Source organism: Chryseobacterium sp. KACC 21268, from assembly GCA_028736075.1.
Classification (GTDB): Bacteria; Bacteroidota; Bacteroidia; order Flavobacteriales; family Weeksellaceae; genus Epilithonimonas.
Map to the genome: position 1 here is coordinate 2,191,521 of CP117875.1, position 57,671 is coordinate 2,249,191.

The window sequence follows — 57,671 nt, forward strand, 5'->3', positions numbered from 1 at the left end:
CTGTAAGATCTTCGAGTTTGGTAATCAAATCGTCTTTTGTCGCCTTTTCGGCTTCTAGTTCGGTTTTGATTGCTTCCAGAGCTTCAGCCGATGCTTTCGTATCGATTTCATCACCCATTTCACTAAGAAATTCAGAGTGCAGTTCTGCCTGTTTTGATGCTTCCATTGCTTTGAAAGCATCTTCAGTTACGTTTTTTGATTTTAAAAAAACTTTAAATTTTTTCATTTTTTTGATTTGTTAAAAAATTAAACTTGAGTAATAGCTTTTTTGAGTGGAAGTATCCGGCTCGGTTTTATTTTCATCAAGTGACTTATCGTCGGCTTGAGTATCTTCGTTTTCGTCGTCATCTTCGTCATCATCATTGTCAGACAATTCAATAACTGGAGTTGTGAAGCAACTGCCTTTTACTACAGCGCTTCCTTCATCTCTAATCTTAGCCTCAGTAACAGCCCAGAAGTAATTGACAGTATCAAGATCTTCTATGTTTACGCACATTGGAGCGAACTTATTCCAATTTTCAACATACTGAGTATAACTTGCATCTCCACTAGCATACTCATCACGCACACAGAAATATTCTTTTACATATCCCATTTTGACTGAATGATTTCTAACAAAACCTTTCAGATATTGATTGTACATATACTCGTTTCGATCTTTGTGAATGGTAGCATCGAAAACTAAACATTCACAATCACCATCATAATTTGGAAATCCTAATTCAGTAAAAGTGAAGGTTTGGGTGTAAGCTTTAACTTCATCTGAAATAATACCCTTGAAAGAAAGATCGTGTTCTTGACATAGATAAATCAGCTTTTTTTCTGAAAGGGATTTTTTCCATATGCCAGGAACGTGAAGATCACAATGAGAATCTAATATATTAGTGGCATTGATGATACATTTGACTTTAAGAACTCCCTTTTCTATTATTTCTTTGTCGGATTCTAAATCTTCAGCTTTTAATCTTTCGCCTTTAGAATTGAGAGCAAATGAGGTAAAACCAAAAGACATCCCGTCAGTTTTTTTACTCTCATTTCTTCTTTGTGCCTTGATCAATGCTTGATTATCCATCAGCCATTTAACTTGGTCCTTTGGGTTGTTAAATTTTTTTATTTCCATCTTTACAGACATTTGAATTTTCTTTTCTTTTTTTCACTTCCTTAAGAAGTTTATCATCATTGTTTTTCTTTGCCAACTTCTTAATTTGGTCGAGATCTTTATCTCTATCAGATGATTCCATATTCGTTGATTTTTGCAGTTAATTCTTCGTGAGTAATTAGTTTCTTATCGAATAATTGAATAAGTAAATCAAGTTTTAATTTGGTCGTTTCAATCTTCGTTTTTTCATTTTCTGCAAAGACCGGAAGATGTGAGTAATCGATATAGATTGTATTTTCCCATTTAAAGAATGTTTGAATTTTCTCGCAGAAGTTTTGTGCTAAAGGCTGAATGATATTTTGAATCACTTCGATCATTGCCATCTGGCGATTCGCGAACTTTGCAGATTCTAGTGTAAGGTTTTGGAATTCTTTAGGTAGATTGTATTTATTTACAATCACACGAGCATCTTCCACGGCCAACTTATCATAATCCAGCTTTTCAAGTCCATCAGATAATGAGAATGCTTTGAGTGGGAGAGTAGAGAACGCCACTCCTAAAGAGTTGTTTCCGATTCCCGTATCCCTTAATTCTTGTTCAAGCTTCTTTTTGTGAGTAGTGGTAATTGGATTCCCATCTTTATCATTTTCGCCGGTACCAACTTCACCATCCAGACCAAAATCATCGAATGTCTTAACATCTAAAGAAACAATTTGAGAACCTGATCGTTTGATCATATTCTCTTTAGCCTGACCGGCTAAAGAGTAGTTCTGTATGTTTTGTTTCAACGCGAGAAGCCGGGAAATACCTATGTATGGTTTCTCCGGGTTTTGGCGAACGTCGAAATATGGAATTACGTTTGAGTACTTGATTCTACTAAAACCAAGTGGACGATAACTAAAGTGCAGCTCGTCATTTTTAGAAAAGAAATTGAAAACGAATGAATAGAGACTATTCCAGTCAATAAAGTCTGGATCGCAATTAAATAATTGAGTTCCTGAATTGAGTTTTGATTCAAAGCCTACAGACTTATTTTGAGGTACAATATAGTTCCAGCCGTGGGAGTAATGATAGTACAACCATTCTTCGATGAACTGTCCGAAATTCTGATTTGAATTTGGATTTCTTAGAAGCTTGATGAGGTCATCAGATTCAGTGACATCATCACCTTTATTGTTTTTGGATTTTAGGATCCCAGATGAAAGTACTTCACCATAAAAAGTGATAGTGCTATCGATTGGATCAATTGCCTGTGAGAGTCGTGTGTAGAAATTTTGCTGAATGTTTTCCCAGGATGACGATGTGATCGCTTGGAAAAGTGGAGAGCTGCTATTATGTAGAAAAGAAAGTCCATTTTCCTGTTTAGAAAATGTTGGAGTATTTCTTTCAAATAAATTTTTAAAGAAACTTATTTCATAATTGCCGTGATCGAGTATTTATTTTTACAAATGTAATAAATTTTTGATATGCAATGATTTATTTTAATAAAAATAGTTCTTGAGACAAGAAGACTGTATAAACAATTATAAACAGAGGTTTTATTTTTAAGTGAAATTTTTTTTAAGAATAATAATGATATTATTCTGGATGTTAGAATTTTATTTTTAATTTTATTGAAAAATAATTAAAATAATAACACCATGACTAAAATTGAAAATGACTTATTAGAGGGATTAGAAAAAGGAAATGATTTACCTATTGTAGTATCTCCTTTTGGTTTCAAGGAACAAAGTTTTGAAGGCAAAAAATATTTAGTTCCTATGACTCAGAATGAATATATCAATTGTATAAAAGAATCAACTGAAATTTCGGATGAGGATAAAGATATAATTTTAGATTATGTAAACAAAAACTCATACCCTAGTTGTTATATGCAAACTGATATGTATTGTTATAGCGTTGGAGGTTGTAGGTGGTGCAGGTATGTTAACTCAAGTGGAGTTCGATTTTGTTATTGCCTTCCACAATAAATATAAAGCGGTGCATTATGCATCGCTTTTTTTTGATTATTTTTACCGAAACTAATATTCTATGGAAAAACTAATTGATCAAGCATCTAAGATTCTTGCTGATACTTCAGATATCATTCTAGATCGTTTTAAAAATCCTTACATAACTGCATTCTCAATCTCGTGGATCATCTTTAACTGGAAAGCTATAATGTTTTTTGTTTTTTCGAAAGGGAACGTGGAATATAAGATTAAACAAATTTCGATTCATCATTCAGACTTATTTCATACTTTCTTATATCCATTTGGAGTGACTATAGTTTATTTATTCGGAGTTCCATATCTAAACCAAGCTAATGAATGGTTCTTGAAAAAATCTGTTAAGAATAGAGCAAATTTTAAGAAGGTTGAATTTGTAGATAAAATAGAACGTGAGAGAGATATTGCAATTGCAATTGACGAACAACAAACTGCAATAAAAAACGCTAGAGAAAGTACTGAACACAATAAATACATTGATGAATTAAAAAATACAATAGATGAGAAAGATAAGATTATTTCGGAACAACGTTCAAGAGATTCTGAGAATAATATGCGTGCTCTAGATGAACAATCCGCTTTACTGAAAAATATTTCGGATCTTCAAACAAAACACAATAAAGAAATTGATAAATTAAGAAATGAACTAAATGAAAAGCAAATAGATAATAATCAAATAATTAGAGAAAATCAAGATCTTAAAATATCAATTGAAAATAAAAATTCTCAATTAAACGATGTGAATTTTAGAGCTGATAAATTCCAAGAAATTCTAAGAGATTCCCAGAACGTAATCGATGTTCAAAAAGAAATTAGATTTAATCAAAGTACTAGCACTAATGCTTTAATGATAAGTTTTGATAATGGAGATAGAATTTTAGAAATAAATACAGATTCTCCATATCCAAAATATATTAATTATAATTTGATGAGAACTCTTTCAATAAAAGACGTTAATGAAAAATTAAAAAGTAATAGTTATTCATTGTCAGCAGCAGCATTAAATGAAGATGATAAAAATAATATTTTAAGTGTTGTTTATAAAAATGATATGGATTTTAATAATAGGACATCTAACGAAATAAATAATGATAATATTTCTAGTTGACCCAAAAGATATTGTTCCGCCACTACGATCTATAGAATGGGATTTTGAAGTTTGTCTCGTAATATTTCTTTTAGTCTGTCATCTTCTGGATAGAAAAAATTAATTCAAAGTGCTTTTATCCTATCAATCTTTTATAAGGTTCAATAGTAGCATAAGTATCACCTAATGCGGAATGCACCTTCTGGTTTACAATTCCGTAATGAGTGCAAAGATTTGGAAGCGAGTAGGATGGAAGTCTCAAAAACCCTTTTGCGATCTTCATTGTATCATCCAAAGGGATCGAATCGAAGAATGTTTTTTCAGTATGAAATCTTGAGCATAGATACTTTATTCGTGGAATATCGAAAGTTGATGAGTTGTGACCGATGATGATTTCAGTATTATGATTTTTGAGAAGGTCAATAACGTTTCCGATCACGTCACAAATGTCAAGACCTTTAGATTCCAGGTCCGATATTGAAATACCATTTACGCCCATCGCATCATCTTTGTATGAAACCAGCTCAATACCACATTCTCTGTAATACGGTTTGATGAGTGATTGATATTCTGCGACCGGGACCAAACTATTATCGGTGATCACAACGGCGATTTCACAAACTCCGTTTTTGCTTAAGGAGAATCCTCCAGTTTCAATGTCTAAAAATGCTTTCATAATTAATTCTTTTTTTCAAATAAATAAATCGCTACAATGCAATATATTCCAGTTATGATTGGTAAAATTGACCACGCAAATATTTCCAGATAATCAATATTTCTCATCTTGATCTGTTTGAGTAGTTATACAAATGTTCTTGAGCTTTCTTCTTTTGATTGATAGTAATCTTTCCGGACCTATCAATCGTATTCCAATTGTGACAACAATGGCATTTAATATCAGATTCTCCAGTACTTAAATTCGTCTCAATCTGTGAGAGTGCCTTCATACTTTTGAATATTATTTTATTATCCTCATATGTTCCTAGAGGATTTCCACACGGCTTGCAAAGGAGTTTTATTTCTGCCATCAGTCTTTGTAGATATTTATAAGTTGATTTTTAATTGCTATGTCCATTAGTGAGGTGCAGATATCTGCGAAATCTTTTATCTCATTGTTTTCTGCTTTCTTTTCGTAGGATCCTAGATTATTGACTGCATTTTCATATTCTTGATTTGGTGATATATTCAGGAACCGGAAATGCTTAGAGACGAGATAAGCTTTATCGAAGATCCTGGCATCCTTATTTCCTTTGGCGTTGAAGGTCCTAACTAGTGTATATTTTTGCTTTACCTGTTTAGCATAGATTGATCCTAGACCATCCTTTTCAAACCAAAATGCATAAGGTTTATGAAGTTTTGCTTTCCTAATATTCTCAGGGATTGTATTCTCGCTGCCATCTTGATTATACACTACGTCGTGGACCCAAATAGTATTGTCGTAGATGTATGCGAAAATTGAAGCGATGTAACACTGTCCATCATCAGCTGGATCACACGCCGCAATTGATAATCCACGCTTTTCGAATTTATCTACTTTAGTGAGTTCATACATTAAACCTTCGGCTTCTTGCGGTTCTTGCTGATATTGGCTATTGAAGATATTCTCATTTTCTTTCTTCAGCTGCAGTAATTCAGCGCGCGTGTGGATCTTACTACATAGAGGTTTTCCGGCTTCATCCAGAGCTTTCAATTTTAAAAGATTCCAACCTCCAGACTTTATGAGGTGTGAACTAAGATCGTTCTTAGATATTCGCTGCTGGATGTTTATGATCGGAGTATATCTTGAGTTAACACGGTTTTTAATGGTACCGTCAAACCTTTCATTTACTCTACTCAACATTAATTTACTCCAAGCATCTTCTGGTTTGTTTGCATCATCGATGACGATGGCGCCGCCGAAAATGTAATTGAATACTGAATTTTGATCTTCTGGATTGACTGGAATAAATTCCTCTATACCATCATCAATGTCTTCCAATTCTTCATCACTCTCATCATCATCATATTCTTCAACGGAACTTCCAGCTCCGAAACCTGTAATCTGACCACCAGATGAGGTTGCATAAACACCGCCGCCTTCAGTTGTGTACCATTTCTCTTTTGCTTTGGAATCCTTTTTTATCTGGACTTCAGGAAAAAGATATTGATAAGCTTCACTGGTTACAATGTCTTTAATTGCTTCTGAATTATCAAGCGCCAACTTGGTAGAGTAGGACACGTGAATGAACTTTGCTTTCGGATTCTTTGCTAGGGCGTAAGCGATAAACATTTTGACAGCTATTTCAGTTTTTCTATACCTTGGTGGGAGGTTGATGATTTCTCGCGTTATTTCGCCCTTTAAAACCTTTTCAAGATCTTCAACTATTCTGATTTGATATGGATAAAGATTTGGTTTATAATTGAAGTGTTCCTTTTGAATGTAGTATATGAAGTTTTCAAATGATGATAGAACAATTTCCCGGAGGATATCCCTGGGAGATTTTCGGACCGACTTTGATTTTACTTCTGACATTCAAGTTTACAGGTAGAAGATTTTATAAAACATTATTCCAGTGATTGCACCTGCAGCCACTAGAATAAATGCCAATGAAAATGTAATAAGACAGCCGAATACTGTCTGTCTTTTATCTGCTTGAAGTTCTTGTTTTGTCATTTTGGATGCTTTTAAAAAACCCGACCGACGAAAGTCAGCCGGGTAAAAAACTAATAACCATGAAAACTCAAATTATTCAAATGAGAGAATCCTAACGCAGCACAATTTCCCGTAGTTTAACCTGCATTGCACGCATTCTAGGATTCGAACCTAGATCAACGGTTTTGGAGACCGTTATCCTACCTTTGGACGAAATACGCATCAGCGGATTATTTCAGTTTCTATCTTCAGCTGCAGACCAGATGATCAATCCGTTTTCTACTGAAATAATCCTTTTCAAAAAATGTTTGTGGAGAAGAACGGATTTGAACCGCTGACCTCATCTGTTTTAGTTGTCATTGGCGCGACCTTACTACCAGATTTGCTCTTACTACTGAGCTACTCCCCCGATTATATTTTAAAAGCACGTTTAACTTCTTCTCTGACAGATTGAAAAAATTTGTTGATTGAATGTTTCGAATTTACTGACCTGTCGAAACGTGCTTTGATTTAAGTTTTAAAATTATATTTTTTTGATACGAACTCTTTGAAATCTGCTTCATCTTGTTCGGTCCTGAAAGAAGTTGTATTTACGACAACTGGATTATCCTTATCGCCGGAATGCTGGATCTTTTTCACTGGGTGCAAACCTTCTAATCTGGAAATCTCTTTTTTGATGGCGAGAATAGTCCTGATTCCTTTGGAGGTTTTCTTCTCCTTGGCGTTGAGGTTCTGAATATCATTTTTGAGGCTATCAATTCTGTTATTTAATTTCGTAACAAAGTCTTTATCTACCTTCTCTTTCCAATGTACTGAAGCTTCCAAAACATATCTATCACCTTGTCTTTTCGATAATCCATACTTCTTTTCAATCCGCTCTGAAATGATGTAACTAGGAAGCTCATCAATAAGCCACTTTCGGATTTCTGCTAATCTTTTTTCTTTCTCAAGTCTTGTAGTTCTAGGTGTTCTGCTCATAAAAGAGACATATAATGCCACAAATGTAATAAAAAATACGTACAATGTACGTTTTGATTCACAAATTTTTTATTTTTTTTAAATCTCCTTCGATGTTGAGATAATTATCGGCGGTGTAACGGAGTAGTTTCCAGCCGTTCAAGGTTGCCAGGTTGTATTTGATCACATCTTTCGAGTATCCGGATAGGGTGGTATGGCCTGACTTCTCAGAGAAAATACCTTCGTACTCGATAGCTAATTTGAGAGATGGGATTGCCCAATCAAAACGAAATTCCCGGACCTCATCGAATTTCACTTCAGATTCGAAATTTAATCCTGATCTTTTCAGGATATCGATGATGTGAAGTTTGTATTGCCCGATTTCTTTCGGAATCTGGATTCTGTTTTTCGGACGCGGCGGAATGGTAGCGCTTTTTATTTTGCCTTCCTTTTCCAGCTTTTTGAGAAGTTCTTTATTCCAGTTCATCACGTTCTAGAAAATATAAATTTCGTTGTAGGTTAGGATCAGAAGGATGATCAGTGCGATTAAATCAATCCAGATGAAAACTCCGAGGATGATTGTTTGTTTGTCTGTGCTTTTGAGAAGCACGCATTCTGTGATGAAATTTTTCATTGTTCAAATTTTAATATTATTGTTGAGTTTTTATTACGGTTTTCCGTAAAATTTCTACTTTCTTAAACTTTCACCTTTCAGTTCGATTACGTTGTACATTTCGAAAGATCTGTCAAAAACACGATCACCGTAACGGTTACTGAAAGCGGTTAAGGTCTTTGCAAGATTCTTTTCTTTGCCTTCGTTCTCATCGTGATAATTCATACTCAGCATTGTTCTCGCTTGATTGGAGTATCTCTTTTCGAAGATTGTCCGGAATATATCTTTTTTGCCGTAGTTGCTGGCAATTTCTTCGGTCATAATGTCGTCGAAATACTTGAAACCATTGTTGTATTTCCGGTTGAAAACTTCTCTTTCTTCAGCGGTTCCACAACTTTCGTAATGATCAACAACATCGTTGCAGGTATGAAATCCGAATGCAATTTTGTAGCGTGATAGAATTTGATGAGTACCTTCGATATCTTGGACCGTTAGCGGTTTGTAATTGGGATTTCTGGAATACTTCAACATCTCATTGAAAGTTTTGACGATGGAAGTTTTACCAATTCCTTTGCCGCCGATCATCAAAATTCCTTTTTCCAGACTTGGAACTGAAACCTGGTGATTGAGAAGTGGAGATTTCAAAAAAGACTTTTTCCCGATGAGGTAAGCGCAAAGCGTTCTCGCTAGTTTTCTGCCTTCGCCGCCGTTGATATTTTCGTCGAAGGGTTTCCCGTTGAAAAATTGGAAAGCTTCGAGAAAACGTTGGTAGAAACTCTCCACATCGATTGGTTTTAGTTCCGGCAAAGGGAAAATATCTTTGTTTTTTTTCTCCAACGCTGAAATCTGACTTTGGAGGTTTTTGAGATATTCTGCGTTTTGCTCTTCGTATTTTTTCACGAGTGGATGATCTTTATCGACTTTCAAAAGCATTTCGAGAATTGCAGTTTTTCGAGGTGGATTTTGTTTATCGGTTTCTGAAGATATCTTTTGGTCCATTGTCTTGAATTTTCAGATTTACTTTTTCGGCTTGTAAAATTTTAGGAATCCACATCAGGAAATTCTGATTCATTTTTGTGTCGTTATGCCAACGTTCGTTAATTGCAATTTTTTGAATCAAAAAATCATCGATGAGATTAACCACTTTTGGAATTTCGATTTTGTTTTGCATTGCTGCGAGTTCGATAATTCGTTTGTTGTTTTTGAGAGAAACTTTTGCGATGTCGTAGTAGTTGTTGATGTCGTTATTTTTTATTTCAACTTCATCTTTTACTTTCTTTTTACTTTCTATTTCTCTTTTACTTTCTCTTTCTCTTTCAGAAGGTGGGTTTCTTGGGTTTTGTGCTTGGGTTTTTTCGCTGGGTTTTTGGGTTTCTGAAATTGCTTGATTTTTGATACTTTTTTCTGACTTTGGACGACCTCCTTTTGTCCCATTTTGGCGAGCGGCTTCAGCTTTATTTATTCGTTTTCGAATTGAATCAATCCACCATAAACCATCATCTGTGATTGTAATAAATTCGAGAAGCTTATCATATTCAGCATCGGATAATTCGATATTGAAATCATCATACAGATAATCTCTATTCATTTTGATAGGCTTGCCTTCCTTGTACATCAGGTCAAAAAGTTCCCGGATGGTGTAACGTACCATCGGAAATCTTTTGAGCCTTTTAAACGTTTCGCTGGTCCACCAGTCTTGTGGGTACCAAGTATATCCTAGTTGTGCCATAATGTTATGGTAATTTCTTTTTCAGTTTTGTGATAACACCTTTGAGAGAAGCATTTGATCTTTTAAGAGCCTCAGCTTCTGCTTTCCAGCTGTTTCTGTTAGCAATCATATAATCATAGTCCAGTTGTAATTTGACGTGATTTTTAGCCATTGCTTCAGTTGCATCTGCTATTCTAAGGATTGCACCTAATTGAATTTGTTCACGCGTTACACCTACGTTAGCTTTTGTGCCCCAGTTTTTCCGTGATTCTTCTTTATAATCTGCCATAACTTTTAATTTTCTTCTATTTCACCGTTACGAACCATTTCCTCGTATTCTGCTTTCATTACCGGAAACATTTCGGCGGTGCATTCCGGACAATAATCTTCACCGGCGTTATCTTGCTGCATAGTTTCATAATCGAACTTTTCGGAGCATCCTATGCATTCAGCGATATCAATTGCCGGTTCCCAAAAAGAAAGCTTTCCTTTGACGTTTAGGATTGGTTTTTCGTATAATACAGCGTTTGCCAAAACCCAATTCCAGATTGGTCTTTCGTAAAAAAAATGATTACCTGCCAAAACCCCTTCAGTTTTCTCAGCCCAAATTGAACTATGATTGATAACACAATCGACAATATTAACTTCGCCGATGATGGCAGATAGTGGCAATTCATTGTTATTTTCTGCATCAGGTTTAACAGGAACCAATATTGGAGTGAGAGATTCTTCATATTCTGCAATAATATATCTCCATTGTTCATCGGTGTATATCTTACCATAAGTAGTAAATCCTTTGGGTTGTGGAACCCATTTCGCTGAAGCGTGAATATATATCCGGCCGCGGAAATTAGTTTTCCAGGTTCTGTTTTCGATGTCTTTAATACCGTGAGCAATTAACGATGCCCACGGTTGTTTGATAGATAATGCTTTAATTGGTTTCATCCTGAATTTCTTTAAGTTGTTTTTCTCTGAACATAAGTTCATCGTGGATTTTAATCCATTCTTCTTGATAAGCATTATCTTCGAGTCTGGTTTTCAGACCGTCGATCATATCAATCAATTCTTGTTCTGTAGGTGGGAACATTTCCATAATTTCTATTTTTTTAAAAGCGTTCATAATTGAATCGATCATACTCACTGGAACTATATCATCAGCTCCGGTTACAGCATCAGCGATCTGTTTTTTTGTCATTATTACATCATTGTAAAGCCAAGTATCTAAAGTACCTTCACCAATCAAAGCAGTACATCTAACTGAACTCGCTTGACCCATCCTGTGGCATCTATCTTCACATTGTTCCAGATCTGCAAACGTCCACGGTAATTCAAGGAAAAGAACCTCAGAACTGGCAGTTAATGTCAGACCAACTCCGGCCGCCTTGTGTGAACCGATGATGATATTCGTTTTCGGGTTTTTCTGGAAGGAATCCACGGAACTTTGTTTCTGATCCACTGATTCGGATCCTGTCACTCGAACGGCTTGCGGATATAATTCACACAATTCATCTACGATCATTTTGTGTTTGCAGAAAACAACTATCTTCTCTCCGGAATCCAAAACTTCATCAATGTATTCTTTAGCAGCTTCCAGCTTTCCTTTGGCGGCCAATTGAAGTAAAAGTGTGATCTTAACAATTACCTCTGACTGCATTTTCTTACGGATTTCTGCAACTGAAACATCACTTTCCTGAAGATATTTTTTGAAGTCTTTTTCGACTTTGTTGTATTCTTCTGAATTCGAGATCTCACAATTGATAGTCTGACGAACTTTTGCAGGAAGATCTTTCAATACCTCGTGCTTTTCACGTCTGAAAAAACAATTGCTGTTTAGTAGATAATTCAGTTCTTTTAGGTTTGAAGCTCCGGAACCGCCTTCACAGTATCTTGTTTTGAATCCTTCGATTCCACCGAAACGTTTTAGTTTCCAAATGATCGCTAATTGTGCGATGAGGTCATAAGGTTTATTAACGACTGGAGTACCAGTCAAACCGATGATGTATTCTTTCTGATGAGTAATCCTCAATGCTATTTTTGAGCGCTGAGAATTAGTGTTTTTGAGCTTGTGAATCTCATCGATAATAATCGATTTGAAAAGATCGATTCTAGGATCCATTACGATATCACCAGCATTACTCATCTCATCCTTTTTCGGATATTTTGAAACAAAGAATTTTCTAAGGCTTTCGTAATTCACTATGAAAACATCTGCCATCTGCATCTCGTAGTATCTATGCCAGGTTTGTTTTACTTTGTCATCGAGAACCATTGCTTTTTTATCGGTCCACATTTCGAATTCTCTTTGCCAGTTGATTTTCAAAGCTGATGGACAAATGACTAAACACGGAAAAGTTAGATTCCCTTGAAGTTCCGCAGCGTAAACCGTTGCAATGGATTGAAGTGTTTTTCCAAGACCCGGCATATCTCCGTTGATATATTTTTTCAATTCAAGTCCGCGCGCAACACCTTGCTTCTGATAAGGTCTCATTTCACCTTTTTTGAGTGGAATATCAAACGCTAAATCTGGAAGCGTTGGAACCTTATCAATTTGCTCCGGAAGTTGTTCACCAATTTTAATGTGTGAAGCTTTGCAATGTTTTCCGATAGAGTAGACCTGAACCATAAAAGCAATTGGAATTACCCAACATTTTTTATCCCAGTTCCATTTTGCAATTGTTTCCCATTTTCTGAAAACAACTGATTCTCGATCTTTTGAATGTTGGAATGGTTTCCCGATGTTTTCCATTTGCTTTTTCTCCAGGATGATCGTATCTACAACTTTTGGTTGTGAGATGTACGATCCATTGAAGATGCTTGTGGTCCATTCAGTGACTTTGCAGATTGCTTTCACTCTTTCTGTCTGAAAATCTTTCCACCGGCCGAAATCGGTCTTAATGTGGAATTCGTTTGTAAATTCTACTATCTGCATTTTACCAGTGGGTTTTTAGGATTTTCAGATTGTCAGGAAGTAATTCCAGTTCAGGTTTATCTTTACTTTTGAAAAGTGATCTTATGATTTTGAATAGTTTTTTCATTTTGTTTAGTGTATTAAAAAGTGCGTTACATCGGCGACGGTCAAAGGTTCTAGATATATTTTTCTTTCTTTGTAGTTCGCGACAAAGTCAGCAATCCTGAAATCATTAAATGTTTTTTTGAAACCTTTGTGAACCTGTATTCTATCATGATATCTTTCAAGGTGATTGATTACAGTGGCGTGGTGTCGGCCGATCATTTCTCCGATTTTTTCCAGAGTGTTTCCATCTCTGTACATTAAAAAACAGAAGATTGAAAGGTTATCCATTTCCCTCTTTGAAGTCCGCTTTCTCATTACACAAATAGTTGAAGTTGATTTTTACTCTCTACTACATTGTTCAAGTTCTTGACAGAAATATCGAAGTATGATTTTTTCAGTTCAATACCTTTATATTTCATTCCGTTTTCGATCGCCACTACACCTTCAGATGCAATACCCGAAAATGGAGAAAATACAGTTTCGCCTTTATTTACCCACATCAAATAACACCATTTGATTGGAGTCAACTGAGTCGGAGTCAAGTGTCTTTCATCCTTATCATCTTTTGCACTTCTGAATTCTAGCGTATCACTTTCTTCAACATCGATCCATACTGGTTCTGCAATTTTGCACCATAGATCAAAAGGAATATTGTTTTGAACTGGAGTGTGTCTTTTTCCTGGCTTTTTGAAGGTGATGATATAATCAGCCAGTCCGGGTCGTACGATTGAAGAATCAACTTTGGTGGTTCCGTGCATCAGTTGTCTGTTTTTGGTTCTGATGGCGGCGGTTTTCGGATCTTTTCTGATCATATTTTCAGCGTGGAAGTAAAAACCTTCAGCCTGAAAAGCTCTGATTAATTCACCTCTAAAATCTTTGATACTGTAAAATCCATCTTTTCCAAGTAGAGTAGTAGATTGCATTATGTGAAGTGAGACTAAGCATCCAGGTTTGCTGACTCTGAATAATTCTGTGATCAGAAATTTAAAATGTTGCATAAATTCATCATCACTGGAGACGTTACTCATATCCTTTGGATTATTTGAAAACACGTACAGCGCTCCGAAGGGTGGACTGAAAAAAGTATAGTCGATTGATTCATCTTCCATTTTGGAGGTCTCTTCAACACAATCTCCCATAATTAGAGTGTAGTTATCTGTAATTACTGTTTCAGATTTTTCATGATCTGAATAATCTTTTTTGTAATTCAAGTTTCTAATGATACCTTCTTGCATATTTTTGAATTTTTGTTCCTTATCTTTAATATTTTCGATTACGTTCTGCATTGTATCTGTAGTTATGAGATAAATGTTAACCTCGTTTTTTTGGCCAAATCTGTAGCTCCGGCGAATTGCCTGATATAGACCTTCGAAAGAAAAATCTAATGATGCAAAAACCTGATTTCTGCAGTTTTGGTAATTCAATCCGAATTGAGCAATTTTTGTTTTTGTGATTAGAACTCGGAACTCATTTTTTGCAAAACCTAATAGATGTTTTTCTTTGAATTCCTGAGTGTCGGATCCTTTGACTTCAATTGCTTCTGGAATCAGTTTTCTAAGTAGTTCACCTTCTTCATTATGCTTGATCCAGATGATGAAATTTTCAGATGAATTGTTCACGATTTTTGCAACTTCATCCATTCTTTCAACTTTTGTGAATCTCAGTTCTTTATTAAAATCAGTGGCAGAAATAGAATGGTCATTAAACAATCTTCCATTATCTCTTTTGCTGGTTTCAATCTGTTTTTCTGAGAAATTAAGTTGAGGTAAATCGTATCCTTCAGCCTTGAATCCTAGATCAGAAGGTTTTGATAACATCACCGCCCAACTATTTATCCAAGCGTAAAAATCATTGACAGCGTAATTTTTTATCCTAAACTTGTTTCCCTTGATGATTTCTTTGTCAGTGGTAAAGAAAATTGCTCTCATATCCATAGATGACATTACATTAAGAAACTCGGAATGATTTCCTATTTCCAGTTCATCATTGGGAGAAGGAGTAGCAGTGCACGCTAATTTGAAAAGTGTTTCTTCGAACTTTGAAATGATCAGATTTCTGTAAGCTCCAGTGAAATTTTTCAGAATCGAACTTTCATCCAGAACAACTCCGGAAAATACTGAAGTGTCAATTTTTTCAAGTTGTTCATAATTCACAATGAAAATGTCCGGCTCATTTATTCCTGGAGAAACTTCGTTATCATATTTGTAAACATCAATCCCAAACTTTTCACCTTCTTTGATCGTTTGACCAGCTACAGCCAAAGGACAAAGTATCAGTACTGGTTTTTGCGTGAAGATTGCAACCTGATGCGCAAATTCCAACTGCATCAAGGTTTTTCCAAGACCACAATCAGCAAAAACAGCGAACCTCCCACTTTTCAAAGCTTTTCTGACTATGTATTTTTGGAAATCAAAAAGATTAGAATTGAGTACTGATTCCGAAATCTCAAATCCAGTTTCAATAATTTTCTTTGATTTACTTTCTATAAATTGTTCGTAACTCATTGCTTTAGTTTTAAAATAGTTCGATCCTTCTACCTATTGTTTCAGCCATCTTTGCAGTAACTGCGTTTCCACATTGCTTATATCGCGCGGTTGCAGGAATTTTCTTTTCTATCAATTTTGTATGATTTATCGCGTGAACAAAAAGTGCATTTTCGGCTTTCACAGTTCTCCATTTTTTCTTTTTGCCAAAGATGTAATTGTGAACTTTTTTTGATAAATACATCCCGTACTTTGTCCAGTCATCTGGAAAACCTTGAAGTCTTTCACATTCTATTTCAGTCAATCTTCTAATTGAGTTTTGAATTGAAATTACTGGCTGACCGCTGCCATCTTCTCTAGCTCTAGCTGGAATTGTCGGACAATTATCATCAGATACTTTTCTAAATCCCTGACCGTCTTTATGAGTCCTCCACGTGCCAATTTGTAAATGATTATTATGCTCAAATCCGTTAGCTGAAATTGTAGGCGATATTTTAAAATCTGCACCTTTATTATTTCCTCCTGGTATCTGAGTTATTACTACATTATCTTTTTGTACAGAAGTCAAAGTATTGGAAATCCCTTCTTTATTAATTTCCAACATTTGTTCAGTTGGTAATCCTGATTCTCTACTTTTTGGATTATCCGGATTACGACCTCTTATTGCTCCCACTTGAATAAATGGTCTGGCGCCATAACTAGTTTCCGTTCCTTTGGAATAATTGGCATCTATAGTTCCGGTTATGCAGTTATCAGCAACATTCACATTTCTACCATTCATATCAATCAAAGTCATATCTGAATGAAGCCCGCCAGAATTTCCGCCAGCTGTTAATGTTCCTGCTATTTTGGGAGCTGATATAAAATTATCAGTAGCTTTCATTCCCGGTGCAGTTCCGGATGTAAGTGTTTTTGCAAGATGTTGGGTTTGTGATTGTCCTTTTTCTGATCCTTTCTGGAAGTCAGATATGAAATCATTTTGTCCGATAGGAAATATTCCGGGCCTACTTCGTCCTGCAAGATGTCCAGCAAGGTAAATCCGCTCTCGATTTTGGGGTAATAACCATGCTGTATTAACAAGTTGTTTTTCGAATCTGTAATTATCAAGGTCGGCAAAGGCTTTGATAATTGCCCAAAAGTCCGCGCGATCGTTTGAGCTGTATGCGCCTTTAACATTTTCCCAGATAAAAAAGTCTGGTTGGACGTCAATAATTGTGGACAATGCATACTCGATAAGACTACTTCGTTCGCCGCCCAAACCCCTTCTTTTTCCAGCCATTGAGAAATCTTGACAAGGCGATCCGAATGCGATAGCGACATTTCTTCCAAAATCTCTGGACTGAATAAACTTGATATTGCCGATGTATTCTGCATTTGGGAAATTCTTTTTATAGTTAGCTATTGAATGATGGTCTATCTCTGAAAAGTAATGTTTGACGATCTTAAATCCGGCATTTTTTAGACCCAGTGCGAAACCGCCAATGCCGGAAAACAGATCAATCAGAGTAATCTCTTTACTCATCTTTTCCAATGATATCTGATAAATCATCTGCATCATCATCAAAAGAACCGGAAACCTCAACAGTCACACCTTCAGGCATATTATTTTTTAAGGTTTCCGCAAAAGATTCCAAGTTTTCTTCAGGAAGTTTGAAACTGTCATTGTCTTCATCATCTTCTTCAAAATTGAAGGATCCAACCACCATCTTAGTTCCGTGCTTTCCGTCCATATATTCCAGGACCTCACTTTTGAGATGTTCTACAGCCTGATAGAGTTCGTCAGTGAATTCATATTCCTCATCATCGAACTTCTTATCTGGAGTATTGAATGAAACTGACTTGCCAGTTTTAAGGAATTTCAATCCTGAGATTGTCACGCCTTCATTATCCTCGGATCCTGAAATTGAGATTCCAGTCACTTTGTACTTCTTTTCGATGTCTTCGGGAAGTACAAAATCTTCATTGTCCGGTCTGGTGATTAGTTTTTTCAATTTATCTGTGATCTCAGATTCTTCTGTGATGATTATAAAGTGAGGTATTAGATTGTCGAATGCTCTTTCCAGATCTTCGTGAATTGGAGCATCTGATGAACAAGTCGGGATTTTGTTTTCAATATTATTTTCTTTTACCGAATATCCATAGGAAAGGAAAAGACGACTTTTGATTTTTGCGTTTGTGATTTTAATTGACATTGTAATTATTTTTGAGTGGTTTCTAATTGTTTTAGTAGTTCGTCAGCGGATTGAATAGATCTTTTAGCTAGGTATTCTGGAGACTGTCCATTATTAGAAGCTATAAATCCCTGCATTGCTGCGATCGCTACATATTCTCTTTTCGTTAATCCTTCAAAGTGACCTTGTGAATGCTCGGAATCATTGAAGCTGTGAATTAATTTGTCCCCGTTTTCCATTTTTAAAAAGGTGTTTTATTAAAATTGATTGTCATTCCACCATCAGCGGTGGTAACTGTTTTTCCTGTGATTGCAGAAACCTTCTTTGCAAAATTGATCTCGTGTGAATTGCTGTCTGATAAGTGAATCAGTACAATGTTATTCACGGCCGATAGATCATTTGCATTCAAGAATTCCAAACACGTATCAAGACTCATATGAGATTGATATATCCTGTCTCTCAAAAACTTCTTATCTCCAAGCTTCTCATTGATTATCTCGTTGTCATAATTGGCCTCGATGATAATGTTGTTGAGTCCGGAAAATCTGAAGTTTGAATAAACCGTATCTGTAAGAAAAAGTGTCACGCCGCAATCCTTGTGATAGATCAGGAATCCGCAAGGTTCTGCAACGTCGTGGATGGTTGGAAAGCTCATCACTTTGAAATTGCCAACTTGGAATTCTCCTTTTTGTGGAATCACGATCTGTCTTGATGATTTCATTGTTAATCCGGCTTTCGTATTCTCAAAGGTTCCTTTGGTTGCATAGACATTGATTCCAGATCCTAACACCTCAGTGATGCTTTTGGCGTGGTCACCGTGTTCGTGTGTTACGATACATCCGGAAATCTTTGAGACGTTGAAATCGACTGCTTTTTTAATTTCCTTGATATTTACTCCACATTCGATTAGAAGCGCTTCCTGCTCATTTTCGAGCAGGTAAGCATTTCCTTTAGAGCCGGAGCCTATAACTTTCAGTTTCATCATTAGAATCCAGGTCCTTCAGTTGCAGTTTCTTGAACTGTTTCAGGAATGGTAGCGACATTGTTGTCGTTACCATTCTCTACAACTTCATCCACAACTTCAGCATCAGAGATATCTTTGAAACCTAGAACTTCCTTATTTGCGTTGGTGTTGATATCGTGCTTTACATTTTCTGCAACTACATCGATTGTTCTTTCACCATTGCCATCATCGTCAGAGTAAAGCACTGCATCATTAGAAGTTCTGATAAGAGGTTTGCAAGCGCGGTTAATAACCGTTTTGATTGCCATCTGATCAGGAAAATTTTTGTGTGCTGGAGAATTACCTTTCATCGCGCCCTGATTCCAAGCATCTTTAATTTGTTGCATACTCATCACCTCCATATATTTTGAACCATCGTTCATTTCAAGAATAGAGTATGCTCCTACAACATCCTTCGAACCCATAGATTCTAGAGTCTGAGAATGTTTTATTAATTTCTTTTTTCCGGTTTCCGGATTAACTTCAAAAACAAATTCATCACCTTTGAAAACAGCATTGGAAGTAATGTCTTTTAGGCCTCCGAAACGTTTCGCAAGTGCGATGTTTCCGGTGTACTCGATATCACAACTAAGTTTGTTTCCGTACATTATGAAATCACATTGCTTTTTCATTGGAGATAATCCCCAAACCACCATCTTAAGAAGTGCATTAGCAATTGATTCTTGTGTACAGAAGTCTAGTGCATATTTTCCAGCATTATTCTTAGTTTCTGTAAGTTCTAGCATCGCTGATTTCAATGCGTTTTCTGGAGAATAGTCATTTGGTAGTTTCAATTCTCCAGTTGACTGAAATGTGTTGATTTTGGATAGTACTTGTGAAGTAATTTCTTTTTGGACTTTTGCTACCTGCGTACTTTTGTTTTCCGCTACTTGAGTGTTTTGGTTTTCCATTTTATTATGAATTTTAATTGTTATTGATCTTCTATTTTTGTAATTATTTCACACCATTCAGCAACCCATTCAATTGGATTCCCTTTTATGTTTTCGATTATCACCGCATTGTTGTTACCTACGACATAATTCAAAACCACACTTTCGCCCCAGCACTTTCCATCAACACTAAAAACTTTGATTTTATCACCTTTTCTGAGACCGTAATATCTTCTACGATCCTCATTGTCCCATCCTTTATTTTTCATTATGATACTCTAAGTTTTTTATCATCTTCTGAGACGATGAGGTTGATGATCTGTGATTCACTTGGAATTAGTTTCACAACACTTTCACGGTTGTCTATGAAGATTGGCGCGGATACCTGATAGAATTCGCAAAGCGTATTGATGATATCGATACCTGCATTGATCTTACTGGCAGTGTTGGCATCGGAGAATGGAACTCCATTGATTAGAGCCTCGCAGCATTCAATCTGACCACCATTGATCTGAGTTTCGAAAAGCTTGAACTTCACATAAGAGAATTTCTCATTGATTCTAGATTCGATCGTGTCGATCTTCAACTTGATGAAATTGTCGATAATGTATTGTGTTTTCTCTATGTTGGATATTTCTTGTGCTAGTTTAGATTCCTCACTTTGAAGTGCTGTGATTCTGTCATTTGCAATTTTGATCAGAGAATTTACTTGAAGTGTCGATTTAAGGTCTGAGATTTCATTCTGTAGAGTTGCTTTGGCAATTTTCAATTCTGAGTTATCCTCACCTTCTGGAAGCTTGAATTCTTTTGCCTCGCGTTCTGCGATATCAGAAGCCAATGACTTATATTCAGAATGGCCTTCCAACTTCTGAGAAATGATCACGTCCAAAGGAACACTTTCTTTAGTAGTTGAATTCTCAATCACAAGATCAGCTCTCAGTTGAGCAATCTGGCCTTCCAATGTTTTGATGTATTCTTCACCGGATGTGATTCTAGTTTCAAGACCTGCCAACTCATTTGTATTTTCTACATTGGCATTGGCGAACTTTTTACCTTCAGCCGAAATTTGCGCAAGTCTGTCAGTTTTGTCGGTATTGAATTTTTCTTGAAGTTCTTTTCTTTTTACTTCAAGATCATTTGCCTCAATGGCGTGTCCACAAGTTGGACAAGTAGCATTTTCATCATCGAACGTGAAAACCTTTGCATTTTCATTATTCCATTCTTCACGCTTTCCAATGATCGCCGTTTCATATCTTTGAATATCTGCATTAAGATCTTTTTTCTCAGTTTTTAATCGAGCAAGTTTTTGTTGAGCTGGAAGAAGTTCGTTTTGTTCCTTTTCGTTGATTTGTCTTTTCAAACCATCAGCCTTTGAGGTATCAGATTTGTTTTCCAGTTTAGCAGCTTCTGAAATCTCAAATCTAATCGCATTTTGTGCGGACTTTAATCTGTAGATTTCATCCTGATTGGCATTTCTCTTTTGCGTGATTTCATCGTGTGCAGCTGCTTTGTCCTGCAACTGATTATCGATACTGATAATCTCTTGTTCTTTTAAAGCTATTTCTGCATTCACAGATTCAGCATCAACCGGTTGAGGTTTACCTCTCTCAACTTCATCAATTCTGGTAGGAATCATTTTGATGTCATCCTTCATCTTCTTGATGGTAGAAAGGATCTGTTTTTTATATTCGTCCAGCGTTTTGTTTGTCAGCTGGGAAAGTAGATCAAGATAATCAGAGTTGCTTCCAGCCAATTCTTTATCGGAGATATCTCCAACAATTTTTATTAATGCATTACGTCTATCCTGCCATTTTAAAGCATTGAATGCAGAAGGTGATGTAATGAGTTTGAAAACTGATTCATCAAGGATTTCACTTACTTTATTTCCGTATTCCTTCATTGATAAAGGAACCTCATTCCAATAGTATAAAGTTTCATTGCCTGAAAATTCGGCTTCCAATGCACCTTTCGTTTTTACCCACTTTTCACGAAAGGTTCTTTTTACGGTGACTAGATTTCCATCTACCAGGATCTCACCATATACTTCGTGCTCGATCTTTGGAATGACCTGATTATTTTCGTCAAGTGTTTTGATCTCAAAATCTTTACGGTCGGTGGAATCCTTTCCGAAAAGCATCCAGGTGAATGCATCGAAGATTGTAGTTTTCCCGGTCCCGTTGTTACCAAAGATGTTTGTGTTTGAATCGAAATCGATAGTAAGATTTCTAACGCCCTTGAAGTTGACAAGGATCATTTTTTTTAGAATAATTGTGCTCATTGCTTTAGGTTATTAGCTTGTTATGATTTGATTTTTTGGATAATAGATCCGTGATAACATTGGAATACATAACACGTAAAGTGTACAGTATTGAAGATCTCGACCATTATCATTGAATGGTGTCGTGTCAACTCTTAGAATTGGCCAAGTGATGACTTTCAGGATTTTTTTAATAAGTTTTCTCATTGCTTTAAGGATTATTTTTTACGACTAAATTTTTATGAAAGTTTGCGACAAACCTTTGTCTGTCAAGTTCTTTTCGATCTACTTCAGCGGCTCCCACACCGCTGAGAAGATCTATTAATTCCGCCTCAAGATTGGCAGCATTCATTTTCATTATTCTTACTTTAGAAAGCATTTTCTCTACTGATTTTTGAGTAATTGGTTTTTTCGCTCCCATATCAGATAGTGTCTAAAAGTTCAAGTAGATCTTTTTTGCATTTCGTAGATTTTATAATTCTACTGTCTGCGTTGTCAATAGCTCTCCGAATGAACTTGAGAAAAACAGGTCTGTTTTCTTCTGTCACTTTTCTACGTCTCATCATTACTTCACGAATTGTGTAGTTGCTTACGGTGTCAGTACTCAGATCAATTTGATCATCATTCGACGTGAATTCTCTCAAGTAATCGGAGAGATCTTTGTCGATAAATTTTCCAGATTGTATTGCCATAATCTTATTTATTTTAGTGTTTTACGGATTCCCGTAAACTGCGTTTTGCTTTTTTGTTTACCTTTGTGTTAATAAGTTGTACAAATATAACACTAGTGATATAATATAAACAAATTAATATAACACTAATTATATAACTATTATTTAAGTAGTTGAAAACCAGAATGAAAACTTTATGGAAAATAAAGAGTTGCTATTGAAGGAAACCCTCGAATTGATCTCAAAACATAATGTGACAGCATATGAGATTGGAAATAATTTGGGAATTGCTGTAACTGGAGTTAAAAAAATAATTGATGGAGTGACTAAAAAGCCTCAATTGTATACGTTAAATGCAATCACTAGTTATATAAAAAGTAAATATGAAAATGATACTTTAATTAGCAATTCAGGTTATAATAAGACTCTAACAAACGAAGAATTTATATCACATATTCCGGAACCGATTACACCTATAAATCCTCCAATCAAAGATTTGTTGGCTCAAGCAAAGCGGATGAAGAAATCTAAAAATGAACCTACTTCAAAGGTCATTGAAAACGATGAATTAGTAGATGCGATTGAATATATAGTACCAATTAAAGGTCAGGCTGGATTGGCCTCAAAGCAATATCCTGATGAATTAGTTGGAGAACTTCAAAAGAGATTAATAAGAACTAAACCTGAATATCGAGGTATTTTCTATACTATTGAAGTTGATGGTAATTCAATGCCTCCAAAAATTCAACCTAAAGACTGGCTGCGATGTGAAGAAATAAGTAGTATGTTTTGGTTCGAAAATAATTTTTTCAAAGAAAAAAACATCTACTGTATCTGGGATAATGAAAGAGGTATCATCTTCAAAAGAATTATTTATAAAGACAATGTTCTTTGGTGTTCATCAGATAATGAAGATAAAAAGAACTATCCGGATTTTCAACTAGACTTAAAAACGGTCAGTAAAATTTTGATTGTACGAAAACTAATTGACAGGAATATCTAAAATAAAAACACAAATGAGAAGTCCTTTTAATATTGAAAGTAGAATACCATATTATCTAATTGGTATCGCGTTGATCTTATTGATTGCATTTATTGTAGATAAATTTCAAAACTAATAATTATGAAAAATTCAATATTAATTACGCTTGTTCTATTATTAGTTTCCTGTAATAAATTCAGCAAAGAAGAATCGATTGTGAAAAATGAGTTGAGCCAATTACAGGATGTGGACTTAAACTCAATTAAATTTGAAAGTAACAAGACGACTGCGCAAAGGGCACTTTCAGCATATATAAAAAAAATAGAATTAGATCTTCCTTATTATCATCAAGCAGCAGATTATGATAGTGAATGGTCTATTTTAAGAGAAAAAGACAGTATTCTGAAAGCATTCAATAATGATAAAAAGAATGATTTTACTAGAGTAAAAGCTTATGCGTTGGAAGGAAAAGATACAACCTTAAATCGTGTATTTTATTTAAATAAAGATAAGGTGTACGTCTATATAAATTTACCTGTAGCTAAATATTAATTATGAGAGATAGAATCTGGTATGAAATGATTCAAGCCAAACACCGAGGCATTTATTGCAAATTTTATCTTTCACAACAAAGGGAAGTGAATAAATGGTTTAACGTCTTTATTTTACTTTTCTCAGCATCAGGTGTTCTAGGTTGGTCCTTTTGGAAAGATCTACCATTAGCTACAAGTTTTATAGTTGCAGCAATGTCTCTTATAAAATTAATTGGTACTGAGATGTTACCTAACGATAAAGTATTTGAAAAATCAGAAAAAATTATTGATTTCTATTTTGAATATTACAATAGGTTAGAGAATCTTTGGTATGATCACTATAATTATAACATTGATGATGATGAGGCAAAAACTCAGTTTTACGAGATAGTAAAATCTGAAAAGGATATTAATAAAGTGGTCAATGAGGTAATTAGAAAGGCAAATGCAAAAATACACACTAGATCTGAGAACGAAACCACAACATATTTTAATAACATCTTCAAATAATAATACAAATTATGGCTAAGCAAGAAGGTCCAAGAAATCCGAACACACCACCAAATAGACCCAATTCACAACCTGATAGAGGTAATCCTGGCAAAGGTGGGAATAATATTCCTTCACATAGAAATCCGCCACCTCCGCCGCCGCCAAGACCCAAACAATAACTAGATTATTTCTGGAGGGGCCGGAGGAAATCTCATTCGAGGAATAGTGTTACTGGATGAATGTTTTTCAGGAATGTTTTCTATTGTTTTTTTGTAGAATAAAATTCCTAAAAAATAATACCTCGTGATAGAGTCAAATTGACCTTTGACCCGGTTCGATGGAAAGCGTTCAGTTTCAATTTTAATCATATAACATTTTAATTTATGGAGGGAATATCGATTGATGAAAAAAGATATGACACTGATAGAACATTCAAAATAACGGAAAGTTATACAGGGTGGATCAAGTTAGTTACAACAAGTCTTTCGGCTTTCTTGGGAGTTTTATTTGCTGTTGATGTGCAGACGTCTGGTATTGGAAATAACACGATGCTTTTTGGTTGCATGTGTATTTCGATCGTTGTTTCGATAATATTCGGCTTTCTCGCTTTAGGTACTGAGCCGTTTTTACTGGGTGTATTAGGCCAAAAATATTATTCAAAAGATTTCGATATAGAATTAGAAAGAATCGTAAAAATACTATTAATAATATCAGGGATGTGGCTACTATCGCTACTTGTAACATTTATTATGATGATTTTAATTATTGCAAACAAATTTATTTTATAAGGTTATGGAAGATTATAAAAGAAAAATTGACGAATATTTAAATGAAGCACAAAACCAATTTTTAAGAAATTCATATGGAAACTCACTTGATGATTTGGGTAAAAAATATTCTGATTACAAAGATTTCATATCTGCAGTAGGAGATTTTAAAGTTACCACAGATCAAAATCCTGACGATGTACAGGAATATTTTTTTCAAAGAATAAAAGATATTTATAAAGAATTTTTTGGATGAGAATTTTCAATCATCCTATTAATTGTTTTTCTATTCTTTTTTGAAATAGTTTTCCCAGCTAAAATTATCCTATTAATACGATTGATTTTTTTGTCAATTAAACCTTTTGTTTTCGATAGATCAAATTTTATAAGCATCTGAATTTTTAACAAATATAACTAAAAAAAAGTACAATGTACGTTTTTATGAATCCAGACCAAAACATACTGAAGATAGCGGACCATCAAAAAGCGCTCAACAAAATCACGAACTATCAGTTTGCTGAATCTATTGGTTTGAACCCAAAGAACATTAGCAAAATCAGAAACTCAGAAAAAAATCCGGATAGGAATTATCATTTCACTCTGGAGCAAATCCAAAAAGTAGGAGAGATCTACAATGTAGATATGAACTTTGTATTCGGTCTTTCCGAGAATATGTATAGAAAAACTGGCGTAACATCGAACGTAACGTTACGTAACATTAAAGCAAAAGAAACAACATAAAAAACACGTGTAAACCGCATAAAACCGCCATTTCTTTAGGTAGGGTCTCTCTCATAATCAGGTTGTCCCTGGTTCGAGCCCAGGTGGGACCACCCTTTAAATCAAGCACTTACAGTCTGTAAGTGCTTTTTTTATTATAGTGGGTAACACATAGGTAACACATTTAAGATTATCTAATTTTGTAATTAGTCTCCATTTGAAAGACAATCATTCCCTTTTAATATAATTCTGGTTGATGAATATATTAATGCTTTATTATTACTTGATTGGTGGCTTTTACAAAATGAAAGTAGTTCGATAGAACAAATTCACAGTGATTTAGTGCAGAAAATTCTAAATGGTAAATGATTTAACCAAAACTCTTTTCAATATTTTTGAATTTATAATACGGTCTTGTACCCCACAACCGAAGAAATATCGAAATATTTGGTGGAAGATTTAGAGAGAATTTCACAGTTGTAAAGGATTAAAAACCTAAATTTTTACACTAGCAGATTTGTCATTTTTAGCAAAAAAACTATGTGGTTTTTCGTATATTAAAAGTCTATCTTTGCCGATAAGGGAGCAGAATAAAAATAAATCCTCACACTGATTAGTGAGAATTTAATTGATACATATATCAGAACACTAGATTCTAAATATTACATCCTTGGAATAGATTAGTAATGTAGATCCAAAATAAATTGTATTTTTGCCGCATAACTATGCAAAAACTCCTTCGAGGCTTATTGGTTTTTTCCTTGGTACTGATGTTCTTTTACAATGTCAGTGGCATCAGCACCTGCATAGAACATTTAAACCACGCAGAAAGCCATAGGACTACTAAAAAGGAAGGCAAGAGTGATCAGGATGCTAAGTTTTCACAAGGCGACCACTGTCAATGCGCACTTCACATGCATATGCATAATGTGATCATGCCAGAAAACCTAAGCATTGCTTTTTCTTTACAAGATGCGACAAATAGTGAGATTCCAAAAAAGAAGACCACGTCGTATGATTGTCTTTTGGATTTTTTCAGTTCACGGGCACCACCAAAATCTTTCTCTCCAGCAGTTTAGGTAAAGACCTTACTGCAATCCTTGTTACATATCACGCGTTCTGTGATCATTTACCTATGAAGCTTCATCCGCGCAACTTCAAATCTTAATCATTTTATTTCCCGCAATTGTACAATCGTATGGGATTGATAGTCACGTATAGAGTTATGTAATTCTATCTGTCAGATATTGATTTGGAAAGAGTTGAAATGGACGAGAAGCTTTATAGGGTCATCATTAATCTCAAATAAATTCTCAATACAATGTTTAATTCAACATTAAAACTAATTGTCCGGAAAACTCGGCAGGATCTTCTAAAGGGAAAGGCAAGTCGCATTATCTTGGCAACGGTCTTTTTATTTTGCACCACGAGCATCATTTTGGCATTTACAAAATACCGTGATCAGATTTCCCAAATACAACACCACAGGAAGGAAGTACGGGAAAACTGGGAACACAGACCGGATAAACATCCACACCGGATGGCCCATTACGGTTATCTCGTATTCAGGTCAGCACATCCGCTCAGTATCTTTGACAGTGGACTGGATGATTTTCTCGGAAATGTCATCTTCTTGGAAGCGCATAAACAAAATACAGCCAATATCTCTGAAGCAGGAAGCTCAGGCATTCTTGTTCGGTTTGGTTCATTTAACAGTGCTTTTATCCTTCAAACCCTGGTGCCACTGATCATCATTTTCTTTGGTTATGCACTCGTTTCTCAGGAGAAGGAGAGTGCAACTCTGAAAATTCTCAATCTCCAAGGTGCTTCGGCGAGAGACATATTGTGGGGAAAAGTCCTAGGACTTTGGCAATCCTCTCTTTATTTTTTAATGCCTTTAATTCCTGTGGCTTACATATTTGCTGTGCTAGCAGAGCCTTCTATGTGGGTGGATATCTTAATTAGGGTAATCATGGTCTTGCTTAGTTATACTATGTATTATTTCTTCATTGCAACTATTACTGTGATCATTTCATCCTTCAGTAAAACCTCATCCTTGTCTTTGGTAAGTTCGATCGGTTGTTGGTTGTTGTTGGTTGTATTCCTGCCGAAAACAGTGCAGTTTGCAGCGCAAAATATTTTTCCGACACCATCGCGAATCGCTTTTGAGACAACATTGGAAGAAGAAATTATAAAATCTGGTGATAGCCATAATCCGGATGATCCTCATTTTAAAAAAATAAAAGACTCGCTTTTAAAAAGATATCATGTGGACGAGACGGCCAAATTACCATTTAATTACAGCGGTTTTATCATGAAAGAAGGAGAGAAGATGAGTTCTCAGATCTACACAAGGCATCAAAAAGATCTGCAGGGACAATACATCAATCAATTGAGATTTTCGGAATTATTTGGTTTTGTTGATCCATTGCTAGCTGTCAAAAATTATTCTATGACGGCTGCCGGGACAGATTTTGAAACGTATCAGCGTTTTCAAGATCAAGCCGAGCAATACCGTTATAAAATGGCGCAACATCTCAATGACCTTCAAATTGAAAATATAAGCAACATCAAACCAACATCTGGGCAACCTGCTGCTGTGGTAGACAGTGACCATTGGAAGGAATTCACAGATTTCGAGTACAGATTTTCCAAGGTTGGCGAAACGATCAAAGAACAGATAATACCTTTTGGAATTCTTATATTTTGGTTGATCGCCTGTGCGTGTACCATTGAGATAAGATCCAGAAACCTAAAATTCATCTAAATGAACAATTATTTATTAAAACAGTTTTGGCGTAACAAAGCTTATATACTTTCACTCTTACTCTTGTTTTTTGCTGGATTAATGGCCATCTACACTGGCAAAAAATTCCTTGATAAGAACCAGGATATCATCGCGAAAAGTGCTTCTTATCAAAAGCAGAGCATAGACAAGACCGTGAAATACCACAGTGACGATCTTGGATTAATTCTGTATTATATTAAATTCAATCTGGTAAACGAAACACCAAGATTGTCAGCTTTGAATATTGGCTTGAGAGATATCAATCCATCCATACAGGGCGTCACGATCAGAAATTTGGAAGAGCAACGCTACAATTCTGATTTCTACAATCCTGCAAATGCTGCGGCTGGAAATTTCGACTTCAGTTTTGTGTTGGTTTTTCTCTTTCCATTGATCATCATCGCTTTTTGTTTTAATATGATCTCGGAGGAAGAGGAGAGTGGCAGATGGAAACTTTTGTCCGTACAAAGTAAGAATCTTGGAAAATTGATAGATGCAAAAATGTTGATAAGATCTATGGCGATCACCGCAGTCTATGTATTGTTGCTGATCATCGCGAAGGTTTGGGTCAATATACCAATTGATGCGAACTTCTTGGCTTTTGCTGCACTTGGCTGGCTTTATCTTTCGTTTTGGTTTGCCTTATGCCGATGGATCATTAGTTTCAGAAGATCCTCTGGAGAGAACGCCCTGATTCTTCTTGTTGTTTGGGTCGGAATGAATTTTATTGTGCCTATGAGCAGCAATATCATCATTCAAAAGAATTATCCGGTCAATGAGTCTTTGGATGCCGTAATGCAACAGCGTGAAGGATATCATACGAAATGGGACGAGGCTAAAAAGCCGACGATGGATCGATTTTACAAAGTCTATCCACAATACAAAAATTATAAGGTAGAAGAGACCGCCAGTTCCAGTTGGGTCTGGTATTATGCAATGCAACATATGGGTGATCTGGAATCTTCAAGATCATCAGTAAACTACAGGCAAAAAATGAAAATGCGTAATGAGGCAGCTTCTCTTCTAGGCTACATTTTTCCGAACATCCAATTGCAGCTAGCAACAAGTGCTCTAGCAAAAACGGGAATGGAGAACCATTTGGAATTTGCTGAAGGACTGAGAGCATTCCACGAAAACAAAAGATTGTCATTTTACACGCCTATATTTTCTGGTGCCTCATCGCAAACCATCGACTGGAATGCTTTGAAGGTAGAAGATTTTAAAACTTCGGATCGAATTGATATTTTAAAAATGTTCTTACCGATCATTTCGCTTATTTTTTTACTACTAATCTTATCACAGTTCAAATACAGAAAACTATGTTAAAAACAATCAATCTTCACAAAAAATATAATGATTTCACAGCCCTTGAATCTTTGAACCTTGAAGTTAAGAGTGGCGAGATCTACGCGTTGTTGGGTCAGAATGGCGCTGGTAAAAGTACGACGATCAATATCATCTTAGGTCTGGTACAGCCAACGTCAGGAGATGCATTCATCAATGGTGTTTCGGTAAAACAATCTCCTGAACTTATCAAAAAAGACATTGCTTATATTCCTGAAACAGTATTGCTTTATCCCAATTTGACCGGGATCGAGAACTTGGATTTCTTTTCGAGGATAGCAGGTTTCAAATATTCAAAGGCCGAATTATCCAATTTTCTATCCCGGACAGGACTTCAGACCAATGCTCATAACCAGATGCTGGGTGGCTACTCGAAGGGAATGAGACAAAAGGTGGGAATAGCCATTGCGCTAGCTAAAAATGCCGATCTCCTTTTGCTAGATGAACCAACAAGCGGTCTGGATCCGATCGCGACCGCCGAGTTTACAGAGATTATAAGAGAGTTGGGGCAGATGGGTAAAAGCATTTTGATGGCGACTCACGATATTTTCAATGCGGTGAGTATCGCAACCAATATCGGAATTATGAAAAATGGTGTTTTAGTTCAAAATCTAAAGGCACAGGCTTTTTCTGCAGACGAACTGCAGGAATTGTATTTAAAAACTATATAATGACTATAGCTACAAAGCCGCCTGCAAGCGGCTTTTTTTTATAAATCACCCGTAGAACCAATAGGCTGTCAGTCTCCGAGTGATGAACTGATAGAAACAAAAAATTTTCAGGGTGTCTGCAATAGAATCGAAAGGTTTTCAGATTGATTAATTTTAAACACTGTTTTTAGATGAAAAGGCTTTGAATTTGTAAGCATTAAAAAAAACGGCTATGAAAACTGGATTGGTTTGGTTTAAAAATGATTTAAGACTTCACGATAATGAAGCTTTGACAAAAGGAATAGAGGAATGTGATGAACTTATTTTCTGCTTTGCAATTGAAAAAAGCAATTTCAATAAGCTTGATTTGGGATTTAAAAAATGTGATATCAACCGTTTTAAATTTTTGGAACAGTCCGTTATTGATTTGCAGAAGCATTTAGAAAAACTGGGTGCCCATTTATTGATAAGCTCAGAATCTGCTACTCAATTTCTGCCCGAATTGGTAGAGAAGTATGGGATCAAGGATATTTATGCTGAGGAAGAATATGCAAGCGAAGAGCTCCATCTAATTCAGAAAATTGAAAAGATTTTACCTTCCGTAAATTTTCATTTTTATTGGGGAAAAACGCTGTACCACAAAGATGATATTCCTTTTTCAATTTCAAAGATTCCTTTGTCAAGCAAAGCCTACAGAATTCCCGCAGGAAAAGAGTCCGAGCCTAGAGAAGTGTATAAGACACCGAAAAAATTAAAAGGCGTTTACAATGTCAAGAGTACAAAATTCCCTTCCTATAAAAAAATTGGCTTTACAAAAAAAGAATATGATAATGCACAACCTCTTTTAGAAGGCGGAGAAACCAAAGCATCGGAAAGGCTTCAATATTATACTTTTAAATCCGAACTTCTAACAGGGTACCGATGGACGAGAAACCAGTCGCAGGGATTGGATTACAGTTCAAAATTATCACCATACTTAGCTTTGGGATGCATTTCTCCGAGGGAAATTTTTGACACGGTCAAAAAATACGAAAACAAAATAAAAAAGAACCAAAGCACTTGGTGGCTTGTCTTTGAGCTGGTATGGCGTGACTATTTTACCTTCAAAGGAATGAAATTCGGTGATAAGATCTTCAAGACGAAAGGATATAGAAATAAAGAAATTTCTTTTGACAATGATCAGGGAAATTTCGAGAAGTGGTGTGAGGGGAAAACAGGAATTCCTTTTGTAGATGCACATATGAGGCAGTTAAACAAAACAGGATATATGAGCAATCGCGGCCGAGTCAATTGCGCCAGCTACTTCGTGCACGATCTGAATATTGACTGGACGTGGGGAGCTGCGTATTTTGAAAGCAAACTGATAGACTACGACGTGAGTTCAAACTGGATGAACTGGCATATGCAGGCTTTTGAAATTTACTATACAAACCCCATCCATCAATCGAATAAATATAAAGCGCAGGATTTTATAAGAGAATGGATTCCTGAGTTGAAAGATAGCAATGATATTGAAGTATTGATTCCTTGGGAATTCGATAATTCGGAATATCCCAGACCAATCGAGATCTTTACAAAATGGGAAAGAGCCATTAATTTAATTAAAAAACTTAAAATTTAGAAACTTGATTTTAAATGATTCGGTTTTAAGGAAGATCAAGATTTGAAATTTCGCAGGTATCAAATATTAAAATAGAGTTAAATGTACGTATAGAGGGCAATCTTGCAGAGTAATATGTGTATTTTTATGAAAATGATTTAATAATTACTTTATATGACTTCTTTGCAAAATCCTACAATTAAAGCTGTCTTTTTTGATGTGGACGGAACACTATTCAGCTTCAAAACCAAATCAATTCCCGAGTCGACCAGGATTGCGATAAAGAATCTTCGTGAGAAGGGAATCAAGGTTATCGTTGCCACCGGTCGTTCGGTCAATGATCTTAATCATATTAAACATATTGAGTTTGATGGTTTCCTTACATTTAATGGTGGTCACTGTACTACAGTCGATGGTCAAGTTATGTTCAGAGAGGTGATCAACCCTGATGATATAAAAAATCTAATCAATTACTCGGATAGATCTGATGTGAGTTTTTCATTGATGTATGAAGATAAAGTTAGAATTAGTCATGAGAGTCCAAAAGTCCTTGAATTATATCGTCACGTTGATATTCCTGTACCGCCATTGTTTGATAAAGAGAATTTTGATATTGATAACGTTCTGCAGGTCAATGTTTTTATCGAGCCTGAAAATGATAAATCCTTTATACAAGAAATCATGCCAAATTCTTTGTCTTCAAGATGGACACCGTTATTTGCTGATGTCAATCCGGGAGGAGTAAGCAAACAAGGAGGTGTCGAATATTTTTGTAAACATTTTGATATTGATATTTCTGAAACGATGGCTTTTGGTGACGGTGGAAATGATATTTCTATGCTTAAGTCTGTAAAAATAGGTGTTGCCATGGGGAATGCCGGAGATAGTGTCAAAGAGATCGCTGATTATATTACTGAAGATGTTGATGATCACGGAATCCAAAAAGCTTTGATACATTTTGGGCTATTAGATGAAACTTCGGCAAGTATGGCTGGATAATATATTATGCAAGGAATTTCTTAAATTGTAATTAAGTTAGATGACGTGTTGATAATCAATCTACAATCGTTGACCATTTATGAAACCAGGATCTAAGTAAGATCATTTAAATTTTTTTAGTATATATTGATAATTTTATAATTTATTATCCATCTTCCTCTTCATTCCTGAAATGATGCGTTCTCTATGGATAAAGCCCCAATCTGCTATGGTGTTCGTCAGCTGTTTAAGTGATTCACCGTACTCAGTTATTTGATATTCCACGGCGACAGGTGCGGTGTTCAGTACTTGACGATTAATCAATTCATTAATCTCTAGATCTTTCAACTCACGGCTGAGCATCTTGCCGGAAATGCCTTTTACCTCTTTCAGCAATTCTGAATACCTCATAGGCTTATAGCACAGACAGGCTATGATGGACATTTTCCATCTCCCGTTTAAAATTTCCATTGTATCACTGATCGCCAGTATCTTTTGACTGCAATCCTTTACCAGATTAAATTCTTGTTTCATACTATTCACTTGGTTACCCATTTGTCACTATAACTTTTTGTCACTAAGTTACAAATATACACATTGAACAGATAACTTTGTCCTTTCAATTTATAAATAAAAAAAATGGAATTAATCAAAAATCTGAAATGGCGTTATGCTGTCAAGAAATACTCAGACGAGCAGGTTAGCGAAGACAAGGTCAACCAAATTATTGAAGCCATCAATCTTACCGCCTCGTCCTGTGGAATACAGCCCTATCGACTATTTGTCATCACCAACCACGAAGTAAGAAAAAGGTTGGGAGAAGGGTCTTTCAATGCACAAATTCTTGCATCTTCTCATTTGTTGGTCTTTGCTGGATTCAATGAAATAACCAATGACTACATCAGGAATTATGTTGAGATGACGGAACAGCAGCGAAATTTGGAAAACGGAGCATTGAACGAGCTGAAGGATATGCTAATCGACTATTTCTCTATCCAGACACCCGAGCAAAATGTGATTTGGTCGGATAAGCAAGCTTATATCGCTCTAGGTACAGCCCTCATCGCTGCTGCAGAGTTAAAAGTGGACGCAACGCCTATGGAAGGATTTGACCCCAACCTGTTTGATGAGGTTTTAGGTTTATCAGAACAAGGTCTTCACGCTTCGATTATATTATCATTGGGGTATCGTGATGAAACCAATGATTTTCTGGCAGCCATGCCGAAATCCCGGTTACCCATCAATGAATTTTCGACCAAAATACATTAAAAATGTTTGAATTTGGAGGAATTTCTGTATTTGTTAATCTGAAAATTCTTCATTAACAATAGAAGCCCTGACAAGCATCAGGGCTTATCTATGAATACTTTTTAGTAAATCACAAAAACGAAAAAAAGCTTTGACTCTATCGCTACAAAATGAGCAAAGCGTTTTAATTAATTAGAATCATTTTTTCTATTTATTTTGGTCAGAAGATCTTTTCTGTCTTTTAAATCAAGAATCAAGTAGATGTTTTTAATGTGGTATTTGACAGTGTTTTCAGAAATAAAAAGCTTCTCTGCTATCTCTTTGTTGTAGAATCCCTCTGACATTTTTTCCAGCAGCTGCTTTTGCCTTTCATTCAGAAGTTCAGTTTTTAGGATGCTGTTGTCGTTTTTTATCTTGTGAAAACTGTTGCTGGGAGTAGGCTTCCAGAACCTGCTTCATTTCCTTGATCTCAGCTGGAGCAACAGAATATAGTTGAGTCAATTCTTCTGAAGTTGGTATGTTTAAAATATTATACTCACTATTATGGAGTTGCTAACTCTGTTAGGATACAATTATTATATTCTTGTATCAAAAAAATCAAGACTTTAAAATTAGAATGTATATTGCAGCTTTTATTAAGTAAATATGGATATATATATTGGTATTCAGGAACTAAAAATTTATTAAAGTATACTTAAAAAAATGGCGCCATTTGGCTGTTTGTGAACTTGGCAAGACTTATTTTCGCTTGCTCTTTTAAGAGGTGTTATACTTTCTGATAAATCTTTTTTGAGTATATTATATTTGATTTCGAGTTCATTGTTGTATGATAGATTTATATCTTTTATTATTCCGACAAATAATTTTTTATGTCTAGATGTCTATTAAGTGAACAAACTGTTCTGGTAAATTTCACTGTTGGAGAGAAAGAAATGAAATGGTAGAGTGATAAGAATGGCACAGGAAAATACAAAAGCGAAATTATCAAATTGAAATTGCAAAAAGTTCTAAAGAAAATGACCTTAAAAGTTTTATATTTATTAGATTATCTCAATATAATCTCGGATCTGAATGAATAAATTAATAGGAATAGACGGTTGCAAATTTGGATGGATGGCTGTTTCAACAAGTGACAGCTGTGGACAACTTTTTAAAACACTTAGCGAGCTTGTTTCATTTTACGACGATCAAACTATTTTCTTGATCGATATGCCAATTGGATTGCCTAGTGAAAAGGTAGAAAGAACTTGTGATAGAGATGCTCGAAGGGAATTATCGCCGCAGAGAAAATCAAGTATTTTTCCTATTCCGTGCCGGCAGGCTCTCTACGCAGATAACTACGAAATGGCGAACCAGCTCAATCGTGAGATACTCCAAAAAGGATTATCTAAGCAGAGCTGGTTCATCTGTTCCAAAATCAGAGAGCTGGATCATCTACTGCTTCAAAATGAAAAACTAAGAACTAGATTTAAGGAATCACATCCGGAGTTGGCATTCCATCACCTTAATCAAGGCATTTCAATGGAATTTAACAAGAAGACCGAAGAAGGACAAAAAGAACGGTTGTCTATCCTACTTGAGTTTTCTCAAAATATTGGTGATATTTATAGAAAAACTATTCAAAAATTTTCGCGAATGAATGTAGCAAAAGATGATATTTTGGATGCTCTGTGCTTGGCTGTCACTTTGGAAGAGATGATAAAGAACAACATCTCTTTGGATAGCTCACAATTCGATGAGAAGGGTCTGGGTATGAAGATCAATGTCTTTAGATTTTAGGAGATAAGTGTCTTTATAATAAAAATGATCATCCCAAGACGGATCTGATTTAATTTTGCATTTGAAGTTCCAAAGAACGAATCGCATGGTCTGATAGTTCATATGATGGACTGATGGCAATTTCATTTCGATGACCAATGATGATTCATAACCTCTTAGGTCTATTTTTTGCAATCATCACGAAAAAAATCACAATATCGGACCGATGCCCAAGCCATAAGAAGCACATCAGAAATATATCATTACCTTTAACCGCCATGGACCTACCCAAACATTTCTCCAAACCCAAACTCACATTTGACTATGGTGTGACAGTACCTAGTCTTATTTTTATAATTGGGATCTGTCTCCTGTCAGTCATTTTTCCAACAATGGTCAATTCGATACTGACAGATATAAAGAACTTCATATTTGTCGACCTGAACTGGATCTATGTCTGGTGTGTCACAATCTTCGTGGTATTTCTGGTCTTCCTCTTGTTCAGTAAATATGGGAAGATCAAGTTAGGGCCGAATGAAAGCACGCCGGAATATTCTTTTTTCTCGTGGATCTCAATGCTTTTTGCCGCAGGTATGGGAATCGGACTGATGTATTTCAGTGTTGCGGAGCCGATGCAGCACTATTCGACGGATGCCTTCTCAGAAAGTCACATCATCAGTAGGGCTAAAAATGCTCAGCTTTATACTTTTTTCCATTGGGGCATCCATGCATGGGCTATTTATGGTCTTGTAGGACTATGCCTGGCATACTTCACGTACAGGTACCGCCTCCCACTTTCGCTCCGTAGTTGTCTGTATCCATTGTTGAAGGAAAGAATCAACGGCAAATGGGGAGATGTGATAGATGTCTTCGCATTGTGCAGTACTTTTTTTGGCATTACCACGACGCTTGGGTTCGGCGTAGTGCAGATCAACTCAGGTCTGGAGACCTTGAACATCCTGCCTGATACAGGGGCGATCTACCAATTCATCATCGTGGCGGTTCTGGTATCCGTTGCCGTCTTTTCTGCGACGTCAGGAGTTGACAAGGGAGTTAGGATATTGAGTAACATCAATGTCGTTGCGGTCGTGGTACTACTTGCAATTATATTGATATTAGGGCCTACGGTCTATCTTATAGGGAGCTTCACGTATGGTCTGGGAAATTATATCAATAATTTCTTCGACCTTACATTCAATACGCACGTTTATGAAGAAAAGACCTTACCATGGTTCTACAACTGGACAATTCTGTATTGGGCATGGTGGATATCTTGGTCGCCTTTTGTAGGTCTTTTCATTGCGAAAATCTCCAAGGGTCGGACCATCAGGGAGTTCATTGCCGCCGTATTGATCATCCCAACCTTGTTCAACTTCTTATGGATGTCTGTTCTAGGCAACAGTGCGATCTGGATTGATCTCAATGTTGCAAACGGTGCATTGGGCAACTTGGTCTCAGATCCGGATGCGCTTATGTTCCGATTCCTGGAATATCTTCCATTTTCTGATATCCTTAGCGTTGCAGTGGTTTGTATCATTATGATCTTCTTCGTCACGTCGGCAGATTCCGGGATCCTGGTAATGGATAGCATCTCGACCAAAAATTCCTCACGTTCACCCAAGGTGCAAATGGTCTTTTGGGGAGTTCTCCTTGCGGCACTGGCGTTGATGTTGCTAAATGCCGGAGGATTACAGGCTTTACAGACAATGACACTCATTACGGCGTTGCCTTTTGCCATCATTATGGTATTATTTGTGATATCCCTGATGAAGGCACTGGTTATCGACCATGATTATTATGAAAAGGGACTTTCTGTCTCGACCGTTCCATGGTCAGGTGAATTTTGGAGGCAGCGTCTTAAGACCATTGTCTCATTCAAGACAGAGGAATCGGTGAAAAAATTTATCGAGGAGGAGGCGTTTGCTGCATTCAATGATCTGAGGGATGAGTTGGAAGCCAATGGGATAATTGCTGAGGTCCATTATATCGAGGATTCGAAAAGGGTATATCTTGAAATACGCCATGACATTGTCAATGATTTCATCTATGGCGTGAAGTGTGTGAAGAGAATCGTTTCGGAATATATGGTCGATGACAAAAATCTACCTAATCTGGAAAGTAATGTTACCTACTATCCGCAGACCTATTTCGGGGACTCTCGTGAAGGCTACGATGTTCAGTATTTTACTAAGAATGAATTGATCAGTGATGTGCTCAAACATTATGACCGCTTTCTTAAAATAATCGCCGACCGTTCGAATGAGATGTTTGTAAGCAATGACAGTACTGCTCCGTTGAAATAGAATGGATTTAATGATACTACACAACAACTCCAATATTCTTTAAATGTTCATATTGCTTTTTTTTGAAAAATGCAGTTTCATTACGACAAATTCGATAACTTAAATGAATGAAAAAAAAGGATCAGATCAAACCATATACAATCAGAAACATCATCAACTACAGAAAGCTCGACTGGAGTATTTCAGATGAGTTCCTGTATCTTACAGATGTACCGGAGATCTTCGAACCTTTTGAAATGAAACCGCATTATTTTGCCTATGGGATCATCAATTCCGGTAGCATCACAATTGAAGTGGATTACCAGAAATTTCTGATAGATGAGCGTTCATTATTGATCTACCGTCCTGATCAAAATGTAAAGGTAACTAAGATAGAAGCTGGTACAAAGGGAATGTTTGTACTATTTACGAAAAAGTTTACGGATTATCTTTTCGAAAGTTTCTTCTCCATCGCGCCCAATTCCTTTCTGAAAAATAAGTTCGGTTCACAGGTTGTAATTTCTAAGGAAGATCACTCGAAAATGAATACATTGTTTGCACGCACACTGGATTTTTTAATTGCTTCGGAAGCAGACAATGAGAGATGGATCTACTCAGCTAAAAGTATGCTTCTGGCATTGATCAACGAAAGTGATTTTTTGGTAAACAGATACATCGAAAACAGAAACACCAATCATCAACCTCGTGAGGAAGAGATCGGTTACAGTTTCAAAAAACTGGTTTCAAAGCACTACTTAACCTTTAGAAATATTGAATTTTACGCCCAAGAACTGAACATCACAACTAATTATCTGCATAAAATTATAAAAAGTCAGTTTTATCAAACTCCTGCTGAAATCATCAATGCGGCACTCCTGTCTGAATGCAAAATGCGTCTGTCAGATCCTAATGCGTCAATAGGTCAGATCGCTGATGATCTGCAATTCAACAATATTCAATCCTTCAGCCGGTATTTTAAAAAGCAGACTGGTAATACACCCACTTCATTTCGTAAACACAATGTTTTGATGGTTCCATAAAATGATAAACATTGTCCAGTTGTAGATAACTGTTTGTAGATCATTAATTTGTAATTTTATATCATAACAAAATATAGAATTCATATGGAACGATTAAAAGGAAAAATAGCAATTATTACCGGTGCATCCCAAGGAATGGGAGAGTCGCACGCAAGAAAATTTATTGAAGAAGGAGCTAAAGTGATACTTACTGATCTCAATGAAGAAAAAGGAAAAAAGATTGCTGATGAGTTAGGTGAAAATGCTCTGTTCGTAAAGCACGATGTTTCGGATGCAGAGCAATGGAAAGATGTTGTGGCGAAAGGTGAAGAGAAGTTTGGACCGATCAATGTTCTAGTCAATAATGCAGGGATTTTAGGGCCAATAAAAACGGTAACCGAAATCACGGAAGAAGAATACCTGAAGGTAATTGAAATCAATCAAAATGCTGTCTTCTATGGAATGAAATATACGATACCGTCGATGCAGAAGGCTGGTGTAGGTTCAATTGTAAATATTTCGTCAGTTGCCGGAATAGTAGCAATCCCGGGATATCCAAGCCTGGCCTACACGGGCAGTAAATTTGCTGTCAGAGGTCTTACAAAGGCAGCCGCAGTAGAATATGGTAAAGAAAATATCAGAGCCAATTCAGTGCATCCAGGATATATCAAAACTCCAATGATGGTGGAAGCCACTGGCGAAGACGGAAGCGGAGCAGCAGATGTTACGCCTCTGGGCAGAATGGCAGATGCAAATGAAGTTAGTAATCTGGTGGTATTTTTAGCCTCTGATGAATCATCATTTCTCACAGGGACAGAGCAGGTCATAGACGGCGGAATGAGCATTCAATAGTTCATTGTTTGTTGCTAAATATTACTTTTTTTTTAATAGCGTCACTTTGATAAAAGTGGCGCTATTTATTTGGTCTAACAATTTTTCTCAGACAATCGATCTGTGATAGTAGTCTCCGTAAAATTGTGCTAAAACTTACTACTTCTGTATCAACAAACTATTATTTAAAATTCGAACTTTGCACTGTAAACAAGATGGAACAATTTGCAGATTATGAAACATTATAAAGACATAAGCACTTTCAACAAGGATATCGGAGTGGAAAGCCCGGAACATCCTTTGTTCAGCGTAACCTTTGGTCACAAAAGTGATGGTGGAATTGAGGATATTATTTTCAGTGCCGATTTTTATATTATTTCTTTTCAGACATTTATTTCAGGAGATATTACTTACGGGAAAAAAGAATTTGACCATCAAAGAGGGAAGATGACTTTTTTTCGGCCTAATCAAACGGTTACCTTTAAAAATGTAAAGGCGGAGGATGGCTGCTTTTTGATAGCGGTCAAAGAAGATTTTGTTTCCGGCACCTTTCTGTTCAGTGAATTGAAGAACTATGGTTATTTTGATTATGAAACCAAGGAAGCTCTGTATCTTACGCCTAGTGAGGAAGATATCATCTGGAATCTTGCGCGGACTATGCACAAAGAATCCTACAATAACACAGATGATTACACCAAACAAATTCTTCTGGCGCATCTTGGAACTTTATTGACGTATTCTCAGCGATTTTATAAAAGACAGTTTATCAATCGCATTGAAGCGACTGGTGCTTATGCCGGAAGATTTCAGCAGGAGCTTGATAGATACTACAATGAAAGAATAGTAAGTCAGGCAGGCAGGTCTTCCAACGGTTTCCTATATGGCAGAGAAACTTAATCTTTCTTCCCGGTATCTAAGTGACCTTCTCAAACAGGAAACGGGTAAAACAGCAATCGAGCTAATCCATATGTACCTCATAAAAGAAGCAAAAAATCTATTGATTGAAGGAAAAATGAATATTTCTGAAATTGCATTTTCTTTAGGATTTGAAAATTCCAATTATTTCGCAAGGCTTTTCAAAAAAGAGGTAGGTGTGTCGCCAAATGCCTTTAAATATAGCGGTCTAAATTAATTTTTTTTTCGTGAAATTCTTTACCTGCAGGCAACTGGGGTGAGCTGCGCTTTTGTCTTAATCAAGTTAAATATCAATTAGTAATAAGAGTTTAAATTAAATTATAATGAATACAGAAACACAACAACTATTCGAACCTTTTTCTTTTAAGAAAGGAATCAAAGTCAAAAACCGAATTGCAATGTCACCTATGACAACTTGGTCCAGCAATGATGATTATTCCGTCGCAGAAGAAGAGATCAGGCACTACGAGGCGCGTAGCGGAAATGTCGGTTTGGTCATCACTGGCTGTACAAGAGTAATGGCAAATGGAATTGGTTTTACCAATGAATATGCAGCTTACGATGATTCCTTTTTACCAGGTCTCAAAAAGCTCGCGATTGCTGCGAAAAAGGATGGCGCACCCGCCATACTTCAAATCTATCACGCAGGTAACAAGGCAGTGCTGGATTTGATCCCAGATGGTACTTCTGTCAGCGCAAGTACTGTCGCCTTGGCACCATCTGCATTGTATGCTGGCGGGGTGGAATCACGGGAATTGACAAATGATGAAATTCTGGAAATGATAAAGGCCTTTGGTGAGACGACGCACAGAGCTATCAAGGCTGGCTTCGACGGAATAGAATTACACGGCGCTCACGGATTCCTTTTGCAGAATTTCTTTTCACCCTATTACAATCAGCGGACAGACCATTGGGGCGGAACAACTGAAAAAAGAATGAACTTTGCATTGGAAGTTATAAAAGAGGTAAAGGAAATCATTGCAAAATATGCTGACCGTCCGTTCCTTATTGGCTTCAGGATATCACCGGAAGAGCCGGAAAGTTATAGGGTAAGAGATATATTCCCATTGATCGATAAGCTGGTCAGTTCTGGCATTGACTATCTCCACGTATCTCTAGCGGATCTGCTACATCAGAAACCGGTGGGTGAAGAAAGTGGTGATTCAACGATACTAAGTTTGATACTTGATCACGTTGACAACAGAATTCCTGTAATCTCAGCAGGCGGTATCAAACAAGGTGACGATGCGGTAAAGGCGATCAATATGGGACTATCTCTGGTTGCCGTTGGACACGGATTGATTATTAATCCTGATTGGGTTGAACTTGTAGCAAAAGGGGACAAGACCAATGAGGTTCTAAATCTTTCGAAGGCCGACGAGCTTGCTGTTCCAAAAAAACTTCAGGCTTTTATCAAAGTTGCGACAGGTTTCTTTAAAGTAGTTGATTAGTAATTGATCTTACATAATTTAATTTAAAGAATATTTTAAATAGATAGGGACGAAGTAGTGAACCGTATTTTTTAAACCTTGCATCATAAAGTTGCAAGGTTTAAAAATATAATTTGATAAGAGATTTGAAGTGTCTTAACTACTGCAATTATTTTTGACTAAAATCAAATAATATCTAATTATTTATTATTAATATTAATAAAAATAAAAGCCCATTCAACAGGGAATGGACTTTAACACAAATAAAAATGAATGAATTATTTTTTAATCACTTTAAACGATTTTTCACTTCCGTTTTCCATTTGAAGTTTGATAACGTACAATCCGGAATTTAAGTTCGAGAGGTCAATTGCAGAAGAAGCAGCAATAGATTTAATTTGTCTTCCTGCAGTATCAAAAACTGAAATAGATTTTGCACCTTTCACATCCGAGATATTCAGGATATCAGTTACAGGATTTGGATACACAAAGACTTTTGATTTGCCAATTTCTGTTGTCGCCAAAGTTGCATCTGCCAATACATTTAAAGTATAATCTTCTGCCTGGCCGAAGTTTCTGGCTATGTCACAAGGATTTGTAAAATTGCTTGTTGCCAGTGGAGCGGAATATGACCATTCTTTTTTGATACGCATTCTCGTTTGTCCCAATTTCGCATCAGAAGGGATAGCGATGTTTCCTAAAGCTGTCTTACCATCCTCACCAGTCGAATTGTCTATGAATAGAGATCCATCTCCAAAATAAACTTCTCCAGCATCATTCAGGCTTCCATTCTGATTCCAATCAACGAAGACGACAAAGAAAGATTTCTTTCCGTCATTGGAATCACTTTTTCCTGAAACAGTCAATTCTGACGTAGTTCCTGCTTTTACTTGTCCGGTAATATTGGTGAAATTTTCATAGGCAGATGTTCCATTCAAAACGGCACTACTGGAATTGTTGATTCCTCCAAAAGTAATGTTGGTGATAGGCTCAACGGTCGGAAATAATGGCGTACAGAATGCAAAATCGTTGGTTGAGAAAGTGATTTCCTGACATCCAGTTGCATCTCCGATATTGTTTGTGGGTATTACTCTTAGATAGTATGTTTTATTCCTATCCAGATTCGCAACATAAGATAAGCCTGTGACAATAGTTCCATTGACAAGTTCGGAACCTCCTGCAGTGTTACCCAAATATACTTTGTAATTTGTTGCATTGTTGGCGGCAGGCCAGTTGATTGTTACTGGATTAGGAGCTACACTTATTGATGAATTGGAAGGAACTGTGATGGTCGTGCAATCTGGCGCAACTGTCGGTGCAGCGTAAGTAAATTCATAAGCGCCAAGATCCGGTGTTGCGGCATTTCTTGTTGTGCCGGCAAAGTCGGTCGTAAAATTTTCGATGTTAGTGCCTTTATTATCCAGAAGTTCGTTCGCTGGTGCGCTTCCATTGATCTTAAGGAAATCCGCGTCGGTTCCGGAAACTGATAAAAACTGTGGTACTAGACTGATAGAGTTTGCTTCGCGAGTTGATACTAAAGTTTTGAAATCTTCCAGGTTGTACTTTGTAGTTCCATTGAAATAAACAAAACCATTGACGCCAACTGCAAAATCGTTGTTATCCGATGTCAAAGCATAATTCTCCAAATTGACTGCGGATGTTCTCCTGAATGCACTTGTTGTGCCCGTGCCATTGGGAGTAGAAGTGTTTACAATAATGTTGTTTCTAAGGCTTAGTGCGCCATTGGTCGCATTGACGTTATAAGCGTGCAGTATTCCTGTTGAGCTGAAATTCGTACCATTCGATACAGCATTTAAATTCACAGTATTGTAATAGACGTTCAATTTGGAAGTTGCTCCAGTTGCAGCAAGGTTGATCCCTGCCAAACTTACACTTGTCCCATTTGCGGTAGGTGTTTTCACATCAGAGATCAGATTATTGAATATGTTGGTTGTAGTATTGGCTGTAGAACCACCAACATAAAGTCCATAGGCATTTCCTCCATTTCCATTTGAAACAATATCGCTGATCTTATTATTAGAAATATTGGTGCTAAGAGCTGTCCCGCTCAGATAGATAGCACTCGCATTGGAAAACGAGCCTGATGTTGATAGATTTCTGACAATATTATTGGTGATGTTGGAAAATGTTCCCGTGGTAGAAGCATACAATCCTTGAACGGTATCGACACCATAGATAGAAATGTCATTACCATTAGCAGTAAGAGTTCCACTTGCATTCTGAACATAAAGTCCATAGGCGGCACTTCCTCCATTGAAACTTCCTGTTCTAACTTTTATGATATTACTGTTTGCAGTCAAGTTCATTCCTGATGAATTCGCATATATTCCATAATGCTGGGTACCAACATTATTATCAGCATTTCCAAATGCATTAATTACATTGTTGTTTGTCGTAAATGTAGCGTTTGTTCCCGAAACAAATATTCCCACAGTTCCTTTTCCGTTCAGTGAAAAGTTGATGGTGTTGTGGGAGACATTCAGGTTATTTTGAGCTGTATGATTGAAGCCGTAATTGTTATTGACATAGGCACCACCTGCAACGCCGCCAATATCCGACAATGTATTTCCTGTTGCTGCGGAAGATCCTCCAATATCATTTCCCTGATCAAAAAGCGTGTAAGGAGCTGGCGCAAAAGTATAACCAGCAAACATAATAGCGGAGCCCAATGATTTTTCAATCGTATTGCTGTAGATTTTGTTGTAACTATGTGTGCCTTCCAAAGTTGCAGGGTTCACTGCCGTGCCTGTTGCACTTTGATGTGCAAAATAGATTCCGATCGCTGTGTTGTTGAAGTTTCTTAGGAATGTTACTTTGCTGTTTTTGATGGTGTTGTAATTACATCCATCTGTGCCAGTCAGATTGTAAAAAGCAAAACCCCGCTCATTGAGAGTGACTGCTGTTGTATTGGCTGTATTTTCTTTTAAGTCAATTCCATCAATGGTCATATGATCTACGCCGGAAAATTTAAAGATTGCATCCACAGTGGTCGACGTTCCCGTATTTCCTGTAAACAAAGGATTAGCTCCTGAACCATTTTTTTGAATGACCAAAGGATTTGCTGACGATAGAGTGGCGTTTAATACAGTGCTTCCCAATTGAAATCCACCTGCCGGTGCTGTTTCTAAATAACCTGCTGGTATGTTCAATGTTACGCCTCCAGATCCTACACCTTTTGTATTAAGATCAGCAAAGGCATCGGATAGGGTAGTGTAATCGGTGCCGATCGTTTTTGATCCTGTAACCTGGGCTGATGCTAATGCTCCAAGCGCTATTAAGCTAGTTAATAAAATTCTTCTCATAGTTGTTTATTATGTAATTGTAATATTCGTCTAAATATCATTGAATGTTTATGATATTTTTATTTTTAATGCTAAAATATTATGTATTTCGTAAGTGTGAATTTTTGAAAGAAAAAGCTGCCTAATTTTACTTAGACAGCTTTCCTATCTTCATTTTTACTTGAAATTGATATGATTATTTTTTGATCACTCGGAAAGATTTGGTTGTTCCATCTTCCAAAGAAGCTTTGAAAATGTAAACTCCTGTCGGAAGTTTATCAGTAGAAACTTGTCCGTTTGACATATTAGGTTTCAATTGCTTCACCTTTTGTCCAGACATACCAAAGATCTCTATACTTTCAACTTTTTTAGTAGAATCGAAGTTTAATACATCTTTCACAGGATTTGGATAGAATTTGAAGTCTTTTCCAGTGATCTCACTTGTGGCAAGATCAGAAGCTGTACAAGTACCTTTCAATTCGTAGACAAAATCACTTCCTGTTGGTGACGAATTCCAAGCGCCATCCTCAAACAACATCATTGGTTCACCGATTACGCCTGACGTAGATGCTTCCCAGCCAATTGCATCGGATTCCATAGACATCCAGTATTTACCAGCTTCCAGGACAACTTCCTGATTCAATTTGACTTCATATTTATGAGCCCAGTACGGTAATGGTAGCCATTGTGTACCCGTGGTATCATCTACAATTGAACTGCCTACTGCTAAAAGTTCTTCTCCGGGTTGTCCATTGTCATCCTTGTAGAATTTGAAACTGAAAGAAGTGGCAAAATTTACTGTAGTTGGAAGCACTGACTTAATAGTAAACTTAGTTCCGACAGGCACATCTATATCTACAGCAGCGACTCCAATCCAGCCTTCTTCTTTATTATTGGATGGTACTTCCTTACCACACGCATTAGGATCAGTCACATAAATCATAGAAGTTGCATAGCTGCCATCAACAGGATTAGTTACTCTGACCTTAGCAATACCGGAAGCAAGTCCTGTTACTAATCCGTTGGAGTTCACTGATATAAAGTTATTTCCTTCTACAACTGACCAATTTACATTTGTAGTAATGTTTCCATTTAATTTTGCCTCCAACTGAACTGTTTGACCAATCAAAATCTGAGTGTTCTGCCCTTGGACAGCACCTACTGTCAACGGCATCGGCATACAATTTCCAACAATCGCGAAGGCGCCATTGAATCCGCCATCATTCGCAACAATCCATCCATTGCCATCTAACCTATCCTGGTAAAAATCAGATCCTAACTCTTCACTTACCGTAGCATCCCAAAATACTGAAGAACCATCTTGTCCTGTAGCCGAAGGGCTTAACCAATAAGTACCTTCATTAAAAGATACTGGTTGAGAAAGGTAGAATTCGACCTCGTAATGAGCGAGACCAGCAATGTACTCTTTAAGGTATTTTTGACTTGTAGGCACGACATTTAAGACAGATGCTATTTCTTTCCCTGGCTGGCCATTGTTTTTGGTGTCTAGAAATTTGAAATCAAAAGAGCCTAGGGCTGAGGTATCTGAGGATATAACGTTGAGTCTAATTTTTGTCACTTCAAATTTGCTTCCTGCCGGAACAATGAAGTCATCCGCGCCTTTACGGACGTTTTTTGTAATGGTCAATCCTGTACCAAAGAAATTAGTATTAACCGCTTGTCTGCATCCATTTTTGAAAACATCTACACGGATCTCATCATATAATGCACTCTTTGTATCAGTAGCGCGAATGACAGCAAACCCTTCGCCTAAGCCAGTAACTTTTCCAGTTGCATCTACACTTGCAATATTAGCACCTTGTGTAACGCTCCAGTTGACATACTGGTCTGCTTCAACAGGTAAGGTCTTTGAGATTAACTGCAATGTTCCTCCGATAGAGTAAATCTCCTTAGGAACGTCATCTAAGGTTGAAACTTTTACAGAAGCCGCCGCCACGGGACTATTCTGATTGGTAATGGTAACATCAATCTCATCAAAAACTGCAAAATTAAGCGCAGATGTTGCCTTGATCTTTACGATAGCGTTAGAAGCAATTGCTGTAACCAAACCAGTTTGGCTAACAGTTGCAAATGTACTTCCTTCCTCAACACTCCAAACTACATCTTGACTTGCATTCGACGGATTCACAACAGAATTTAATTGTAATGTTCCTTTATCAACATTGATTGTAGCAGGAGCATTGTTCTGTGTGCTTACTTCTAGAGTGGTTGGCGCCACAACGGCCAGATTAAGTTTTTTTACACATAATTTCAGCAAAACAGAATCTACATAAGCCAGGTACAGATCACCATTGCTTGTCACAGCCAGTGAATTAAATAAGCCTTGTCCCTGAGATGCATAACCTGTTCCTACCTGACTCCAAGTGTTAGTCGTCTCATCATAGCCCATCACATAATTTCTAAGCGTGTCTGCATTTTCCCAGTTACTTACGGCTACATATAATTTATTGTTTGTGCCAATTGCTATACTTGCATATTTTGTTCTTCCTGGAGAAAAGTTAAGCGGACCTACCTGAGACCAGGCAGTACCATTGAACTTCTTTACATTCAATTTATTGCCACCGGCAGTGCCAGAAGCATAAGCTACGTAAACATTGTTGTTGCTGTCTGTTGCAAGTGAAGAATAATATTCATCGTTGGTAGGTGACGAGGCAAGGTCTGCAACACCGCCAGCTGGCTGCCAGGCATCTGTTGCAGTGGCATTTTGATCGTTCACATATACATGAAGATAACCTGCAGTGTTGAAACTGACATATATTTTACCGTCTGTTGTGGAGACCATGTCAACAAAAGCCGGTAGTCCATTAGCAAAACCTGAATTTCCGACTTGTACCCAAGCTCCATTAACTAATTTTTTTACCGTTCCATTTGCTTCGTTGTTTACAACAAATAATGTGTTGTTTGCGGAAATAGTCGAGGAATTGTAGTTAATGACCGCATTTGTAACATTTGGTAATGATACCCAAGCATTATTTTGAAACACCCTAGCCTGATGCCCTACTTCTGGTGTACCCGCTTGATTTAAAAAATAAGGTACTCCCTGATTGTTTACCGACAGAGAGTTGTATCCGGCAGTGGTAGTTGTCATCCCTTGATTTCCAACATACGACCAAGAAGTGCCGTTGAATTTCTGTACCGAGCCCTTGAATGCTGCGGCATCGTAGTAGCCTACATATAAATTGTCCTGAAAGTCATTTACCATGGTAAGACGTCCGGCATTTCCGGCAGAGATGCCGGCTGAACTTCCGACTGATTCCCATACTTGAGCTCTTGTACTATTAAAAAGTAGTAAGCAGAGCAACGAAGAAAAAAATAATAATGATTTTTTCATAAAAAAGGTTGCATTATAAAATTGTGAATAGAATTGGCCTTATTGCCATCACAAATATATATTACAGAGTTACAAATTATGTAATTTGCAAGTCCTCTATTGCTTCCTTTAGAAATAAAACAAAGTACTCATTAGATACCTCATCTTGATAATCAATAGTTTACATTTTCATTCAATGCCACTAAACCAGACATAGATGTCTGTATTTGGCGGAATGTTTAATTTTTTTCTGATGCGATATTTTTTGTTTTGAACTGTTTTTGTTTCGATGAAGGTTGTTTTAGCAATTTCTTTGGTAGATAGATTCAGCTTGAGAAGTGCGCAAAACTCAATTTCTGATTTGTGAAGGTCAGGATTGATTTTTAGCAGTGTTTCAGAAAAATTTGGAAAAATCTGGTCAAATGTAAACATGAATGCAGGATCGTTCTTTTCTGCCATTTCCTTTAGGATCAAATATGATTCCTGAGGAGTCTGTGACAGATTATTTTTAGGCTTGCGAATGAAAAAAATAATGAGTACCAATAATAATATCACAACGCAAATTGATCCGTAGATTAATATGGGAGAGATACGATCTTTCTTATGATCTTCAACGATAACTTTTTGCAAAGAATTGTACTTGCTTTGCAACATTGAGTTTTCTAACTGTTTTAATTTGTTATCATAGATTATTGTGCTGTCTTTTCTACCAATTTTTTTATAAAGTTCTATCAATGACTGATATACTATTTTTTGGTTGAGTTCAAGTCCTGTTTCTTTACTAACTTGTAAAGCTTTATGGTAATTCGTGATCGCCTCCTTGATATTTGAGTTTTGCTTATAAGCTTGTCCCAGCAGATAGTAGTTCATCATCATGATGCCATCATCTTTTTTCCCTTTAGGTTTTAGTTCTATAGATTTTAGAGCGAAATATCTGGCAGAATCTAAATTGTAGTTTTCATATAAACCTGCTATATTGGAATAGTTGACATACTGAAACTTATCTTCCTCAAATTTATTTTTCAGTTCATCAGAACTTTTGATGATCTCGCGCAATTTCTGAATCGCCTTTTTGGGTTGTCCCATATCAGAATAGATATTGGCATAGCTGTTTAAGACATTGGTCTTAGCTAGAAATATTCTTTTTTGTCCGCTATTATCATTTTTAAGAATTTTATAGGCCTCATCCAAATAAGAGATAGCGCGATCGCTAAATCCATTAATAGAATAAGATTCAGCGAGATAAATATTGGACATACCTTGGAAATATACATCTTCATATTCCAGCGCTTTACTTTCCAATTCTTCAGCTGATACAATCAATTTGTCAATTTGATTCTTGATGTAGAAATATCGGCATTTTCTATCTAAAAGTGTCAGTTCACCGGCATGATTCTTTTGCTTAGCTACACGTTTCAACAAAGCATCAATGTTTCTAAAGGCTTTATCAGCATTGGAACTGAATAATTGTCCGTTATCCTGCAGGTCTCTCTTTAATTCTGCATCTGGATTTTGACCAAAAACTGATGTAGTTAATGATAGAAAAACCAGTAAATATAGGGTTCGATAAGATTGTTTAAAAAGCATTCTCATTCTTCAAATTTATGTAAGAATATTTAACTTTTAAATATTATTACATAAATTATTTTCACAAACTAATCGAATTGTTGGAGGTTCAAATAGATTTAACGGATAGATCTATAATGTAAGGGAAAATTTTTCTTAGTAAAATAGATATGGATTTTTAAAACATTGAAACCTTTCGATCAAAAGCTTTAAAGATCATTATCTATATTTAAATCTCTAAATTTAATATGCTGGGAAAAGGTCAAAATTTAAAAGATCTTTTGATCTTCTCGTTGTCAGTTATAAAAATGCTTTTCGCTTAAATGAAATTGAGGAGGAAGAAATCAGACGCCTTTTCAAAAAGAGACTTGTGAAGATTGATTTTATAAAAAATTACACCTAAAGTTGACGGACAAAGATATTTTGCCGCAAGTAATCTTCATATTTTGATTTTCAATAAATTTATACTGGGAATCTCAAATTGATGTAGTCATAGAAAGGCGAAGAATAATTAATGAAGAATGAATGTTATAATAGATTTTATTAGACGTTTAAAATATTATTTTGGCTTAGTGTGGAATAACAAATAAAAAATGGCTCCATCTAGATTAAGATGGAGCCATTTGGATGTTTGTGAACATGACAGGACTATATTCAAACCAATTCATAAATGACATTGATAGTATTCTGCAGGTATTAACGCTCTGACTTATAAAATGAAATCAGAAAATCGTCTATGTAATATACACTACTTTAGTCTGGTAAATTTAAAAAAAAAATCAATCAATGATATGGTAGATTGGATACTGAAGTAGCTTAGACCATGCCGCCGATACGTTTCCATAAAACCTTCTTCATAATATTTATTAGAAAATGTATGTAGTATTCATATTGTTTCAGGATTTGAAATTATCAAATTCTGTTTAATGTAGGAAATCCTTTTAAAATTAGAATACTATCTTCTCCCATAAAAATTTGATTAAAATTAAATTAGCTAATATTTATTTTTACTTTTGTGAAAAAACAAGGTAAATATAACAATGAAGCTTTATTCAATTATTTTAATAGTATTATGCTTTCAGATTTCTAAATCTCAAAGCATAAACATTACAGAACTAACAAAAAAAATTTATAATTATAACAATAACCTTCAATATAAAAAATCTCAGGATACGCTCATAAATCTGTTGGAAAATGATGACCTTCCAGCAAGTGAGCAGATAGAAATCAATATTTTGCTTTCCCTAACTTATAAAAGGCTGCAGGATTACACATCGGTGATTTACTATCTTACCAATGCCAAAAAAATTGCACTAGAGCAAAATTCAATACGTGCAAACGCTAAAATTGATGCGCAGTTTGCGTTTGCCTATTTTGATATTCAGAATTACAATAAGGCAGATGAGCTGATGCAGGAAATTTCTACAAATAATTATCGATTTCTGGATAATGATGATACATCCAAAATTCTTATGCAGCAGGGGTTTGTAAAATTTCTTAAAAGACAATATAAAGCCGCGGAAGATTTTTATTACAAGGCTTCTTCATTGATGCAGAAAAGTAATCATTGCGATCTTCCTATTGTTTATGGAAAACAGATTCAGCTTTATTTTACTGAAAATAATTCTAAAAAGACAGATTATTACTATAAGCTTGGTGTGGAAAAAGCAAGGCAATGCCATATCCTCAAATATGAAATCTATCTTGCAGAAGTAATGATGAATCTTTACAAGGAAAAGAAAGATGTTGAAAAAACTTTTATATTCACACGTAAATTTGATTCTTTAAATCGAAAATATAAGCCCGTAGAAAATCTTCAACAGTTACATATTGAAAGAGAAATTAAAGCCAAAAATTTTGAAGAGAAAGATAAAAGATTCAGATGGCAGATCATTATTTTTTATACCTTGGTTGTTATAATTTTAATTACCATTGCGTTTTTTCTAGTCAGATATGCTTTAAACCTAAAATCCAGAAATAAGGAGCATATGTATAACATAGAGGAAATGAAGCAACTATTGATAGAATACGAGATGGATAAAAAATCCAGTATATCTAGAAAATTACTTTTGAATGTTAAGCAACTTAGCATATTTGAAATGATAAAACAAGGAAAAAGCAATAAGGAAATTGCAAATAATCTCCACGTTTCAGAGAATACAATCAAATATCATATCAAAATTATCTACGAAACATTAAATATCAAAAAAAGAAGCCAATTAAAAGACATTCATTGAGTTTTCCAAAAAATTATATTTGAAAATCAATAAGATATAGATTTTAATATTGTAGTTCGATTAAAAACGGTAGTCTTTATAATTAAGGGACTACCGTTTTTTTATACTTTTTTTTCGTACAACTACCCGAAAACTACCCAAATTTTTTGTGCATAAAGCATATTCATAAACTTTCTTTGCCATTCAAAACAAACATATAAAAATAAGTGTTATGCTGATTTTTAAATTAAAATTTTGGAAATCTATTATCACTTGCATCGTCAATGATATTCCGTTAACATTAGGAGATATAAAGTCGGTAATGGAAATTAATGATTAACAATTATTTTTTAAGAATCCTACACAAATCATATCGAATTAAATTTTAAAATTAAATCTACAATGAAACATCAAATTCTGTTCTCTGCTTTATTTTTATTGGGGTGGGGAATAACTAACGCACAGAGTTCATCTAATTCATCGGGCGGCTCATTGTCAGGTACAGACGGAAGTGCAAGTTACTCTTTGGGAAATGTTTTTTATAAAGAACTGTCAGGGGGTGGGGGCTCCACAGAACCAGGAACGCAGGTACCCTACATCATTACTTCTACCTTAGGAGTCAACCAAAGTTTTATCCGCCTTGAAATGGCTGTTTATCCGAATCCAATCACAGATTATCTCTACCTGAAAATCGATTTTAAAGATACAGGAAAATATACATCGGACCTTTATGATACAAAGGGATCACTGCTGCAAACAAAAGATCTAAAAATTGAGAAAACAGAAATTCCGATGTCATCCTTACCTCCTGGTGTCTATTTTTTGTCTGTTAGAGAAAACAGGAAAATCATCAAAACTTTTAAAATTATTAAAAAATAATCCAGAATGAAAAATCTATTTTTTTTTGTTGCCGTTCTTTGGGCATCATTTACATTTGCACAGGCTCCAAATCTGATGAGCTATCAGGCCGTAGTTAGAAATTCAAGTAATGCTTTGGTTGTAAACCAATCTGTGGGCGTAAAATTCTCTATTCTTAAGACATCTGTCTCAGGTACAGTGATATATTCTGAGACACATACAAAGAGTACTAATTCCAACGGTCTGGTAAGTGCGGAATTGGGTAATGGAACTGTAGTAAGCGGTTCTTTATCTACTATCGACTGGGGAGCAGACAAATATTTTGTAAAAACAGACATCGATCCATCCGGTGGAACATCTTACAGTATCAGCGGGACACAGCAGTTGCTCAGTGTGCCATATGCACTGAATGCAAAGAACGGTCTTCCAGCAGGAGGTACAGCAGGGCAGGTTTTAACAAAAATAAACAATTTAGATAATAGTTCACAATGGACAACACCAAACTTCAGTAGTGCGAAGTTGGAACTAATGGTTACCAAAAACACAACCCAAGCTTTGGTAGCTTCTACTTCACCAACTCCAGATCAGGTAACTTATGAAAATGTTCTTACTAGTCCTACTGTAGGTTCGTATACAAACAATGCTTACACTGTCGGTACAAACGGAGCAGGTCTATATCTCATCCAAACAAGAAATTCTATGATTGATAATGCAACGCCTAGTAATACTTTAGGAGCGTACAATTTTTTGGAAGTTAATGCGTCTGCCTATGGTTCATACAATAACATATATCCATCTTACATATCTAATGTTAGTCAACGAGCAGTAACTAATGTTGTCACTCATAGTTCTTCACAATATATGTTTTTGGTCTATTTGAATGCAGGCGATGTTATTAGAATACGTGCAACAAGCGCGAACAGTGCAATTTTGCAGTCCTTAAGTAATGATGGTGGAACGCAGCTAATGATTGTGAAATTATAAAAAAAACTTTGTAATCTACTCCCAAAAAGAGGTAGATCTTTTTATCACAACTGGTCAAAGAAAGATAAATAATACAAATTATAATGATGAAAAAAAGCAAAATAATGAAGATGGCCAAACAAATAGAGAAATAAATTAGCTTTTTTCTTTGATTTATTTCTTTTAGTTGATTAACAATTATTTTCTAAGAATCCTACACAAATCATATCGAATTAAATTTTACAATTAAATCTAAAATGAAACATCAAATTCTGTTTTCTGCTTTATTTTTATTCGGGTGGGGAATAACTAATGCACAGAGTTCATCTAATTCATCGGGCGGCTCATTGTCAGGTACAGACGGAAGTGCAAGTTACTCTTTGGGAAATGTTTTTTATAAAGAACTGTCAGGGAGTGGGGGCTCCACAGAACCAGGAACGCAGGTACCCTACATCATTACTTCTACCTTAGGAGCCAACCAAAGTTTTATCCGCCTTGAAATGGCTGTTTATCCGAATCCGGTCACAGATTATCTCTACCTAAAAATCGATTCTAAAGATACAAAAAAATATACATCGGACCTTTATGATTCAAAGGGATCACTGCTACAAACAAAAGATCTAAAAATTGAGAAAACAGAAATTTCGATGTCATCCTTACCTCCTGATGTATATTTTTTGTCTGTTAGAGAAAACAGGAAAATCATCAAAACTTTTAAAATTATTAAAAAATAATTCAGAATGAAAAATCTATTCTTTGTAGTTGCTATGATATGGGCCTCATTCATATCGGCACAGGCACCATCGACTTTCAGCTATCAGGCTGTCGTCAGAAATCCCTCAAACACAGTGGTTGCGAATCAATCCGTCGGAATCAAATTTTCAATATTGAAAACTTCCATTTCCGGTACAGTAGTATATTCGGAAATACAGGCAGTTACTACAAATGCTAATGGCCTACTAAGCACTGCTCTGGGAAGCGGAACTGTGGTTAACGGTTCCTTATCAGCAATCGATTGGAGTGCAGATAAATATTATGTAAAAACTGAGATTGACCCTTCCGGCGGTACATCGTACAGCATTAGCGGAACCCAGCAGTTTCTTAGCGTTCCCTATGCTCTGAATGCAAAAACAGCTGATAACGGTTTGAAAAATGGAACAGCTGGAGGACAATTGGTAGTTACCAGTTCGGCTTCGCCTTACACAGTACAATCGCCTTCAACTGTATCGGGAGATATTACGATTAATAGCAGTGCTGTCACTAGCATTTCTAACAATGCCGTGACTACTTCAAAAATCAATGATGCTGCCGTAACAAGTGATAAGCTTAATGGGCTGGCAGTAACTACGTCGAAGATTAATGATCTAGCAGTCACAACAGGAAAACTTGCGGATGCTGCTGTAACCACAGGGAAAATCTCTGCTACAGGAACAGCGGGTGCGACCACCTATTTGAGAGGGGATGGAAGTTGGTCTACCCCCAGCAGCGGTACCACTTTGCCTGATCAATCAGGAAATAGCGGAAAGTTCCTGACAACTGATGGAAGTAGCTTATCATGGGGATCAGCATCAGGAGGAAATAGTTATGAGGTCTATGCAAACATTATTACGGCACAGACAACTTCTGTTGGAAGTTCTCTTACTCTGCCGACAGGAGTTTTATTCTCCTCCAATACCTCGCCTGCAGCACTGACTGGAGGTAACACATGGACTAGCATTACAGATCCTAGCGTAAATAGTACGGGAGGAAATTCAGTGGGTAATCAAATAAGTAAATTCACCGCTGTAACAGCAGGATTATATTTTGTAGACATTCAAATGGTTGGAAATGCAATGTACGGTATTCCTATGTTAGATTACAACGGGCTTGGTAATGTGGAAAGCAGCTATTACGGTAATGGAACAGGTCACACAACCACAGCGCAGACTCCGTATAAGCAAAGAGGAACTCTGCAACGCCTGGTTTACATGAGCGCAAATGATTTCTTTTATATTCGTGCTTTGTCCGGAAGCACTGTTGTAGGTGCTGATTTTGCAGCTTCAAAAGTAAGTTATATCAAAATTGTAAAACTGAAGTAGTTATTAAAATCAAGAAAGCACATTTCAGCAATGAGATGTGCTTTTTACTTTGGTAGAGTTTATGAAATTTAAAAATTTTCTTTTCTTTTCAATCATTCTCATCACATTGGAGGTTTTTGTTTTCCGGGAGTTTGTTTTTGGAGATCTTTATTTTATATTCAAAGATCTTGGGTCGGATTCTTATGTTAACGACTATACTTTGCTTTACAACAGGCTTCTTGCGGTGAGAGATGGCCTATTCTTGCCCGGTTGGTCTTTTCGTAATGGATTGGGGGAGAATCTTTATCCATATTCATTTGAACCGTTTTCGTGGTTGCTTTTCAGACTAACAGATGCATCGGTGGAAAAGGTAATGCTGATACTTCCCATACTTTACATTTACCTGGCGGGAGTAACGATGTATTTATTTCTTTCGGAATACAGATTGATATTTTGTGCAAAGGTGATG

General features: G+C 36.2%; 59 protein-coding genes and 2 tRNA genes (2 of these 61 cut by a window edge). 28 read left to right on the forward strand and 33 right to left on the reverse strand.

Annotated features, from left to right (window positions below):
• The 4 genes in view from PQ459_10135 to PQ459_10150 are tightly spaced (at most 12 nt apart) and all read right to left on the reverse strand, a layout consistent with a single transcriptional unit that may run on beyond the window.
• Positions 1–226, reverse strand: the start of a protein-coding gene (locus tag PQ459_10135) for a hypothetical protein (protein ID WDF45257.1). The gene continues 1,055 nt to the left of window position 1, outside the view; 226 of the gene's 1,281 nt are visible here — the first part of the coding sequence; its start codon is at positions 224–226; its stop codon lies off the left edge, out of view.
• Between the two features lie 12 nt (positions 227–238).
• Positions 239–1,120 carry a hypothetical protein gene (locus tag PQ459_10140; GenBank protein ID WDF45258.1) on the reverse strand — a complete coding sequence of 294 codons (882 nt, stop codon included), beginning with the start codon at positions 1,118–1,120 and terminating at the stop codon, positions 239–241.
• Positions 1,101–1,241 (reverse strand): hypothetical protein, encoded by a 141-nt coding sequence (locus PQ459_10145; GenBank protein WDF45259.1) that lies wholly within the window; start codon positions 1,239–1,241, stop codon positions 1,101–1,103. Before PQ459_10145 ends, PQ459_10140 begins: the two co-directional genes overlap by 20 nt.
• Entirely contained in the window at positions 1,228–2,292 is a 1,065-nt protein-coding gene (locus PQ459_10150) for a phage portal protein (protein WDF48715.1), read from the reverse strand. Before PQ459_10150 ends, PQ459_10145 begins: the two co-directional genes overlap by 14 nt.
• Positions 2,293–2,739: 447 nt before the next feature.
• Between PQ459_10150 and PQ459_10155 the strand changes: the two genes are divergently transcribed.
• Positions 2,740–3,069, forward strand: a complete 330-nt coding sequence (locus tag PQ459_10155; GenBank protein WDF45260.1) for a hypothetical protein — start codon at positions 2,740–2,742, stop codon at positions 3,067–3,069.
• Positions 3,070–3,130: 61 nt separating this feature from the next.
• Complete coding sequence (locus tag PQ459_10160; GenBank protein ID WDF45261.1) at positions 3,131–4,195, forward strand: hypothetical protein; 1,065 nt, start codon at positions 3,131–3,133, stop codon at positions 4,193–4,195.
• 115 nt (positions 4,196–4,310) lie between these two features.
• Here the strand turns inward: PQ459_10160 and PQ459_10165 are convergent, their stop codons facing one another.
• The 25 genes from PQ459_10165 to PQ459_10285 all read right to left on the reverse strand — a co-directional run bounded on the left by PQ459_10165 (position 4,311) and on the right by PQ459_10285 (position 22,593).
• The gene (locus PQ459_10165) at positions 4,311–4,850 is read right to left on the reverse strand and encodes a 3'-5' exonuclease (protein WDF45262.1); all 540 of its coding nucleotides are present in this window, start codon (positions 4,848–4,850) and stop codon (positions 4,311–4,313) included.
• Between the two features lie 351 nt (positions 4,851–5,201).
• Entirely contained in the window at positions 5,202–6,686 is a 1,485-nt protein-coding gene (locus PQ459_10170) for a hypothetical protein (GenBank protein WDF45263.1), read from the reverse strand.
• Positions 6,687–6,692: 6 nt separating this feature from the next.
• The gene (locus PQ459_10175) at positions 6,693–6,827 is read right to left on the reverse strand and encodes a hypothetical protein (GenBank protein ID WDF45264.1); all 135 of its coding nucleotides are present in this window, start codon (positions 6,825–6,827) and stop codon (positions 6,693–6,695) included.
• Positions 6,828–6,956: 129 nt separating this feature from the next.
• Positions 6,957–7,027 (reverse strand) — tRNA-Trp (locus tag PQ459_10180).
• 90 nt (positions 7,028–7,117) lie between these two features.
• A tRNA-OTHER gene (locus tag PQ459_10185) sits at positions 7,118–7,215 on the reverse strand.
• Between the two features lie 101 nt (positions 7,216–7,316).
• Positions 7,317–7,784: a hypothetical protein gene (locus PQ459_10190; GenBank protein WDF45265.1), complete on the reverse strand. Its 468-nt coding sequence runs from the start codon at positions 7,782–7,784 to the stop codon at positions 7,317–7,319.
• 58 nt (positions 7,785–7,842) lie between these two features.
• Positions 7,843–8,250, reverse strand: coding sequence for a hypothetical protein (locus PQ459_10195; protein ID WDF45266.1), 408 nt, complete (start codon positions 8,248–8,250; stop codon positions 7,843–7,845).
• A gap of 6 nt (positions 8,251–8,256) precedes the next feature.
• Positions 8,257–8,397, reverse strand: a complete 141-nt coding sequence (locus tag PQ459_10200; protein WDF45267.1) for a hypothetical protein — start codon at positions 8,395–8,397, stop codon at positions 8,257–8,259.
• A 54-nt stretch (positions 8,398–8,451) separates the two neighbouring features.
• On the reverse strand, positions 8,452–9,375 hold the full coding sequence (locus PQ459_10205) for a hypothetical protein (protein ID WDF45268.1): 924 nt from the start codon (positions 9,373–9,375) through the stop codon (positions 8,452–8,454).
• Positions 9,344–10,105 (reverse strand): hypothetical protein, encoded by a 762-nt coding sequence (locus tag PQ459_10210; GenBank protein WDF45269.1) that lies wholly within the window; start codon positions 10,103–10,105, stop codon positions 9,344–9,346. Before PQ459_10210 ends, PQ459_10205 begins: the two co-directional genes overlap by 32 nt.
• Before the next feature lie 4 nt (positions 10,106–10,109).
• Positions 10,110–10,373 carry a hypothetical protein gene (locus PQ459_10215; GenBank protein WDF45270.1) on the reverse strand — a complete coding sequence of 88 codons (264 nt, stop codon included), beginning with the start codon at positions 10,371–10,373 and terminating at the stop codon, positions 10,110–10,112.
• A gap of 5 nt (positions 10,374–10,378) precedes the next feature.
• Complete coding sequence (locus tag PQ459_10220) at positions 10,379–11,029, reverse strand: ASCH domain-containing protein (GenBank protein ID WDF45271.1); 651 nt, start codon at positions 11,027–11,029, stop codon at positions 10,379–10,381.
• The gene (locus PQ459_10225) at positions 11,016–13,013 is read right to left on the reverse strand and encodes a DEAD/DEAH box helicase (GenBank protein WDF45272.1); all 1,998 of its coding nucleotides are present in this window, start codon (positions 13,011–13,013) and stop codon (positions 11,016–11,018) included. The genes PQ459_10220 and PQ459_10225 overlap by 14 nt, the downstream gene beginning before the upstream one ends.
• A 111-nt stretch (positions 13,014–13,124) precedes the next feature.
• Positions 13,125–13,385, reverse strand: coding sequence for a hypothetical protein (locus PQ459_10230; protein WDF45273.1), 261 nt, complete (start codon positions 13,383–13,385; stop codon positions 13,125–13,127).
• A 26-nt stretch (positions 13,386–13,411) separates the two neighbouring features.
• Positions 13,412–15,601 (reverse strand): SNF2-related protein, encoded by a 2,190-nt coding sequence (locus tag PQ459_10235; GenBank protein ID WDF45274.1) that lies wholly within the window; start codon positions 15,599–15,601, stop codon positions 13,412–13,414.
• Between the two features lie 10 nt (positions 15,602–15,611).
• Positions 15,612–17,102, reverse strand: a complete 1,491-nt coding sequence (locus PQ459_10240; protein WDF45275.1) for a DNA cytosine methyltransferase — start codon at positions 17,100–17,102, stop codon at positions 15,612–15,614.
• Positions 17,095–17,772: a hypothetical protein gene (locus tag PQ459_10245; GenBank protein WDF45276.1), complete on the reverse strand. Its 678-nt coding sequence runs from the start codon at positions 17,770–17,772 to the stop codon at positions 17,095–17,097. The genes PQ459_10240 and PQ459_10245 overlap by 8 nt, the downstream gene beginning before the upstream one ends.
• 5 nt (positions 17,773–17,777) lie before the next feature.
• Positions 17,778–17,990, reverse strand: coding sequence for a hypothetical protein (locus PQ459_10250; GenBank protein ID WDF45277.1), 213 nt, complete (start codon positions 17,988–17,990; stop codon positions 17,778–17,780).
• A gap of 2 nt (positions 17,991–17,992) precedes the next feature.
• The gene (locus PQ459_10255; protein ID WDF45278.1) at positions 17,993–18,736 is read right to left on the reverse strand and encodes an MBL fold metallo-hydrolase; all 744 of its coding nucleotides are present in this window, start codon (positions 18,734–18,736) and stop codon (positions 17,993–17,995) included.
• A complete protein-coding gene (locus tag PQ459_10260; protein ID WDF45279.1) occupies positions 18,736–19,665 on the reverse strand; it encodes a recombinase RecT in 930 nt (309 codons plus the stop codon). The genes PQ459_10255 and PQ459_10260 overlap by 1 nt, the downstream gene beginning before the upstream one ends.
• 20 nt (positions 19,666–19,685) lie before the next feature.
• Positions 19,686–19,913, reverse strand: a complete 228-nt coding sequence (locus tag PQ459_10265) for a hypothetical protein (GenBank protein ID WDF45280.1) — start codon at positions 19,911–19,913, stop codon at positions 19,686–19,688.
• Positions 19,913–21,922, reverse strand: a complete 2,010-nt coding sequence (locus tag PQ459_10270) for an AAA family ATPase (protein WDF45281.1) — start codon at positions 21,920–21,922, stop codon at positions 19,913–19,915. Before PQ459_10270 ends, PQ459_10265 begins: the two co-directional genes overlap by 1 nt.
• 12 nt (positions 21,923–21,934) lie before the next feature.
• Positions 21,935–22,108 (reverse strand): hypothetical protein, encoded by a 174-nt coding sequence (locus tag PQ459_10275; protein WDF45282.1) that lies wholly within the window; start codon positions 22,106–22,108, stop codon positions 21,935–21,937.
• 4 nt (positions 22,109–22,112) lie between these two features.
• Positions 22,113–22,322 (reverse strand): hypothetical protein, encoded by a 210-nt coding sequence (locus PQ459_10280; protein WDF45283.1) that lies wholly within the window; start codon positions 22,320–22,322, stop codon positions 22,113–22,115.
• 1 nt (position 22,323) lies between these two features.
• Positions 22,324–22,593 (reverse strand): hypothetical protein, encoded by a 270-nt coding sequence (locus PQ459_10285; protein ID WDF45284.1) that lies wholly within the window; start codon positions 22,591–22,593, stop codon positions 22,324–22,326.
• A 175-nt stretch (positions 22,594–22,768) separates the two neighbouring features.
• Between PQ459_10285 and PQ459_10290 the strand changes: the two genes are divergently transcribed.
• From PQ459_10290 to PQ459_10345, 12 genes are all read left to right on the forward strand, one after another.
• Positions 22,769–23,575 (forward strand): S24/S26 family peptidase, encoded by an 807-nt coding sequence (locus PQ459_10290; protein ID WDF45285.1) that lies wholly within the window; start codon positions 22,769–22,771, stop codon positions 23,573–23,575.
• 120 nt (positions 23,576–23,695) lie between these two features.
• Positions 23,696–24,106: a hypothetical protein gene (locus tag PQ459_10295; protein ID WDF45286.1), complete on the forward strand. Its 411-nt coding sequence runs from the start codon at positions 23,696–23,698 to the stop codon at positions 24,104–24,106.
• A gap of 2 nt (positions 24,107–24,108) precedes the next feature.
• The gene (locus PQ459_10300) at positions 24,109–24,597 is read left to right on the forward strand and encodes a hypothetical protein (GenBank protein ID WDF45287.1); all 489 of its coding nucleotides are present in this window, start codon (positions 24,109–24,111) and stop codon (positions 24,595–24,597) included.
• 11 nt (positions 24,598–24,608) lie between these two features.
• On the forward strand, positions 24,609–24,758 hold the full coding sequence (locus PQ459_10305; GenBank protein WDF45288.1) for a hypothetical protein: 150 nt from the start codon (positions 24,609–24,611) through the stop codon (positions 24,756–24,758).
• A 204-nt stretch (positions 24,759–24,962) separates the two neighbouring features.
• Positions 24,963–25,367: a hypothetical protein gene (locus PQ459_10310; protein ID WDF45289.1), complete on the forward strand. Its 405-nt coding sequence runs from the start codon at positions 24,963–24,965 to the stop codon at positions 25,365–25,367.
• 4 nt (positions 25,368–25,371) lie between these two features.
• Positions 25,372–25,602 (forward strand): hypothetical protein, encoded by a 231-nt coding sequence (locus tag PQ459_10315; protein ID WDF45290.1) that lies wholly within the window; start codon positions 25,372–25,374, stop codon positions 25,600–25,602.
• A gap of 185 nt (positions 25,603–25,787) precedes the next feature.
• On the forward strand, positions 25,788–26,087 hold the full coding sequence (locus PQ459_10320; protein WDF45291.1) for a hypothetical protein: 300 nt from the start codon (positions 25,788–25,790) through the stop codon (positions 26,085–26,087).
• A gap of 1,300 nt (positions 26,088–27,387) precedes the next feature.
• A complete protein-coding gene (locus tag PQ459_10325) occupies positions 27,388–28,833 on the forward strand; it encodes a DUF3526 domain-containing protein (protein ID WDF45292.1) in 1,446 nt (481 codons plus the stop codon).
• Positions 28,834–30,180, forward strand: coding sequence for a DUF3526 domain-containing protein (locus tag PQ459_10330; protein WDF45293.1), 1,347 nt, complete (start codon positions 28,834–28,836; stop codon positions 30,178–30,180). It abuts the gene before it with no gap.
• Positions 30,174–30,869, forward strand: a complete 696-nt coding sequence (locus PQ459_10335; protein WDF45294.1) for an ABC transporter ATP-binding protein — start codon at positions 30,174–30,176, stop codon at positions 30,867–30,869. Before PQ459_10330 ends, PQ459_10335 begins: the two co-directional genes overlap by 7 nt.
• Positions 30,870–31,080: 211 nt before the next feature.
• The gene (locus PQ459_10340) at positions 31,081–32,469 is read left to right on the forward strand and encodes a DASH family cryptochrome (GenBank protein WDF45295.1); all 1,389 of its coding nucleotides are present in this window, start codon (positions 31,081–31,083) and stop codon (positions 32,467–32,469) included.
• A gap of 153 nt (positions 32,470–32,622) precedes the next feature.
• Positions 32,623–33,447 (forward strand): Cof-type HAD-IIB family hydrolase, encoded by an 825-nt coding sequence (locus PQ459_10345; protein WDF45296.1) that lies wholly within the window; start codon positions 32,623–32,625, stop codon positions 33,445–33,447.
• 135 nt (positions 33,448–33,582) lie between these two features.
• On the opposite strand, the gene PQ459_10350 is transcribed toward PQ459_10345, so the two are convergent.
• Positions 33,583–33,960, reverse strand: a complete 378-nt coding sequence (locus tag PQ459_10350) for a helix-turn-helix domain-containing protein (protein WDF45297.1) — start codon at positions 33,958–33,960, stop codon at positions 33,583–33,585.
• A 105-nt stretch (positions 33,961–34,065) separates the two neighbouring features.
• Here PQ459_10350 and PQ459_10355 point away from each other — a divergent pair, with 105 nt between their 5' ends.
• The 8 genes from PQ459_10355 to PQ459_10390 all read left to right on the forward strand — a co-directional run bounded on the left by PQ459_10355 (position 34,066) and on the right by PQ459_10390 (position 42,930).
• The gene (locus PQ459_10355) at positions 34,066–34,695 is read left to right on the forward strand and encodes a nitroreductase family protein (GenBank protein ID WDF45298.1); all 630 of its coding nucleotides are present in this window, start codon (positions 34,066–34,068) and stop codon (positions 34,693–34,695) included.
• A 1,050-nt stretch (positions 34,696–35,745) separates the two neighbouring features.
• Positions 35,746–36,453, forward strand: a complete 708-nt coding sequence (locus tag PQ459_10360) for a DUF429 domain-containing protein (protein WDF45299.1) — start codon at positions 35,746–35,748, stop codon at positions 36,451–36,453.
• 257 nt (positions 36,454–36,710) lie between these two features.
• The gene (locus tag PQ459_10365) at positions 36,711–38,735 is read left to right on the forward strand and encodes a BCCT family transporter (GenBank protein ID WDF48716.1); all 2,025 of its coding nucleotides are present in this window, start codon (positions 36,711–36,713) and stop codon (positions 38,733–38,735) included.
• A gap of 107 nt (positions 38,736–38,842) precedes the next feature.
• Entirely contained in the window at positions 38,843–39,754 is a 912-nt protein-coding gene (locus PQ459_10370; protein WDF45300.1) for a helix-turn-helix transcriptional regulator, read from the forward strand.
• 84 nt (positions 39,755–39,838) lie between these two features.
• Positions 39,839–40,585 (forward strand): glucose 1-dehydrogenase, encoded by a 747-nt coding sequence (locus PQ459_10375; GenBank protein ID WDF45301.1) that lies wholly within the window; start codon positions 39,839–39,841, stop codon positions 40,583–40,585.
• Positions 40,586–40,798: 213 nt separating this feature from the next.
• Positions 40,799–41,461 (forward strand): hypothetical protein, encoded by a 663-nt coding sequence (locus PQ459_10380; GenBank protein ID WDF45302.1) that lies wholly within the window; start codon positions 40,799–40,801, stop codon positions 41,459–41,461.
• Complete coding sequence (locus PQ459_10385) at positions 41,445–41,696, forward strand: helix-turn-helix transcriptional regulator (GenBank protein ID WDF45303.1); 252 nt, start codon at positions 41,445–41,447, stop codon at positions 41,694–41,696. The genes PQ459_10380 and PQ459_10385 overlap by 17 nt, the downstream gene beginning before the upstream one ends.
• A 106-nt stretch (positions 41,697–41,802) precedes the next feature.
• Positions 41,803–42,930, forward strand: coding sequence for an NADH-dependent flavin oxidoreductase (locus tag PQ459_10390; GenBank protein ID WDF45304.1), 1,128 nt, complete (start codon positions 41,803–41,805; stop codon positions 42,928–42,930).
• Between the two features lie 257 nt (positions 42,931–43,187).
• On the opposite strand, the gene PQ459_10395 is transcribed toward PQ459_10390, so the two are convergent.
• The 3 genes from PQ459_10395 to PQ459_10405 all read right to left on the reverse strand — a co-directional run bounded on the left by PQ459_10395 (position 43,188) and on the right by PQ459_10405 (position 51,129).
• Complete coding sequence (locus tag PQ459_10395) at positions 43,188–46,232, reverse strand: T9SS type A sorting domain-containing protein (protein ID WDF45305.1); 3,045 nt, start codon at positions 46,230–46,232, stop codon at positions 43,188–43,190.
• Positions 46,233–46,407: 175 nt separating this feature from the next.
• Complete coding sequence (locus PQ459_10400) at positions 46,408–49,563, reverse strand: Ig-like domain-containing protein (GenBank protein WDF45306.1); 3,156 nt, start codon at positions 49,561–49,563, stop codon at positions 46,408–46,410.
• A 168-nt stretch (positions 49,564–49,731) separates the two neighbouring features.
• Positions 49,732–51,129: a LuxR C-terminal-related transcriptional regulator gene (locus PQ459_10405; protein WDF45307.1), complete on the reverse strand. Its 1,398-nt coding sequence runs from the start codon at positions 51,127–51,129 to the stop codon at positions 49,732–49,734.
• Between the two features lie 1,019 nt (positions 51,130–52,148).
• Between PQ459_10405 and PQ459_10410 the strand changes: the two genes are divergently transcribed.
• The 6 genes from PQ459_10410 to PQ459_10435 all read left to right on the forward strand — a co-directional run.
• Positions 52,149–53,345: a helix-turn-helix transcriptional regulator gene (locus PQ459_10410; protein ID WDF45308.1), complete on the forward strand. Its 1,197-nt coding sequence runs from the start codon at positions 52,149–52,151 to the stop codon at positions 53,343–53,345.
• Between the two features lie 381 nt (positions 53,346–53,726).
• Entirely contained in the window at positions 53,727–54,203 is a 477-nt protein-coding gene (locus PQ459_10415; GenBank protein ID WDF45309.1) for a T9SS type A sorting domain-containing protein, read from the forward strand.
• Between the two features lie 6 nt (positions 54,204–54,209).
• Positions 54,210–55,166, forward strand: a complete 957-nt coding sequence (locus PQ459_10420) for a hypothetical protein (protein ID WDF45310.1) — start codon at positions 54,210–54,212, stop codon at positions 55,164–55,166.
• Between the two features lie 236 nt (positions 55,167–55,402).
• Complete coding sequence (locus tag PQ459_10425; protein ID WDF45311.1) at positions 55,403–55,879, forward strand: T9SS type A sorting domain-containing protein; 477 nt, start codon at positions 55,403–55,405, stop codon at positions 55,877–55,879.
• 6 nt (positions 55,880–55,885) lie between these two features.
• Positions 55,886–57,223 (forward strand): hypothetical protein, encoded by a 1,338-nt coding sequence (locus PQ459_10430; GenBank protein WDF45312.1) that lies wholly within the window; start codon positions 55,886–55,888, stop codon positions 57,221–57,223.
• Between the two features lie 61 nt (positions 57,224–57,284).
• Positions 57,285–57,671: the 5' portion of a YfhO family protein gene (locus tag PQ459_10435; GenBank protein ID WDF45313.1), read on the forward strand. Its footprint extends 1,887 nt past the window's final position; the window shows 387 of its 2,274 coding nt (coding positions 1–387); the start codon lies at positions 57,285–57,287; its stop codon lies off the right edge, out of view.

Coding starts and splice junctions, on each gene's coding strand:
- PQ459_10140 (WDF45258.1), bottom strand. CDS start 1,120: ATGGAAATAAAAAAATTTAACAACCCAAAGGACCAAGTTAAATGGCTG.
- PQ459_10145 (WDF45259.1), bottom strand. CDS start 1,241: ATGGAATCATCTGATAGAGATAAAGATCTCGACCAAATTAAGAAGTTG.
- PQ459_10155 (WDF45260.1), top strand. CDS start 2,740: ATGACTAAAATTGAAAATGACTTATTAGAGGGATTAGAAAAAGGAAAT.
- PQ459_10160 (WDF45261.1), top strand. CDS start 3,131: ATGGAAAAACTAATTGATCAAGCATCTAAGATTCTTGCTGATACTTCA.
- PQ459_10165 (WDF45262.1), bottom strand. CDS start 4,850: ATGAAAGCATTTTTAGACATTGAAACTGGAGGATTCTCCTTAAGCAAA.
- PQ459_10170 (WDF45263.1), bottom strand. CDS start 6,686: ATGTCAGAAGTAAAATCAAAGTCGGTCCGAAAATCTCCCAGGGATATC.
- PQ459_10175 (WDF45264.1), bottom strand. CDS start 6,827: ATGACAAAACAAGAACTTCAAGCAGATAAAAGACAGACAGTATTCGGC.
- PQ459_10190 (WDF45265.1), bottom strand. CDS start 7,784: ATGAGCAGAACACCTAGAACTACAAGACTTGAGAAAGAAAAAAGATTA.
- PQ459_10195 (WDF45266.1), bottom strand. CDS start 8,250: ATGAACTGGAATAAAGAACTTCTCAAAAAGCTGGAAAAGGAAGGCAAA.
- PQ459_10200 (WDF45267.1), bottom strand. CDS start 8,397: ATGAAAAATTTCATCACAGAATGCGTGCTTCTCAAAAGCACAGACAAA.
- PQ459_10205 (WDF45268.1), bottom strand. CDS start 9,375: ATGGACCAAAAGATATCTTCAGAAACCGATAAACAAAATCCACCTCGA.
- PQ459_10210 (WDF45269.1), bottom strand. CDS start 10,105: ATGGCACAACTAGGATATACTTGGTACCCACAAGACTGGTGGACCAGC.
- PQ459_10215 (WDF45270.1), bottom strand. CDS start 10,373: ATGGCAGATTATAAAGAAGAATCACGGAAAAACTGGGGCACAAAAGCT.
- PQ459_10220 (WDF45271.1), bottom strand. CDS start 11,029: ATGAAACCAATTAAAGCATTATCTATCAAACAACCGTGGGCATCGTTA.
- PQ459_10225 (WDF45272.1), bottom strand. CDS start 13,013: ATGCAGATAGTAGAATTTACAAACGAATTCCACATTAAGACCGATTTC.
- PQ459_10230 (WDF45273.1), bottom strand. CDS start 13,385: ATGGATAACCTTTCAATCTTCTGTTTTTTAATGTACAGAGATGGAAAC.
- PQ459_10235 (WDF45274.1), bottom strand. CDS start 15,601: ATGAGTTACGAACAATTTATAGAAAGTAAATCAAAGAAAATTATTGAA.
- PQ459_10240 (WDF45275.1), bottom strand. CDS start 17,102: ATGAGTAAAGAGATTACTCTGATTGATCTGTTTTCCGGCATTGGCGGT.
- PQ459_10245 (WDF45276.1), bottom strand. CDS start 17,772: ATGTCAATTAAAATCACAAACGCAAAAATCAAAAGTCGTCTTTTCCTT.
- PQ459_10250 (WDF45277.1), bottom strand. CDS start 17,990: ATGGAAAACGGGGACAAATTAATTCACAGCTTCAATGATTCCGAGCAT.
- PQ459_10255 (WDF45278.1), bottom strand. CDS start 18,736: ATGATGAAACTGAAAGTTATAGGCTCCGGCTCTAAAGGAAATGCTTAC.
- PQ459_10260 (WDF45279.1), bottom strand. CDS start 19,665: ATGGAAAACCAAAACACTCAAGTAGCGGAAAACAAAAGTACGCAGGTA.
- PQ459_10265 (WDF45280.1), bottom strand. CDS start 19,913: ATGAAAAATAAAGGATGGGACAATGAGGATCGTAGAAGATATTACGGT.
- PQ459_10270 (WDF45281.1), bottom strand. CDS start 21,922: ATGAGCACAATTATTCTAAAAAAAATGATCCTTGTCAACTTCAAGGGC.
- PQ459_10275 (WDF45282.1), bottom strand. CDS start 22,108: ATGAGAAAACTTATTAAAAAAATCCTGAAAGTCATCACTTGGCCAATT.
- PQ459_10280 (WDF45283.1), bottom strand. CDS start 22,322: ATGGGAGCGAAAAAACCAATTACTCAAAAATCAGTAGAGAAAATGCTT.
- PQ459_10285 (WDF45284.1), bottom strand. CDS start 22,593: ATGGCAATACAATCTGGAAAATTTATCGACAAAGATCTCTCCGATTAC.
- PQ459_10290 (WDF45285.1), top strand. CDS start 22,769: ATGGAAAATAAAGAGTTGCTATTGAAGGAAACCCTCGAATTGATCTCA.
- PQ459_10295 (WDF45286.1), top strand. CDS start 23,696: ATGAAAAATTCAATATTAATTACGCTTGTTCTATTATTAGTTTCCTGT.
- PQ459_10300 (WDF45287.1), top strand. CDS start 24,109: ATGAGAGATAGAATCTGGTATGAAATGATTCAAGCCAAACACCGAGGC.
- PQ459_10305 (WDF45288.1), top strand. CDS start 24,609: ATGGCTAAGCAAGAAGGTCCAAGAAATCCGAACACACCACCAAATAGA.
- PQ459_10310 (WDF45289.1), top strand. CDS start 24,963: ATGGAGGGAATATCGATTGATGAAAAAAGATATGACACTGATAGAACA.
- PQ459_10315 (WDF45290.1), top strand. CDS start 25,372: ATGGAAGATTATAAAAGAAAAATTGACGAATATTTAAATGAAGCACAA.
- PQ459_10320 (WDF45291.1), top strand. CDS start 25,788: ATGAATCCAGACCAAAACATACTGAAGATAGCGGACCATCAAAAAGCG.
- PQ459_10325 (WDF45292.1), top strand. CDS start 27,388: ATGTTTAATTCAACATTAAAACTAATTGTCCGGAAAACTCGGCAGGAT.
- PQ459_10330 (WDF45293.1), top strand. CDS start 28,834: ATGAACAATTATTTATTAAAACAGTTTTGGCGTAACAAAGCTTATATA.
- PQ459_10335 (WDF45294.1), top strand. CDS start 30,174: ATGTTAAAAACAATCAATCTTCACAAAAAATATAATGATTTCACAGCC.
- PQ459_10340 (WDF45295.1), top strand. CDS start 31,081: ATGAAAACTGGATTGGTTTGGTTTAAAAATGATTTAAGACTTCACGAT.
- PQ459_10345 (WDF45296.1), top strand. CDS start 32,623: ATGACTTCTTTGCAAAATCCTACAATTAAAGCTGTCTTTTTTGATGTG.
- PQ459_10350 (WDF45297.1), bottom strand. CDS start 33,960: ATGAAACAAGAATTTAATCTGGTAAAGGATTGCAGTCAAAAGATACTG.
- PQ459_10355 (WDF45298.1), top strand. CDS start 34,066: ATGGAATTAATCAAAAATCTGAAATGGCGTTATGCTGTCAAGAAATAC.
- PQ459_10360 (WDF45299.1), top strand. CDS start 35,746: ATGAATAAATTAATAGGAATAGACGGTTGCAAATTTGGATGGATGGCT.
- PQ459_10365 (WDF48716.1), top strand. CDS start 36,711: ATGGACCTACCCAAACATTTCTCCAAACCCAAACTCACATTTGACTAT.
- PQ459_10370 (WDF45300.1), top strand. CDS start 38,843: ATGAAAAAAAAGGATCAGATCAAACCATATACAATCAGAAACATCATC.
- PQ459_10375 (WDF45301.1), top strand. CDS start 39,839: ATGGAACGATTAAAAGGAAAAATAGCAATTATTACCGGTGCATCCCAA.
- PQ459_10380 (WDF45302.1), top strand. CDS start 40,799: ATGAAACATTATAAAGACATAAGCACTTTCAACAAGGATATCGGAGTG.
- PQ459_10385 (WDF45303.1), top strand. CDS start 41,445: ATGGCAGAGAAACTTAATCTTTCTTCCCGGTATCTAAGTGACCTTCTC.
- PQ459_10390 (WDF45304.1), top strand. CDS start 41,803: ATGAATACAGAAACACAACAACTATTCGAACCTTTTTCTTTTAAGAAA.
- PQ459_10395 (WDF45305.1), bottom strand. CDS start 46,232: ATGAGAAGAATTTTATTAACTAGCTTAATAGCGCTTGGAGCATTAGCA.
- PQ459_10400 (WDF45306.1), bottom strand. CDS start 49,563: ATGAAAAAATCATTATTATTTTTTTCTTCGTTGCTCTGCTTACTACTT.
- PQ459_10405 (WDF45307.1), bottom strand. CDS start 51,129: ATGCTTTTTAAACAATCTTATCGAACCCTATATTTACTGGTTTTTCTA.
- PQ459_10410 (WDF45308.1), top strand. CDS start 52,149: ATGAAGCTTTATTCAATTATTTTAATAGTATTATGCTTTCAGATTTCT.
- PQ459_10415 (WDF45309.1), top strand. CDS start 53,727: ATGAAACATCAAATTCTGTTCTCTGCTTTATTTTTATTGGGGTGGGGA.
- PQ459_10420 (WDF45310.1), top strand. CDS start 54,210: ATGAAAAATCTATTTTTTTTTGTTGCCGTTCTTTGGGCATCATTTACA.
- PQ459_10425 (WDF45311.1), top strand. CDS start 55,403: ATGAAACATCAAATTCTGTTTTCTGCTTTATTTTTATTCGGGTGGGGA.
- PQ459_10430 (WDF45312.1), top strand. CDS start 55,886: ATGAAAAATCTATTCTTTGTAGTTGCTATGATATGGGCCTCATTCATA.